This is a genomic window from Streptomyces sp. NPDC028419, from assembly GCF_055565515.1.
Map to the genome: position 1 here is coordinate 1 of NZ_JBVHUE010000050.1, position 46,317 is coordinate 46,317.

The following is a 46,317-nucleotide window of genomic DNA, read 5'->3' on the forward strand; positions in this document are numbered from 1 at the left end:
GCGTGACGGTCGAGGCCGTCCGCGCCAAGTCCCCGGCCCTGACGGACTTCTTCCTGGAGTGCGTTACGGCCTTCCCCCCCCCCCCCCCCCTCTCCCCCCCCCCCCCCCCCCCCCCCCCCCCCCCCCCCCCCCCGGAGGGGTTGAGAGGGGAACGGCAAGACCTGAAGGAGGCCGCCTAGTCGGCGGCCAGGGCCTCGGCCAGTAGTCGGGGGGTGGGCGACGCGAAGAGGGCGCTCGCGCGCAGCCCCGTGGCGGCGGGGAAGGACCCGCGCAGCCGGGTGAGCAGCCGCATGGCGAGCAGGGACTGCCCGCCGTGGTCGAAGAAGTTGTCGTCGGGGCCGAGCGCGGGGGCGCCCAGGACCTCGCGGAAGTGCTCCAGGACCGTGCGCAGGGGCTCCGCCACCGCGTCCGACCCGGTGGCCGGGGCCAGGGCCGGGCCCCCGTGCGCCGCCCACGCGGCGAGCAGGCGCTTGTCGATCTTGCCGTGCGGACTCTTCGGCAGGGCCGCGACCCGGTACAGCACCCGCGGCACCGCCCAGTCGGGCAGCTGCGCGGCCAGCGGCGCGACCAGCGCGTCCCGCTCGGCGCCGGTCAGCCGGACCGCCTCACCGGGCAGCGGCGCCACCGCCGCGGCGGCGGGCACGGTGAACGCCCACAGGGCCGTCGCGGTCTGCGGGTCCGGGAAGACCACCGCCTGGTCCACCTCCGCCACCTCGCACAGGGCGCGCTCCACCCGGGCCGGTTCCAGCCGGTGCCCGCGGATCTTCACCTGGTCGTCGACGCGGCCGAGGAAGACCAACTGCCCCTCGGCGTCGATCCGCCCCAGGTCACCGGTCACGTACAGGCGACCGTCGCAGCCCCGGGGGCCCCGCTCCGGGTCCGGCACGAACCGGCGCGCCGTGGCCGCCTCGTCGTCGAGGAACCCACGGGCCAGCAGCGGGCCACCGATGTGGATCTCGCCGCTCTCGCCGTCCGGTACCGGGCGGCCGTCGCGGCGGACGCTGATCTCCACGTCCCGCAGCGCGGTGCCCAGCGGCACCTCCTCGGCGTCGGCCGGCAACGGCCCGGTGTAGAAGGTGGAGCTGACGGTGCACTCGGTGAGCCCGTACACGTGCGCCAGGGCCGCAGGCTGCCGGGCCTGCCACGCCCGGTAGGGCCGGGGGTCCATCCGCTCGCCGCCGACCACCACGAGGCGCAGGGCCTCCGGGGTCGACGCACCGCTGCCGTCGAGCCAGCGGGCGTACTCCAGCCAGTACTGGGTGGACAGTTCGACCACGGTGGTCCCGGTGCGGGCCATGGCGGTGTGCAGCTCCTCGGCGTCCAGCGCCGCGGTGTCGGCGCGGCACACGACGGCGGCGCCGGCGGCGAGCGCCGGGAACACCTCCTCGATCAGGACGTCGAAGCCGAGGGAGGCCACCTGGAGCCACCGGTCGCCCGGGGTCAGCTCCAGCCGCTCGGCGACGGCGCCGGCGAAGCGGCCGAGGGCGTCGCGCTCGACCACGGTCCCCTTGGGCCGGCCGGTGGAGCCGGAGGTGAACAGGACGTACGCCACGTCCGCGCCGGTGGCCGCGGTCGCCGGCCGCGTGGGCCCGTACCCGCCGTCCGGTGGCCCGTACCCGCCGTCCGCCGGTACGTGCGCGCCGTCCGGGGCGTGGTGGCCGTCGCCGAGCCACACCACCGCGGCGGTCCGACGCACCAGCTCGGCCCGGGCGGCGGCCGGGAGCCGGTCGTCCAGGACGGTGAAGCCCGCCCCGGCCTTGAGGGCCGCCAGCATGCCGAGGACGGTACGGGCGGGGTCGGAGAAGGCCAGGCCGACCAGGCGGCCGGGGACGGCCCCGCGCCCGACCAGGTCGGCGGCCCACGCGTCGGTGAGCCGGTCCGCGTCCCGGTACGTCAGCACCCGGTCCGGCGTCACCAGGGCGGGCGCGGCGGCGTGCGCGCGCACGGAGCGGTCCCACAGGCCGAGCACGTCGGTTTCGATGGCGGTGCTCACCCCGATGCCCCCCGCGTCCGCAGGAAGCGCGACAGCCCGTCGAGGCCGGCCCGGAAGGACTCCTGCGGGCCGCCGAAGCCGAGGCGGGCTCCGTGCGGGGAGCCGAAGGCGGTGCCCGGCACCAGCAGCGTGCGGTGGCGGGCGAGCAGCTCCAGGCAGAAGCGCTCCACCTCGCCGGGGCCGGCCGCCGCCCGCTCCAGCTCGCGGAAGACGGGCAGCGCGCACACCCCTCCCTCGGGCGGCGTCCAGCGGACCAGCTCCGCGTGCTCGTCCATCCAGTCCGTCAGGAGCGCGAGGTTGCCCCGGGCCTCGGCCGCCCGGGCGCCGATGAGCACGTCGGCGTGGCGCACGGCCCGCTCGGCGACGAGTTCGACGAGCGGGGAGAGGAAGAGGGTGGTGCGGTCGCGCAACGGGAAGGTGGCCGTGAGCAGTTCCTTCGGGGCGATGGCCCAGCCGACCCGCAGCCCGGGCAGGCCGAAGGTCTTGGAGAGCGTGCCGTACGACACGGTGTTCCCGCCGTCGACCCCGGGGTCGGGCAGGACCTCCCAGCGGTGGGCGATCTCCGCTGTGGCCGCGTCCCAGACCAGCACGGCCCCGGCGGCGGCGGTCCGCGCGGTCAGCTCCTTCAGGCCGCGCGGGGAGAGCGTGACCCCGCTCGGGTTGTGCGGGAAGTTGACGATGACGGCCGCGGTGCCGGGGGTGACCAGCTCGACCAGGACGTCCGGGTCGATCTCGCCGTCCCGGACCGAGGCCGCGGGGAGTGCGACGACCTCGCAGCCGGCCGCCCGCGGGTAGTGCCCGAGGGAGTGGTAGATGCCCTCCTGGACGACGACCCGGTCACCGGGGTGCAGCAGCGTGCTCAGGGTGAGCGCGATGGCCTCGCTGGATCCGTGGGTGACGAGCACCCGGTCGGCGTCGCCCCCGGCGTAGCGGTCGGCGATGGCCCGGCGGATGCCCGCGCCGCCCTGCGAGACGCTGTCGTCCATGACGATCTCGTCGAGGTCTGCGGCCGGGATCCGGCACAGGTCGCGGATCTCGGCGAAGGTGTAGGGGTGGACGCCGCTGGAGCTGATGTCGTGGATGTCGGGGCCCAGGTGCCGGCGGTACCACTCTTCGAGCACCGGGGGGTCTTCATGCCGTGGACGGAGACTGCTCATGGCTGTGCGGGTTTCCCTTCTCTACCCCTGACGGGCTTCGCGCCACCAGCGCTGCCCGGAGAGCGGCAGCGTGTCGATGGGGTCGTAGTACTGGTAGGAACCGCTGTGGGCGTCCGGATCCGCCGCCTCCAGCGGGGTGAGGAAGCTCTTGGTCCAGTGCGAGACGCCGAGGTTGCGGTCGTAGGAATCGACCTGATCCACCCAGCGCTTGCCTGCCATCGGCACGTCGCACACGAGGCGCGGGGTGGCGAAACCCGGTAGGTAGCCCATGATCTGACGCTGGATCAACTGCGCCCGGTGCAACGGGACCCGCCAGTGCTCGGCGTTCGGGATCATGTCGCACATGTAGAAGTAGTACGGCGTGATCCCGGCGTGGTCGATGAGGGCGAAGCACAGGTCGAGCAGCTCGTGCGCGCTGTCGTTGACCCCGCGCATCAACACGCCCTGGTTGCGCACGTCGTGCAGTCCCGCGTCGAGCAACGCCCAGGCGGCCCGCGCCACTCCGGGCGTGAGCTGCTGCGCCGCGTTGGCGTGGGTGTGCAGCGCGAGGCGCACGCCCCGGGACCGGGCCTTGCGGGCGAGGCGCTCGACGCCCGCCAGTACGGGCGGGGAGTTCCAGTGCTGGGGCAGGCCGATCAGGCCCTTGCTGGCGAGCCGGATGTCGCGGATCGACTCGATGTCGAGCAGGCCGTCGACGAAGCGTTCCAGCCGCGGCCAGGGCATGTTGGCCAGGTCGCCGCCGGAGACCACCACGTCGCGGATGCCCGGCGCGGAGCGCAGGTGCGCCAGGATCCGCTCGGCCCGGTCGACCGGCTTGAGCTGGAGCTTGTTCTTGGCAACCTGCGGGGTCGAGTTCCCGACGAGGTCCATGCGCGTGCAGTGCCCGCAGTACTGGGGGCAGGTGGAGAGCAGCTCCGCGAGCACCTTGGTGGGGTAGCGGTGCGTGAGCCCCTCCACCACCCACATGTCCTGCTCGTGCAGGGAGTCGCGGCTGGCCATGGGGTGCGAGGGCCAGTCCGGGTTCCGGTCGGAGAACACCGGCAGCATGTAGCGGCGCACCGGGTCGTCGTAGAAGGCCTTGGTCAGTTCGCCCGGCCGGGCGGCGGGCGCCTCCGGGGCCATCGTGTTGACCATCTGGGGCGGCAGCAGCACCGACATGGTCGCGCGGTGCAGCCGGTCCTGCTCCCAGTCCTCGTAGAAGCGCTCGTCGAGCAGGTCACCGACGACGGCGCGCAGTCCCTTCGCGTCCTTCACGCAGTGCGCCCGCTGCCACTGCGGGTCCGCCCACTCGGCCCCGGTGACGTCGCGCCACCCGGGGAAGCGCCGCCAGTCCGGCTCCACGAGCGGACGGCTGCGGTACTCGTAGACGCCCTGGAGCGCCGCTGACTCGGTCCGGCCGCGTGCTGCCGGCTCCTTCTGGCCGCGTGCTTTCGTCACCAACCCGCCACCCGTTCCCGTCGGTTCGCCACCCTCATTCGAGGTGGCCCGTCGCTCGTCGCTCGTCGCTCGACACGAACCGATCTTGCAGAGCGGCGCGGTTGTACACGAGGCCCGGTTGTACGGGGCGCAGCCCGGGTGCAACCCTGTACAACTCGGTGGCGTGCGGCGGGAAGCGGAAGCCGTCGCCGGACGTTGGGGCCGATGTACGGGGTGGGGCGCCGGGCGGGGTGTCGAAATCGGACGACCCGCGCTGGAGGTGGCTGAATACCCCAGATGATGACTTGATCGATATGTCACCGGCATGTACCAATGTCCGAGAGATCCGGTGCGGAGTTCCTCCTGTCGCCTCCGGGACCTCGGACTGGTTGTACCGCCGGGCCGTACCCCGCAGATCGCGTTGTACGGCTCGACGAAGCGCGCGTTCCGTTCGCCACAATCGATCACCAGGGGAGAAGAATGCCCAGGCCAGAACGGTTACTGGACCCCAACGCCGGCCCGCTGGAGAGTTTCGCGCACGCATTGCGCTGTCTGCGCAAGCAGGCCGGCAGCCCCTCTTACCGGGTCATGTCGAAACGCGCCCACTACTCGGTGGCGACCCTCTCCGAAGCCGCGCGCGGACTCCACCGGCCCTCCCTGAAGGTGACCCTCGCGTACGTGGCCGCCTGTGGCGGTGATCTGGAGGACTGGACCCGGCGCTGGTACGCGCTCGGACGCGAACAGGAAGGTGTCGCCGCCCACGCGCGCGGCCAGCCCGAACGCACGGGACTCGTCCCCGCACAACCGGGGGTGGAACGCCGCGGCGGCGAAGGTCGTCACGGTCAGGGCAGTGCCGGTCAAGGCCCTGCCGGTCAAGGCCCTGCCGGTCAGGGCCGCGCGGACGAAGGCCGCATCGTCGCCGGCCGCATCGTCGCCGGCCGCGCGGGCGGAGGGCGTACGGCCGCGGACGCGCCGACCGGTGACGCGCCGGCTCCGGGCGCGCCGGCCGCGGACGCGCTGACCACCGACGAACGGGCCGAACTGGCCAGTCTGCGCAGCGAGGTCGAGGAGCTGCGGCACACCAACGAGGTCCTCAAGGCGGCCTCCGCGATCTTCGCCGCGGATCTCCGCACAACCGCACAGGTCGTGTACAACTCGGCGGCCCGACAAGATCGGTTGGCGTAACCGGACGCCGCAGGGCCAGGGGCCCGAGGCGGAACCGGAGGAGCCCGACCGACCTTTGGGGACTGACCATGCGTGTGCTCGGAGTCAACGGCTGGCCCGGGGCCAGCCACGACGGTGCTGCCTGCCTCGTCGTGGACGGCGACGTCGTCGCCCTGGCCGAGGAGGAACGCTTCACCCGTCACAAGCACGCCTACGGGGAGGCACCGCTGAACGCGGCCGCCTACTGCCTCGCGGAGGGCGGTCTCACCCTGGACGACATCGACGTCGTCGCCCACGGGTGGGACCTGCCCACGCTGTTCGCGGACCGCGCTCTGGAGTGGTTCGCCAGCGACGCCGACGCCCTGGAACACCTCCTGCCCAAGGCCCTGTTCCCGCGCTCCCGCGATCCCCGGCTGACCTTCGTCAACCACCACATCGCACACGCCGCCAGCGCCTACCACCTCTCGGGGCGCGACCGCGGCGCGATCCTGGTCCTCGACGGCCAGGGCGAGAACGAGAGCACCACCCTCGCCGTCGGCATCGACGGCGAGATCAAGACCCTGCGCGCCCACACCCCCGGTTGGTCGCTCGGCTACTTCTACGCCGCCGTCTGCGAGTACGCCGGTCTCGGCTCCGACAACGCCGGCAAGATGATGGGCCTGGCCTCCTACGGCACCCCCGGAGACCTCACCTTCGGCGGCGCGTTCGGCTTCACCGACGAGGACTTCACCATCGGCGTCGTCCCGCCCGACCTGCGTTCGCGGGGCACCACGGACGAGGAGACCGCCACCATCCGGCACTGGCTGGAGCACCTGGAGAAGGCCCTGCCCGAAGCCCCCAACCGCTCCGTGCGCCGCTTCGACGCCCGCGCCGGTCGCTTCGCGCGGGCCACCGACCGGGACCCCTTCGAGTACCGCGACCTCGCGGCCACCGCGCAGGCGGCCCTGGAACGGGCCGTGCTGGGCCTGGTCCGCGGCCTGCTCCGGGAGACCGGCGAGACGACCCTGCTGATCGCGGGCGGCGTCGGCTTCAACGCCACCCTCAACGGCAAGATCATGCGCATGCCCGAGGTCCAGGACCTCTTCGTGCAGCCCCTCGCCGGCGACCAGGGCGTCTCGCTCGGCGCCGCGGTCTGGGTGGCGGCGCAGGAGGGCGACCGCATCCAGCCCATGACCGGGTCCGTGGCCTGGGGCCCGCAGTGGACCCCCAACGAGATCCGCCGCGTCCTCGACGCCTCCGGAACCGCCTACACCGAGCCCGCGGACATCGCCGCCGCCACCGCCGGGGTGCTCGCCGCGGGCGGGGTCTCCGGCTGGTTCCAGGGCCGCGCCGAGAGCGGACCCCGCGCCCTGGGCCACCGCAGCCTCGTCGCGGTGCCCTCGCCCGAATCCACCCGTGACCGGGTCAACGTCCGCATCAAGGACCGCGAGGCGTGGCGCCCGTTCGCCCCGAGCATGCAGCAGGAGGCCGCCGAGGCCCTCATCGGCACCGCGACCCCGCTGCCGTACATGATCGTCACGACGCCGGTCACCGAGGCCGGCGCCGCGGCCATGCCGGCCGTCGTCCACAGCGATCGCACCACGCGACCGCAGACGGTGTCGGCCGCCGTCGACCCGCTCTACCACCGGCTCATCGGTGCGGTCGGCGGGCACACGGGCACCCCGGTCATCATGAACACCTCCTTCAACGGCCGTGACGAGCCGGTGGTGTGCGGCCCCGCCGACGCCCTCGCCACCTTCCACCGACTGCCGCTGGACGCCCTCGCCCTGGGCCCGTTCCTCGTACGCCGCCCCGCGGGCACCCTCGGGGAGGCCGGCGCGTGACGGCCCCGGCGGACGGGTCCGCCGTCGCGGTGGACGCGGAGCCCCGCGCGGCCGCCGGGGAGGTGCTGGTCCGGCTCGCGGAGTGGATGGCGGAGGTGGCGCTCACCGCCGGTACGGGCCAGCAGCCGGCCCAGGAGCGGGGAGCGGGCCTGGAACTCGGCGCGCCGCTGCGCGACCTCGGGGTGGACTCCCTCGACCTGATCCGGCTCGCCCGGCGCATCGAGTCCTCCTTCGGCGTGCGGACGCAGCTGCGGGAGCTGTTCGACCCGGAACTCACGACCCGGAGCCTCGCGGCCCTGGTCGCCGAGCGGGCCGCCCGCCGCGGCGCCGGCGGCGAGACCCCCGCGCCCGGCGGCGCGCACGGCCCGGTCCTGCTGGCCCCGCCCCAGGAGACGGCCTGGGAGGAGCAGGGCGCGGACCGCGCCCACTGGAACCAGGCCATGCTCTTCACCACCCGGCCCGACGTCGACCCCGGGCTCTTCGCCGAGGCGGTACGACGGCTCGTCGCCGGCCACGCGTCGCTGCGCCTCGCCGTCGAACAACGGCCCGCCCGGCGCCCCTTCCAGCACACCGCGGCCCTGGTGACCGACGGCCCGCCCGAAGTGGCCCTCGGCGACGCGCTGGACACCGTCGACATCAGCGAACTCGCCGGCGCCGCACGCGCCGACGCGATCACCCTGCGGTGCTCGGTCGAGCAGCGCTCGCTGGACCCGCGGGCGGGGCGGGTCGTCCGGTTCGTGCGCTTCGACGCGGGGCCGGGCCGCCCGGGCCGCCTGCTGATCGTCGTACACCAGCTCGCGATCGACATGGTGTCGTGGTCCGTCCTCCTCGCCGACCTGGAGGAGGTGTACACGGCCCTCGAAGCGGGCCGGCCGGACGTGTGGCCGACCGAGGACACCTCGTACCCGCAGTGGTCCCGGGCCCTCGCGGCCCACGCCCGTACCCCCGAAGCGGAGGCCGAGGCCGCGTGGTGGACCGAGGTGGCCCGTACCCCGGCCGCACTGCCCCTGGACCGACCGGCGGCCGACCGGGGACGGAGCGGCCACCGGGCGAGCGACCACCCGGCTCCCCCGGGCCCCGGGGCCGACCCGCGGGCCGCGAACACCGCGGCCACGGCCGCCACGCACCTGGAGGAGTTCCCCGCGGACCTCACCGTCCGGCTCCACGCGGCCGCGCGCGCCCACCGCGCCCATCCCGGTGACCTGGTGCTGCACGCCCTCGGCGAGACCCTGGCCGAGCTGCTCGGCGAGGTCGCCGTCCGGGTCGACGTACTGCGCCACGGCCGCGAGGAGAGCGTCGGCGACGTTCAACTGGCCCGGACCACCGGCTGGTTCACGACCACCGTGCCGGTCCGCCTCGACCTCGCTCCGGGCGCCCCGGCCGAGCGGCTCGCGCGGACGGTGGGCCACCTCGCGGCGCTGCCGGGCGGTGGTGTCGGCCACGGGGCGCTCGCCCGGCACGGCCGACCGCGGATCGCCGCCGCGCTCCGGTCCGCGCCGCCCAGCGACGTCTCCTTCGACTTCGAGGGCGACGACGCCGACTCCCTGCCCCTGGGGAGCCTGCTGCCCCACCTGGCACCCGAACCGGTCGGCGACATCACGGCCCCGCACTGGGTCCGGCCGCACCTGATCGAGGTGATCGCCACCACCGACGACGCGAGGCTGCGCGTCGAATGGTGGTACTCCACCGCCCTGCACGAGGAGGCCACGGTCCGTGCGCTCGCCGCCCGCCACCGGGCCCACCTCACCGCCCTGCTCGGCGCGCTCCTCGACGCGGGCGCGGGCGCGGGCCCTGGCGCCGACGCGGGCGCGGGCCCGGCGGCCGATGCCCCAGCGCCCGAGCCGCCCCGCTGAACGCCCCCGAGCCGCCCCGCCGAACCGCCGCCGAACCGCCGCCGGACGGACAAGAGAAGACGCCTGCCATGACCTTGCCCAGTGTGCTCGACCCCTTCTTCGCCATCGCCCGCTCGGATCCCGACCGACCCGCGGTGGTCGACAACGGGGTCACCGTCGGATACGCCCAACTGGCCCGCTGGGCGGGGGCGGTGGCCGACCTCCTCGCCATCCGGCCCACCGGTGGGCCGCGGCCGCCGGTCGGTGTCGTCGTCCACCACGGCGTCCGCGACATCGCGGCGCTGCTCGGCGTCCTCACGGCGGGCCGCGGCTACGTCCCCGTGGCCGACGGGCCGCCGGGCCATGCCGAGGCGGCGCTGCGGGCGGTCGGCTGCCGGGAGTTGGTCGCCACCGCCGAGAGCGGCGACCTGCCCGCCGTCGACCGGGTGGTGCGGCCCAACTGGGGCCGGTCCGGCGCCCCCGTGCGGGAGGCCGGGGAGCCCGTACGGGCCGATGACCCGGCGTACGTCCTGTTCACCTCGGGATCCACGGGCGCCCCCAAGGCCGCCTCGGTCCCGCACGGGGCGCTGCACGCGGTCCTGCCCCACCTGCGCGAGCGGTACGGCGTCGGGCCGGACACCGTCGCCCTCAACTTCCACCGCGCCGACGGCGACACGAGCCTGGAGGAGATCCTGCCGACCCTGCTCAGCGGCGGGCTCGTCGTGCTGGACGAGGACGGCGAGGCGGACCTCGACCGCGTGCTGACCGAGCACGAGGTGACCCTGGTCAACCTGCCCGTGGACTACTGGCACCTCTACACCGGCCATCTGCTCGACGCCGGGCGGGAGTTGCCGCGTACGGTCGAGACCGTCGTGATCGGCGGCGAGGCCGTCCGGCCCGACATGCTGGAGCGCTGGCACCGGCTCGGAGCGGACCGCACCGTGTTGCTCAACACCTACGGGTCCACCGAGACCGCGCTCGTCACCCACACCGCGGTGCTCGCCGGCCCGGGAGCCGCGGCGGACTTTCCGGCCGGGGTGCCGATCGGTCGTCCGCTGCCGTCGGTGCGCCAGGCGGTGGTGGCCCTACCGGAAGCGCCACCAGATACGGGTGAACTCTGGCTCTCCGGTCCCCAGTTGGCGACGGGCTACCTCGACGACCCGGGCCGCACCGCCGCCCGGTTCGTCACGGCGGACCTCTGCGGCGGGACCGACCGCTGGTACCGCACCGGGGACCTGGTGGCCGAGGCACCCGACGGCTCGCTCGTCTTCCACGGCCGCGTCGACCACCAGGTCAAGATCCGCAGCCACCGGGTGGACCTGCTGGACGTCGAGGAAGCCCTGCGCCGCCTCCCGGGCGTCACCGCGGCCGCCGCGGCGGAGCACACCAAATACGCCCACACGGAGCACGCCCACACCACCCTGGCGGCCTTCGTGGTCCTCACCCCCGGGGCGGACGACGGCGCGGACACGGGGGCGGACTCGGGGGCGGATGCGGGGGCGGCCCTGCGCGCGCGGTTGCGCGGCGTGGTGCCGGCGCCGCTCGTGCCCGACGTGATCGTCGTCGTGCCCGCGCTCGCGCACACCCGCACCGGCAAGGTGGACCGCGCCGCGACCCGGGACCGGCACCTGTGAGGAATCCGCTCTTCGACGCCTCGGTCTCCCCCTCCGCCGTCCCCGAGGCCGATGCCCGCGGCCCCTGGGCCTACCTGTGGTGGCTGGTGCGCATCCGCCCCTGGCCGCTCGTCCTCGCCGCCGTGCTCGGCACCGTCTGGATGGTCCCGCTCGCACTGGTCCCGCTGATCATCGGCCGGGCCATCGACGAGGCCGGGCAGGGCTCGGGGCACGCGGGCCTCTACCTGTGGTCGCTGCTCGCCCTCGCCCTCGGCCTCGTCCAGGCCCTCGCGGGCGCCGGGCTGATCCAGGCGGCCATCGGCGCCGAGGCGCACGCCGTCTCCACCACGCACCGGGTCCTGGTGCGCCACGTCGTCCGCCTCGGCGCCACCCTGCGCGGCAAGGCCCGTTCCGGGGACGTGGCCGCCGCGGCATCGGCCGACGTGGAGAGCATCGGCAACGCCTTCGAGGTCATCGGCCGCACCATCGGCGCGGTCGTCGCCGCGGTCCTGGTGGCCGTGGCGCTCACCGTCACCTCGCCCGTGCTCGGACTCGCCGTGCTCATCGGCGTCCCCGCGGCCGTGCTCGGCATCGGCCCCCTGCTGCGCCCCCTCCAGGAACGCGACGAGGCCCAGCGCGAGCAGATGGGCATCGCCACCTCGCAGGCGGGCGACATCGTCGCGGGGCTGCGCATCCTGCGCGGCATCGGCGGCGAGGCGGGCTTCGCCGAACGCTTCCGCCGCACCAGCCAACAGGTCCGACGGGCGGGCGAGTCGGCCGGCCGGATGGAGGCCTGGCTCCAGGCGGCCGGCGTCCTGCTGCCGGGACTGGTCACGGTGGGCATCGTGTGGCTCGGCGCCCGCCTCGCGCTGGGCGGCACCATCAGCGCCGGTGAACTCGTCGCGTTCTACGGCGCGTCCGCCTTCCTCACCCTGCCGGTGAGCACCGCCACCGAGGCCGCCGAAAGCCTCAGCCTCGCCAAGGTCGCGGCCGGCCGGGTCTGCGCCCTGCTGCGCCTGACCCCGCAGGCCGTTCGCCCCACGGAGCCCGAACCGCTGCCCGCGGGCGCCCTCGAACTCCTCGACACCGACGCCGGCATCACCGCCGGGGCGGGCCTGCTCACCGTGGTCACCGCCCCCGCCGACCGCACCGGCGACCTCGCCGACCGGCTCACCCGCCCCGGAGCCCACCCCGGACCGACCGCCGTCCGGCTCGGCGGCGTCCCCCTGGACCGGACCGACCCGGACGAGCTGCGCGTACGGGTGCTGCGCTCGGGCCCGTCCGACACCCTGTTCAGCGGCACCGTCCGGGAGGAGCTCACCGCCGGACGGGAGCGACCCCCGGAGCACCTGGAGCGTGCGCTGTTCGCCGCCGATGCCGGCGATGTCGTCGACGCCCTGCCCTGCGGGTTGGAGGCCCGGCTGGACGAGGGCGGGCGGACCCTGTCCGGCGGCCAGCGCCAGCGCCTGGTCCTCGCCCGCGCCCTGCTCGCCGCCCCCGACGTGCTGGTCCTGGAGGACCCCACCTCCTCCGTCGACGCGCACACGGAGGCGCGCATCGTCGACCGCGTGGCGGCGCTGCGCGCCGGGCGGACGACCGTGGTGTTCAGCGACAGCCCGCTGTGGCGGAGCGTCGCCGACCGCGAACTGACCCTCCCCCCGGCCCCGGGCCCGGCCCCGGCCCCCTCATCGGCCCGGACCCCGACCCGTACGAGCCCCACCGAGGACGCCGACCCCGGCACCCCCGATCGCCCCGCAGGAGTGCCCTCATGACCACCGCGCCCACCCGCTCCCCCGCGTCCGGCCCCGACGCCGGCCGCCCGGGCACCGGCCCGAACGGGGGCGGGGGGAGTCCGGACAGGGGCCCGGACGCCGACCCGGCATCCGGGTCCGGCGTCGGCGCGCCCCGGCGGCTCCCGCTCGCCGACCGGGCGGCGGTGCGCCGCTGGATCGGCGTCTTCGTCCGGGGCGAGGCCCGCCGCCTCACCCTCACCTTCGGCCTGTTCGCGGCCGCCCTGGTCGCCAGCCTCGTCGGCCCGCAACTGCTGGGCCACCTCGTCGAATCGGTCAAGGACGGCACCACCGCGGGCCGGGTCGACACCCTCGCGCTCGTCTTCGTGGCGATCCTCGTCGGCCACGCCCTGCTCGCCCGGGCCGCCCGCACCCAGGCCACCCTGCTCGGCGAGCGCGTCCTCGCCCGCACCCGCGAGGACTTCGTGCGGCGCGTCCTCGGACTGCCACTGTCCGAAGTGGAGTCCGTGGGCACCGGCGACCTCCTCAGCCGCGCCACCAACGACGCCGACCGCCTCAACGAGAGCATCCGACAGGCCGTTCCGCGCATCGCGCTGGCCGCGGTGACCCTCGTCTTCACCATCGCGGCGATCCTGCTCACTTCACCGCTCCTCGCGCTCGGCCTGCTGGCGGGGGTGCCCTTCGCCGCGCTGTCCACCTGGTGGTACCGGCCGCGCGCCACCCGTGCGTACGAACGCCTCCTGGCCGAGGAGGCCGAGGTGCTGGCCGCCACGCACGAGACCACCCGGGGCGCCGCCACCGTCGAGGCCCTCGGGCTCGGCCCCCGCCAGGTGCGCCGCCACGGCGCGGCCGTCGACCGGGTCGTGCGCACCCGCCAGCGCACCACCTGGCTCCAGACCGTCTGGTTCCCCAGCCTGGACCTCGCCACCATGGTCCCGATGGCCCTGACCCTGCTGATCGGCGGCCTCGCCTACCAGCGCGGCGAGGTGGGCCTCGCGGAGCTGACCGCGGTGGTGCTCTACGTCCAGGCCCTCGGCGAGCCCCTCAACGACCTGCTGACCTGGACCGACGAGCTCCAGATCGGCAACGCCGCCCTGCGCCGGATCCTCGGCGTCGAGCTGTTGCCCCGCGAGGAGCCGCGCCCGCCCGCGCCCACCGACGGCCACGCCATCCGGTTGGACGGCGTCGGCTTCGACTACGGAACGGGCCCGGAGGTGCTCGCGGGCATCGACCTGGAGATCGCCCCGGGCGAGCGGCTCGTCGTGGTCGGCGCCTCGGGCGCGGGCAAGTCCACGCTGGGCAAGCTCCTGGCGGGCGTGCACCTGCCCACCCGGGGAACCGTGAGCATCGGCGGCGCCGACCTCACCACGCTGCCGGTCGGTCAACTGCGGCGCGAGATCGTCCTCGTGACCCAGGAGCAGCACGTCTTCACCGGCACGGTACGGGACAACCTCACCCTGGCCCGCGACGGCGCGACCCCGGATCCGGATCCGGTGGCGGTGCTGGGTCCGGATCCGGTGCCGGGTCCGGACCCGGTGGCCGACGCGGCGCTGTGGGACGCGCTGGAGACCGTACTCCTGGGGGACTGGGCCCGTTCCCTGCCCGAGGGCCTGGACAGCGAGATCGGGCCGGGCGCCGCGCCGGTGTCCGCATCGCACGCCCAACAGCTCGCGCTCGCACGCCTGTTGCTGTCCGACCCGTACGCCCTGGTGCTCGACGAGGCCACCGCGCTGCTGGACTCGACCGCCTCGCGGCGCGTCGAGCGCTCCCTCGCCGCGCTGATCGAAGGGCGCACGGTCATCTCGATCGTCCACCGCCTCGACTCCGTGCGCGACGCCGACCGGATCGCGGTCATGGACCGCGGGAGCATCGTCGAACTCGGCAGCCACGACGCCCTGTTGGCCGCCGACGGGGCCTACGCGGCCCTGTGGCGCTCCTGGGACGCGGCCCGCCGCCGGTGAGAGGAGTCGGACGGGCCGCGCCCCGGCCCGTCCGACTCCTCACCACGTTTCACCCGCCCATCGTCAGTTGACCTCGCGCTCGAAACCGGCCCAGTACGGCTCGCGCAGCTTGAACTTCTGGATCTTCCCCGTGGCCGTGCGCGGGATGGCGGTGCGGAACTCGACGGACGTCGGCGCCTTGTAGCCGGCCATCCGCTGCTTGCAGTGGGCGATGATGTCGGCCTCCTGCGCCGTCGCACCCTCGACGAGGACCACGAGCGCCTTGATCGTCTCGCCCCACTTCTCGTGCGGCACGCCGATGACGGCGACCTCGGCCACCGCCGGGTGGCTGAAGATCGTATCCTCCACTTCGATCGAGGAGACGTTCTCCCCGCCGGTGATGATCACGTCCTTCTTCCGGTCGGCGATCGTCAGGTGCCCGTCGGCCGCGTCGATCGTGCCGCCGTCACCGGTGTGGAACCAGCCGTCCTCCAGGGCCGCGGCGGTTTCCTCCGCCTTGTCCCAGTAGCCGTCGAGCACGACGTTCGACCGGGCCAGGACCTCGCCGGAGTCGGAGACCTTCAGCTTGACCCCGAGCGCCGGCAACCCCGCCCGCGACAGCTTGCGCGCCCGTTCCTCGGCGGGCAGGTCCGCGTCGGAGGGCCGCGCACGGTTGAAGGTGAGCAGCGGCGAGGTCTCGGTCAGGCCGTAGATCTGGGTGAACTCCCAGCCGAGCTCGTCGCCCATGCGCTGGATCGTCCGGCTCGGCGGGGGCGCACCGGCGCAGATGACCCGTACCCGGTCCCGTCCCGGGATCTCGCCCTCCCAGGTCGCCGCCGCGTCCAGCACCGAGTTCCACACGGCGGGCGCGCCGCACATCAGCGTGACGCCGTGCTCCTCGACCCGTCGCAGGATCTCGGCGCCGTCGACCTTGCGCAGGACGACCTGCTTGACCCCGAGCCCGGCCATCACGTAGGGCATGCCCCAACCGTTGCAGTGGAACATCGGCAGGGTGTGCATGTAGACGTCGCGTTCCCACACCCGGGCGTGCAGGGCGAAGGTGAGCCCGTTGACCCAGATGTTGCGGTGGGTGAGCTGCACGCCCTTGGGCCGGGCGGTCGTGCCCGACGTGTAGTTGATCGTCGCCGTCGCGTCCTCGTCCGGCCGCGACCACGGGCGCGGTTCGACCCCGAAGCGCATCACGTGCTTCTCGGTCTCCTCGCCGAAGACGAAGCGGTGGCGGGCCGTGACGCCCGAGAGCGCCGCGTCGAGCTCCGGGTCGACGAAGAGGACCGACGCGCCGCTCTGCCGCAGCATGTAGTCGATCTCTTCGGGCTTGAGGCGGAAGTTGATGGGCACGCAGATCCGGCCGCTCATCGGCACCGCGAACAACAGCTCCAGCATCCGGGCCGAGTTGTGGCTGACCACCGCGACCCGCTCGCCCTCGCCCACCCCGAGCGCGTCCAGCCCCGCCTGCCAGGCCCGGACCCGCTCGCCGAACCGTCCGTACGTCGACAGGGGTACGGGCGGGCCCGGTTGGTCCGGCTCGTCGATCACGCCGGGGCTGGCGGCGAACCCCAACTCCGCCCGGTCGAGGAAGTCCGTGACGGTCATCGGAATGCGCATGGTTCTCTCCTGTATCGGACGCCGACTGCACGTAGGGGGGAGTCTGGCACGGACCGCCCGGGCCACCGCGGGTGCGGCTGCGACATGTCCGGGAGCCGTGGCGACGGTGGCGAGAACGATCACTCAGTGAGCGACGTGGGCGATGTGGGCGACGTGAACGACCCGAAGCGCACCCCGTCCGCACCCGGGTCCACACCGGAGTCCACACCCGGGTCCACACCCGCGTCCGGGCCTTCCCCCATCCCCAGGAGCAGCAGCTCACCCTCCTCCACGACGGCTTGCCGCTGCGCCCGGGAGATCTCGGTGAAGAGCTCCACGATCAGCCCCGATCCGGTGCGCTTCCACACCCCGGCGAGGAATCCGTCGACGAGCAGGGTGCAGTGCGCCTGGTTCCCCTTCCAGGTACGCCCCTTGAACGCGGGGGGAATCACGCGGGAGCGATCGGCGTGCGAGAGGAGGAGGTTGTCGAACTCGGGCAGGAAGCGGGGCGGGGCCGGCGTACCGGCATCGGGGCGGGGCGCGTCCGGCAGGTCGAAGAGCTCGACGCCGTTCTCGTCGCGGAAGACGAGGAGCTCGGGGCGCAGCCGCTCGAAGGCCCCGCGCAGCCGGGTGAGCCCGGCCCAGATCTGCATGTCCTTGACGGACGCGGGCCCGAAGGCACCGAGATAGCGGAGCACCACCTCCTCCACGGGCGGCGGGGACACGTCGTCCGCGGGACGGCCGAGCCAGTTGTCGAGCGTGGTGAGCCGGACCTGCCCGCTGCGCCCCCACACCCCGCGCGGCGTGACCTGGACCAGGGGCAGCTTGCAGCGCGCGGCGACCGCGAGGGACGCGGGATCCGCGTCCGGCCACTCGGCGAGCAGCTCCGTACGGATCTCCCCCATCGTGCGCGGCGCGCTCTCGACGTGGGCGCGCGCGATGCGGGCGAGGCGCTCCAGGTCGACCCCGACGAGCCCCTTGCGGAAGTTCCCGATCTCCCGGTCCCGGGCGGGCTGCACCAAGGGGCGCAGGGCGAGGGCGTCCGCCGCGGTGTGCGTGTGGATCGTGGACCGCATCGTCACCATGCGGACCACCTGGCGCGACTCCATCAGCCCGGCCAACTCCGCCGGTCGGAAGCCGAGGAGGCGCGCGTGGAGCTGGTAGTACGGCGGCTTCACGTTCTGCGCCTGGAGCCCGAGGAGGTGCGTCACCGCATCCTGCGCGCTGCGCGCGGCGCGGTCGAGGAGCAGCTGGCGGGCGAGGGTGGCACGGTTGAGCGCGCGGGCGTCGAGCACGGGCGCGCGGTCCGCCGTGAGCGGTGTCGTGGAGGCCATGGCCCCACGCTAGCCTCGCTTGCGGACAGCTCCTGTCCGCAAGCGAAGACCCACCGCCCCACCCACCCGGTTTGCACACCGATACCCGGCATATTCCGCATATCCTTCACGCACGCACGCGCACGCACACCTTCCACCCCTCACGGAAGCGGGACCCCGATGCCGGAGCGCCCGGACCACCGCCGCCCCACGCCCCCGCGTCCGCCCGAGCCCACCCCCACGGACCCGGGCCACCGGAGCCTGGTCGACTCCGCCGTCTACCACGGCGGCCGCAGGATCGCCTCCCCCGCCAGCCTCGCCGAAACCTTCCGCCGCCTGCGCGAACAGCCCGGCGGCATGGCCTGGATCGGCCTGCACCGCCCGACGGAGACCGAACTCCACTCACTCGCAGCGGAGTTCAACCTGCATCCGCTCTCCATCGAGGACGCCCTGGAAGCCCACCAGCGCCCCAAGCTGGAGCGCTACGGCGACACCCTCTTCGTCGTGCTGCGCGCGGCCCGCTACGTGGACGCCCTGGAGGAGGTCGACTTCGCCGAACTCCACATCTTCGTCGGCCCCGACTTCCTGATCACCGTCCGCCACGGCGCCGCCCCGGACCTCCCCGCGGTCCGCCGCCGAATGGAGGAGACCCCGCAACTCCTGGCCCTCGGACCGGAGGCAGCCCTCTACGCCATCCTCGACGTCGTCGTCGACGGCTACGTCCCGGTCGTCGAGGGCGTCCAGAACGACATGGACGAGATCGAGACCGAGGTCTTCCGCGGCGACCCCGAGGTATCCCGCCGCATCTACGAACTCTCCCGCGAAATGGTCGAGTTCCAACGCGCCACCCGCCCCCTGGTCAGCATGCTCCACAGCCTGATGGCGGGCTTCGCGAAGTACGGCACGGACGAGGAACTCCAGCGCTACCTCCGCGACGTGGCGGACCACGTGACCCACACCAGCGAACGCGTCGACGGCTTCCGCCAGGCCCTGACCGAAATCCTCACGGTCAACGCCACCCTGGTCTCCCAACAACAGAACGCCGAAATGCGCGCCCTGGCCGAGGCAGGCTTCGAACAGAACGAGGAAATCAAGAAGATCTCCTCCTGGGCGGCCATTTTGTTTGCACCCACACTCGTGGGAACCATCTACGGCATGAACTTCGAGACCATGCCGGAACTCAAATGGGCCGCCGGCTACCCCTTCGCGATCCTGCTGATGGCAGTGGTCTGCGTCAGCCTGTACGTCATCTTCAAGAAGCGGGACTGGCTGTAGCGAACCAGCACAGAATCTTGATCGACTTAGCGTAAGCGAACCGCGGACCGTACCCCCAAAGGCCCCGTGAGGAGAATCTGGGGAGAAGGCGCGGCAAGGGCGTCGTCCGCACTTGGCGCCGGCGCAGTCGTCACCGACCGCGCTCTGGGGAACTTGCCGTTCGGTACGCCCTGGACGACTTCCGTCAAGTTGTCGTGGGCCGCAGCCGTCACGCGAACGATGGCCACCGGTGAGCGGCCCACTCCCGCCAGTCGACCCAGCCGGGCGGTGGACCGGCGACCCTGCGGCCCTCCAACTCCGCCGCGTCGGGCTCCTCAAAATGCGCGCGCCCGTGAAGGATGTCGGCATCGGACATGGGCAACGTCTCCTCAGGGGTGGTCGCCCAGCGATGGGCGATACGGGCGCGTTGGGTCTCGTCCTCCACCGGCAGGTAGACCATGCGGAAACACGCCTCCTCGGCCTCCGCCAGCCAGCGGATCGCAGACCGTTCGTCCCGTGACCAGCAGCCGTAGTCCACGACGACGTTGGTGCCGAGTTTGACCGCCTCCAAGGCGAGCCAGAGCATGCGCCCCTCCAGCACGTCGCGCTTCCCGTCCGCCTCCGCCTCGCCGAACAGGGGAATCATCCAGTCGTCGGGCGTCAGGCGCAGCGCGCCGTGCTCCGCAGCGAGCTGCCGAGCCCTCGTGGTCTTTCCGGCCCCTGGCAGGCCGACCATCAGGAACAACGTGGTCACACCCAGATCGTGGCAGGCGAGCCGATCAGACGACCACCGCTTTTCCACCCGATCACGGTCTGAGCCACGGGCGGATGGAGGCCACGGTGACCGTGCCGTGGAAGACGAAGGCGCGCTTGTCGTAGCGCGTAGCCACGGCGCGGAAGTGCGTGAGCCGGTTGATCGGGCGCTCGACCTCGTTCCGGCGCTTGTATTTCTCCCTGTCGAAGCCCGCCGGCCGGCCTCCTCGACGTCGAGCACGCGCTCGTCGCGACCGCCGCCAGAGCCGTCGGCGTCACCCGTCGCCGGCTTCGCGCCCGAGCCGCCCTCAGGGCGGGCCACGACCCGCACACCAGCGCCGCGGCCAGCACACCGGGCGTCGCGAGAACGTCGTCGAGCTGTTCGCTGCCCGCAGGCACCTCGGTCAGATCGGCAACAACATGAACCAGCTGACTCGCGCCGTCAACTCAGGCGCTCAGCCTTCCGATGCCGAGCTCGGCGCGGTGCTCGTTGCCGTCTGGCGTGTTGTTCCGATGCGCGCGATCAGTCCCTGTCCACACCCCAGGACGACGTCGAGGTGCTCTTGCACCGGCTCGAACAGGCGGTACGGGATGTATTCAGAGATCTCGACGAGGGCCACCCACGCGAGTTCAGCCAGCTCGTCGGTGTCCGCGACGTGCGCGTGGCCGTCGACCACCTCGCAGGCGGTGTAGGACATCAGGCGACCGGTATCAGGGTGAACCCGTTCCCCCAGCAGCTTCAGCGCCTTCACGGCGAGGCCGGTCTCCTCCAGGGTCTCGCGTACAGCGGCCTCCTCCCGGGATTCGGCCGGCTCGACCTCACCGGCGGGGAACTGCCAGGAGAGTCGCCCCTCGCTGACTCGGCGCCGCACCATGAGCACGCGGCCTTCGTGTACCACGACGGCCGCTGCGATGGCCGGTCGACCCTCAGCGTTCTGCTGCTCCACGTTGCTCCCTCAGGTCGGGTGGGCTGGTCGCCCCGAAGACCGATGGCGACACGTTCACTGCGGCTCGGCCCCGGTGGGCGGCGAGCGCGGTGTTCACATAGGGCAGCAAGACCGTGGGGATGCCCGTGCCGGGGGCTTCGCAGAGAATGCCGAGCGCGAGGTTGTCGGCGAAGCCGGCGGCCCACTTGTTGACCGTGTTGAACGTGGCCGGCGCGACCGCGATGGCATCGGCCCGCGGGTAGGTCCGCGCCTCGCCGGGCGAGCGCCAGGCGGACCGGACCGGGTACCCGGTCTGCTCCTCGATCGCCCGAGCGTCGAGGAACTCGAGACCCTGCGGCGTGGCGATCACCCCGACCTCCCAGCCCCGTTCCTGCGCTGCGGTGATCAGTCTGCCGACATCGCCGGCGATCCCGGCGGCGCACACGACGACGTACAGGAAGGGCTTGGACTGCGGCTCGGTCACGCGGCTACTCCCGGTCGGCGGCTGGAGGGGTGGAGCTCCGGCAGCGTACGACGGCGGTCCCGCGCGGCCATCTCCGCGGCCCGAGGACGGCGAGGTGGTGCGGGGAGCGATGGTCGTACGAGCCAGTGAGCTGGCAGGCGGTGCGCCGGGAGCCGGACGCCGGCGGCGAGGACGAGGGGGGCGCCGAAGCATTCGGCCTCCGCCATGGCGCGGGAGGAAGCTGGCTCCGGATCCGGGGTCTCGTCTGCCCGGGCGACGTCGTGGAGGACCCGGATGTCGTCGGTTCCGCGGCCTTCCTCCAGGCGGCTGATCTTCGTCTGGTGGTGGCCCGGTTCAGCGGCCACGTCCGCTTGTGTCAGCTTGTCGCTCGGACGGCGGTTCTGATCAGGTCGGCTACATGGGTGGGCTCGGACAGGGGGGCGGCGTGGGAGGCGTCCGGGAGTTCTACGACGGTGGCTCCGGCTCGGGTGGCGCCGAAGCGTTGGGCTTCGGGGCTGATCGTGCGGTCGGCGCCGGTCACCAGGGCCCAGCAGGGTTTGGTGCGCCATGCCGCCGCGGAGGCGGTTTCGGTGAGGGCGGCGGTGGCGAGCGGGCGTTGGGCGGCCGCCAGGGCGGCGGCGACCTCTTCGGGTACGTCCGACGCGAAGACGGAGGCGAAGGCCGTCTCCTCGATGGTGACCTCGACCGCGCGGTCGCCGTCGTGGAGCGGGTACGTCCACTCCTTCAGGTGGCCGGTCAACGGGGGTTCGGGGAAGCTCCCTTGGAGTTGGGCGAGGCTCTCGCCCTCGTGCGGGACGTAGGCTGCCACGTAGACGAGCCCCACGACGTTCGCCGCGCCGCCGGCCACCGTGATCAGCGCGCCGCCGTACGCGTGGCCGACGAGTACGGCCGGGCCGTCGACCTGGGCGAGGACGGAGGCGAGGTAGGCGGCGTCCGACGTCAGGCCCCGCAGCGGGTTCGCCGGTGCGATCACCGGGATGCCGCTGCTCCGCAGTTCCGCGATGACGCCTATCCAGCCCGTCGCGTCGGCGAAGGCACCGTGCACGAGGACGACGGTGGGGTTGGTCATGCGGGCTCTCTTCTCGGTGTCGGGGCGAAGGCCGAGGTCGCCAGCGCCTGCCACTCGCTGGGGCTCATGCCGTAGGCCCCGCGGAACGAGCGGCTGAAGTGCGAGGGGCTGCTGAAGCCCCAGCGGTGTGCCACCGCGGCCATGGTGATCCTGCGGTGGGCGCGGCCCAGTTCGAGCCGGCAGGACTCCAGCCTGCGCTGGCGCACCCATTGGCTCACCGTGCTGCCGTCGTTCTGGAAGAGCTTCTGCAGGTACCGGACGGAGATGTGGTGGGCGCGGGCGATCGACTCCGGTGAGAGGTCGGGGTCCCTCAGGTGTTCCTCGATGTGGCCGTGGATGCGGGACAGCATCTCGTTGGCGGCCCCGGACGCGTCGTCGGCCTCGTCGGTCGTGTCCGCGTCGAGGAGCTCCATGACCAGGACGGAGAGGAGGTGTACGGCCGTCCTGGCACGCCGGTCCCCGAGCGTGAGCCGGCGCAGCTGCGCCCGGGCGGCGAGCGCGGTCAGGAAGTCGGACGCCAGCGCCCCGATCCCCTCCCCGCCGCGTACGGGTACGCCGAGCACCTGGTCCAGTTCCGACTCCGTGACGCCCAGGTAGCAGCGGGGAACCCGGAAGAAGATCATCTGGCAGTCTTCGCCGAACCGCAGCAGGTGCCGTCGGGCCGGGTCGCAGAAGACCAGGTCGTTCGGCTCCAACAAGGTCTCGGCCCGCCCGTGGACGACGGTGACGGGGCCACGGACGTGGACGCCGAGGTAGAGGTGGGTCCGGTCGTTCGTTTCCGGCATCTCGGAGAGCATCTGGACCAGCCACCCCGAGCGGGGGCGGAGCGGGGCCGGATCGGGCGCTTGCCGAGGCACCCGTTCGGGCGCGCGTGACATCAGTGTGAGGGTCATGGGGGTTCCTAGTGCTGTGGCCGGGAAGGTTTGCCGGGTCGTGGTGTTCGGTGCCCTGGGGCCTCCCCAGGCCCGCAGGGCCGAGGGGACGCATCGCAAGGCGGAGGACCGCGACTCGTACGGGACGTACCGTCGTGACCCGACAACGCGGCGAGGTGCCGTGCCGGGCGCCGCGACTCGGTGAACCTTCCCGGTCACAGCACTAGCCGTGGGTTCGTGCGGGCGGAGGGCGCCGTCACGCGCCGTGCGCCGGCTCCTCGGCCAGGAACTTCTCCACCACGGCGTTGAAGGCCGACGGGTTCTCCAGGAAGGGGAAGTGGGAGTTCGCCACGTCGGAGGTGAAGACGTGCAGGCGGGCGCCGGGAATCCGGTCGGCGACGAAGCGCTGCGCGTCGGGGTGCACATGGCTTCCCTCGCAGCCGATCACCAGGGTCGCCACATCGATGCGGGGAAGCACGTCCCGCCAGTCCTGCGCGCAGTGGTCGAACAGCAGCGGCACGCCCGCGTGGGCGGGAGTCGACCGGATCTCCTCGCTGACGAAGGCCAGCACCGCCGGGTCGGGTTCGCCGGAGAACATGCCCCGCACGAAGTCGGCGCGGACCGTGTCGCCCTCCGGCCCCGCGAGGGCCGCGCCCAGGTACAGCAGCCCCGACACGTCGAAGAGGGCGCCGGAGTCCCGCTGTTCGCGCTCGGTCATCCAGGGCACGGCGGCGACCGCCGCGGGCTGGTCGACGGCGACGAAGCGCCGGATCCGTCCGGTCCCGTACTGGTCGATGAAGCTCCACCACACCGAGACGCCCATGGACCAGCCCAGTGCGTCGAATCGGTCGAGACCGAGATGGTCGACGAGTTCGAGCACGTCGCGGGAGAGGCGGGCGATGCGGTAGCCGTGGTGCGGCTTGCCGGACTTCCCGTGGCCGCGGAAGTCGACGGTGACGACGCGGCGGCCGGGCGCGAGTCCTTCGATCTGGTGGCGGAACATCGCCTGCGTCTGCCCCCAGCCGTGCAGCATCACCAGCGGGACGCCCTCGCCGCCGGTGTCCTGGTACGCGAGCCGCGCGCCGTCCGTCGTGATCAGTTGCTTCATGGCTTCTCCCCTGGTCACAGGCGGTATTTCGGTCCCGCCCGCCTTGAACATCATCGAATGGGGCCCACCGCCCGTACCACCGCGAGCTGTAGGAATCGGGCCGTGGATCCACCTCGTTTTGTCGAAGCGAGGACGGCGACGAGGAGGATGAGGGGATCAGAATGAGGAGGTCAGAAAGCTCCGCCGCCGGCCGGGGCGAGGAGTTCCTCGACCCTGAGGCCGAGGTGCAGCGTGAGCCGGTGGGCGCCGTCGTCGAGGTCGAGCCCGGTGATCTCCTGGATCTGGCGCAGGCGGTAGTAGAGCGAGGTGCGGTGGATTCCCAGCGTGTCCGCGGTCCGGGGAATCGATCCCGCGTGTGCGAGGAAGCAGCGCAGGGTGTCCCGCAGGCGGTCGCCGCCGTGCGCCCCGGCCAGGGTGCGCAGCGGCTTCGGGATCAGGGACGCGTTCAGGGCGTGCTCGGGGAGCTGGAGGAGCACGGCGAGTTCCCCGAGGAGTTCCCAGTCGCCGGTGCTCTTCAGGGTGGGGAGTCGGCGGGCCGCGCGCGCGGCCACGAGGGCCTGCTCGTACGAGAGCCACGCGTCGTCCAGGCCGGGATGGCGCCCCCCGACGCCGATGACCGGGTCCGCCGACGGGCTCAGGAAGGTGCGGAGTTCGTCGAGGATGCGAGCGGACTGGGCGGCGACCTCGTCCGGGCCGGGCGGCCGGTCCCGGAGCTGGAGCAGCGTCGCCCGTTCCTTCCCTATCGCGATGAGGCCCTGGGCCGAACGCGTCTGCCGGAACCCCTCCAGCGCCCCCCACAGGGCCGCCTCGGACTGTCGCACGAGCTCGGTCGCGCAGCTCAGTTGGACGACGGTGACCAGGACGTGCTCGGCCGCTCCGAGCAGTCCCAGATCCCTGCCCCGCCGCCGTGCGGTGGTACGGGCGGCGACGTCGGCGGCGACGAGTTCGAGCACGAGGTCCCGCTCGTCGGCCTTGCGGGTGTCGGTGGCGATGTGCTCCCCGTACAGCTGGGCGGCCATGGCCTGCGCGGCGCGGGCGATGGCACGTGTCTCGTGCTCCGCGAGCGTCTTGTCGGGCACGACCACCAGGAGCAGTCCGAGGAGATGGCCGCGCTCGCGCAGGGGCACGACGTAGCGGGGCAGCAGTCCGAGATCGTCACGGCCGTCGATGAAGCCGGCTCTGGACCATCGGGTCACGCCCTGGGCGAGGACGTGGCGGATGCTCGCGCCGTCGGCGCGGCCCTGCAGCAGGGTTCCGATGCGGACCGGGTCCTCGTCGCCGAAGTGGCGGCTCGTGCAGACCATGCGGACCAGCGGGTCGTCGACGACGACGGACCGGCCGAGCCGCTCCGCGAGCTCATCGACGAGCGCCTGCAACTCGGGACTTCCGGGGCGGGCTCGCTGGGGCCTTGCGGTCATGCGCTGTTCCTCTCTCGATCAGCTGTTCCCCGCGGACTTCTCCAGTCCGCGGCGCTTGATCATTCTGAGGAAGCGACGAGGTGGGCACATCGCACGAATCGTCCATTGCCATGACGCCCACAGGGGATACGAAGCGACTACTCTGCGCTGTCACGCTCCTTCACCAGCCGGGTCAGCTCCCCGCGTGAGGTGAGGTCCAGCTTGGTGAAGACCCGGCGCAGGTGCGAACTCACCGTGTGCGGTGAGAGGGAGAGGTGCTCGGCCACCTGGTGGTTGGTCAGCCGTCGGGCCACCAGCCGCACCACCCGTATCTCCGCGGCCGTCAGCTCCGGCCATGCGCCGGAGAGCCCGGCGGGCGAGGGTCGGCGTCGGATCCCGGCGGCCCGCAGGCGCCGGCGGACGCGTGCGACGTCCCGCTCGGCGCCCGCTCGCGCGTAGAGCGCGAGGGCCGTCTCGAAGTACGGCACCGCTTCGGACGTGCGGGTGAGCGCCAGCTTGCGTCCGGCGTCCTCCAGTGCCGACGCCCGGGCCATCACCCGGGGGCAGTCCTCGTACAGCCGGACGGCGCGGACGAGGGGGGCGAGGTCGTTGTCGAGGAGCCCCCGGGCGTGCGCGGCGGTGGCGGCGAGGAACGTGAGGTCGGGGTTGAGCACGGCTCGCCGCTCGGCCAGGGCGACCGCCTGCGCGGCCCGTTCGTGCGCGCCGGCACGCAGCGCCAGACGGACGAGGACCGGGGCGTCGGCGGGGTCGACCAGGCCGGCGTAGGCCGGGCGGTCCGCGGCGGGCGAGGCCATCACCTCGTCGAGTTCGGCCATGGCGCGGTCGGGCCGGCCCTCGAAGTCGGCCATCAGCGCCAGCATCCAGGAGCCGAAGTGCCGGACGACGGGTGCGCCGTCGCTCCGCATGCGCCTCGCCCGCGCCGCGTACGCCCGCGCGGTCCGCTGGTCGTTGGTGTGGAGGGCGACGCGCATCATCACGTACCGGAGCGTGACGTCGGCGAGGTTGCCCGGGCCGAGGTCCTCGATCGACGCGGCCGCGGCTTCGGCGTCGGCCCGGGCGTCCGTCAGCCGTCCGGCCTCCAGAAGGATGCGGGAGCGGGTCATGAGCCACATGCCGGTGGCCGCCGTCCTGCCCTGCTCCCGGGTGATCCGGATGCCCTCCTCCGCGGCGGCGAGCGCCTGCGCGGTGCGTCCGGTGGTGTTCGACAGGAGAGCGTGCCACAACGCCTCCGGAACCCACAGGGAGGTACTGACGCCCAGGGCCTCGGCCAGCGCGGCGGCCCGCTCGGCCTGCCGGAACGCCTCGGTCAGGTCCATGCGGTGGAAACTCACGGCCGAGCGGACCGTCGTCAACGTCGCCTCGGCGGAGCGGTCCCCCGCGGCCGCCGCGGTGTCCCACGCCTGCGCGGAGACCCGCTCGGCCGCCGCGTGCTCGCCCGCCATCGACAGGCCGATGGCGTGCATGGCGAGCAGCCGCCCCCGCACGTCCACGGGGATCCCGGGCAGCGCCGCCCCGGCGCGGGCCTGCCGGACCGCCTCGGAGAAGTCGAACGGTACGGCGAGGCGTGCCAGGGCCAGGCGTACGCGTGCCTCGTCCTCGGGTCCGAGACCGCCGGTCGCCAGGGCGCAGGCCCCCAGCTCACGCGCCTGGGCGGCCCGGCCCGTCTGCCACAGCAGCGGGATCGTCTCGGCGATGATCCGCGGCCGCTCCGGGGCGTCCGGCGCGGTGAGTTCCAGGGCCTTGAGGCTGCGATCCGCGGCGGGTCCGGGAGCGGTGGCCGCGAGTTCCGCCGCGGCGGTGCGCAGCCGGTCGGCCTCCGCCGCGTCTCCCGGCCCCGCTCCCCCGGCCTCCGCCGCATCCGCCGTCGCGCGCCCGGCCGACGGCCCGGGAAGCCCGACGGGGGTGGCCGCGCTCGCCGGCGCCGGTTCGGCGGCCCAACCCCGCAGGGCCCGACGCAGGGACAGCGGGAGGCCGGCTTCCACCGCCTCGCGGATCAGGTCGTGGCGGAAGGCGAGGCGATCACCGCTCTCGGTGAGCAGATCGGCGTCGAGGGCTTCCCGTACCGCCGTGATGAGCGCCGCCGAGGACCTGCCGAGCTGTTCGGCCAGCAGCGCGACGGTGACCGGGCCGCCCACGGCCGCCGCCGCCTGCACCAACTCCCGTGCCGCTTCGGACAGCTGGGCGAGGCGGCGCACGACGGAGGGGAGTTCCCGTGGGCCGGGGGGTCCGGCCGGCAGCCCGGCCGTGCCGTTCTCGATGGTCACCGCCTCCCGCAGCGGGCCGAGCAGCTCGACCAGCAGCCGCGGGACCCCTTCGGCACGACGGACGACGCGCAGGACGTCCGGGTCGGGAGCGGCGCCGAGGACGTCCTCGGTGATCTGTGTGGTGGTCCGGTCGTCCAGCGGTCCCAGGGCCAGCTCGTGTGCGCCCGCCTGCCGGATCCTGTCGAGGGTCGTGCGCACTCCCGACGGCACGCTGCCGCCGCGCACGGCGACGAGCCACAAGATGGCGTACGACGAGAGTCCGGCCGCGAGGGTGTTGAAGGTGAGCAGGGTCAGGTCGTCGCACCACTGGAGGTCGTCGAGCACGACGAGCAGCGGGCCGCTTCGAGCCGTCTCCCGCAGGCGGTCCCCCAGCTCCTGGAGCAGCCAGAACCGCTGGCCGGGTGTGGTGGCGAGGTCCCTGAGGCGGCCGGCGCCCGACAGCGGTCGCTCGCCGGAGAGCAGGCCGTCGAGGAGCGGGCCGAGCGGCACGAACTGGTCGTCGGGGTCCGCGGCCCCCTCGAACACCCTCGTCCCGCGCCGCCTCGCGGCTGCCGCGGCCTCCGCGAGGATCCTGGACCTGCCGATGCCGACGGGCCCCTCGACGCGGATGATCCCGCCCTCGCCCCGGCCGAGCGCGTCGAGCCGCGCCTCGATGAACGCCATGTCGGCGTCCCTGCCGCGCAGGGGCGTCCGTACGCCGTCGCGTCCGCCGTCGGGCTCCTCGGGCTCGGTCCTCGTCGTCACTCGGTTCACGCTCATACGGCGGATCAGTATGAACCATGTGCGCCACCCCGCCGGCCCCGCGGCCGCCCGGGCCCGCGGCCGCCCGTCTCAGTCGAAGCGCAGGTCGGCGAGTTGCCGTTCGAGGGCGGTGACGTCGTCCTGCGGCTCCTCGCCGACCGGGCGCGCCGCCATGAGCGCGGCGAGGTCGGCGCCCGCCCGGCGGGCGCGGCCGGGCAGGCCGTCGGTGTACGCGTCCCCGCCCGAGCCCCAGTCCTCGGAGGCCGCGAACACGGCGGTGGGGACGACGACGGCGCGGAGGTAGGCGAAGAGCGGGCGCACGGCGTGTTCGAGGACCAGGGAGTGGCGGGCCGTACCGCCCGTCGCCGCGATCAGGACCGGCTTCCCGGCGAGGGAGTCCGGATCGATCACGTCGAAGAAGGACTTGAAGAGGCCGCTGTAGGAGGCCGCGAACACGGGGGTCACGACGATCAGGCCGTCGGCGCCCGTCACCGCGTCGATGGCGGCACTCAGTCGCGGGGGTGGAAATCCGGTCACGAGGTGGTTGGCGATGTCGCCGGCCAGTTCGCGCAGCTCCACGACCTCGGTCGACGCCGTGTGCCCCCGGGCATCGAGTGCGTCGCGGGCCGATTCGGCCAGCCGGTCCGCGAGCAGGCGGGTGGAGGAGGGGGTGCTCAGCCCCGCGGAGACGACGGTCAGCTTCACGCGGCGGACACCTCCCGGGCGGCCCGGAGGGACGCGTGCGTGGGGGCCTGCGGCACGTCGGCCGGACGCCCCTTGGCGAACTCCCGCCGCAGCACCGGCACGACCTCTTCGCCGAGGATGTCGAGCTGTTCGAGGACGGTCTTCAGGGGCAGGCCCGCGTGGTCCATCAGGAACAGCTGGCGCTGGTAGTCGCCGACCGCATCGCGGAACGACAGGGTCCGCTCGATGACCTGCTGGGGAGAGCCCACCGTCAGCGGGGTCTGCTCGGTGAAGTCCTCCAGCGAGGGGCCGTGGCCGTACACCGGCGCGTTGTCGAAGTAGGGCCGGAACTCCCGTACGGCGTCCTGGGAGTTCTTGCGCATGAAGACCTGTCCGCCCAGGCCGACGACGGCGTCCTCCGGTCGGCCGTGACCGTGGTGCGCGAAGCGGCGCCGGTACAGCCGCACCATCCGCCGTGTGTGGTCGGCCGGCCAGAAGATGTTGTTGTGGAAGAAGCCGTCGCCGTAGAAGGCGGCCTGCTCCGCGATCTCGGGGGACCTGATGGACCCGTGCCAGACGAAGGGCGCCACGCCGTCCAGGGGCCGCGGTGTCGAGGTGAAGGCCTGGAGCGGCGTGCGGAACGTGCCCTCCCAGTCCACGACGTCCTCGCGCCACAGCCGGCGCAGCAGCGCGTAGTTCTCCTTGGCGAGGTTGATGCCCTGGCGGATGTCCTGTCCGAACCACGGGTAGACCGGACCGGTGTTGCCGCGGCCCAGCATGAGGTCGACCCGGCCGTCGGCCAGGTGCTGGAGCATCGCGTAGTCCTCGGCGATCTTCACCGGGTCGTTGGTGGTGATCAGCGTCGTGGACGTGGACAGGATCAGCTTCTCGGTGCGGGCCGCGATGTAGCCGAGCATCGTCGTCGGCGACGAGGGCACGAAGGGCGGGTTGTGGTGCTCGCCGGTCGCGAAGACGTCGAGACCGACCTCCTCGGCCTTGAGCGCGATGGCGACCATCGCCTTGATGCGCTCGCGTTCGGTCGGGGTGCGACCGTTGGTGGGGTCGGGGGTGACGTCCCCGACGGTGAAGATGCCGAACTGCATGGGGTGTCTGCTCTCCTGAGCTCGTCCGGTTCCCGCGCCGGGGATCCGGGAGGCCGGGGTGACGCCGGGGAGTCCGGCGTCACCCGGCGGGTTCAACGGCGGTTTCAGCGGCGGTTCAACGGCGGGTCAACGGCGGTTCAACGGCGGGGCCTCACTTCGCCAGGAAGGCGAGGAGGGCGGTGTTGACCTCCTCGGCGTGGGTCCACAGCAGACCGTGCGGGGCGCCCTCGATCTCGACGTAGTCGGCCGAAGGAAGCGCCGCGTGGAAGGGGCGCGCGGTGCCCTCGGCCGGCAGGATGCGGTCGGCCGTGCCGTGCAGGATCAGGGCCGGTACGTCGACGGCGGGGATGTCGGCGCGGAAGTCGGTGTACCAGGTCGCCGGCGCGGCGGACGCGGCGAAGGAGCCCCCGCGGGCCGCGGTGTTCCAGCTGTTGCGGACGGCCTCCTCGCTGATGCGGGTGCCCAGGTTCTCGTCGAGGTTGTAGAAGTCGTGGAAGAAGGCCGTGTAGTAGGCGTAGCGGTCGGCCTCGACGGCGGCGACGACGCCGTCGAAGAACTCCTTCGGGGCGACGCCGTCCGGGTTGTCGTCGCTCTTGAGCAGGCAGGGCTCGAGCGAGGCCAGGAAGGCGACCTTGGCGACCCGGCCGGAGCCGTGGGTGGAGACGTAGCGGGCGACCTCTCCGGTGCCCATGGAGAAGCCGACGAGGACGGCGTCGTTCAGGTCGAGGGTCTCCATCACGGTGTTCAGGTCGGCCGCGAAGGTGTCGTAGTCGTAGCCGGTCGTCGGCTGGGAGGACTGCCCGAATCCGCGCCGGTCGTACGTGATCACGCGGTACCCGGCTTCGAGCAGCGCGGCGCTCTGGCGCTCCCAGGAGTGGCCGTCGAGCGGGAAGCCGTGGATGAGGACGACGGGCTGCCCGGCTCCCTGGTCCTCGAAGTACAGCTCGACGGGGGTGGTGTTCTCCTGGCCCACGGTGATGTACGGCATGGGTTGCTTCCTCTGTTCGGGTCGACTGGTCCGCGCGTCGAAGCGGCGGGGTGTGTGCCCGTCACGCTAGGACCGGTCCGGCGCCCGCTGTTGCCGTACGGCGCACCGCGCCTTGCACGGGGGCGCAGAGGTCGCTCAGCGGCCGGTGGCCGCTCCGGCGTCGTCCTCCGCGAGGACGATCCGGGCCAGGTGGACCCTCGAGCGCACCGACAACTTGCGGAAGATCGACGCCAGATGGGTGTTGACCGTGTGCGAGGAGACGACGAGGGCCTGCGCGGCCGACCGGTTGGTGTGACCCGCGGCGATCAGCCGGGCGACCTTGCGCTCCGAGGCCGTGAGCGCGTTCCAGCCGTGGTCGGGGCGTGGCCCGAGGCCCGCGGCGCGCCGGCCGGAGCGGCTCGTGGTGCGTCGCGGATCGGCCCGGACCCGGTCGGCCTCCGCGCCGGCCCCCGCCCGGGCGTAGAGGTCGTGCGCCCTGGTCAGGGCGGGTGTAGCGGCGGGGTCGCCCGCGGTGCGCAGCGCGCGCCCGAGGTCGGCGGACGCGGCGGCGAGGGGCAGCGGCCGGGGACCGGTGAGGAGGATGCGGACCGAGCGCTCCAGGAGTTCGTGGTCGGTGTGCGCCAGGGCGGCCGCGTGGGCGGCCGTCCCCCGGGCGGTCGGCACTGTGGGGTTGCGGGTGGCGTGTTCGCCGGCCTGGGCCGCGAGGTCCTCGGCCAGGTGCCGGTCCCCGGCGCGCAGGGCGATCCGCACGGCCTGGACGACGTGCGGGCGCAGGAGCCGCCACCGCAGGAAGGGGTGGTCCCGCTGCACGGATCGGAGCCGCTCGGCCGCTGCCGCGTGGTCGCCGTCGGCGTCGGCGACGACGGCCTCCAAGTACTGGTGCGTGGCGTGGTTGCCGGTGTTGGGCCGGTCGGCCACGGTCGCCCGCACGACGTCCAGGTGTTCCCGCACGGCTTCGCGGTCGCCGCGCAGCATCGCGAGCAGACCGCGGTTGACGCGGATGTTGACCAGGTTGCCGGGCACTTGGAGGTCCGCTTCGAGCCGCTCGGCGGTGACGAGGTCGGCCTCCGCGTCGTCGAGTCGGCCGAGCCCCAGGTTCAGGGTCGCCTGGGCCCAGATCAGCATGGCGGGGCGCAGGGGAGCGTCGCCCGCCGTCCGCAGCAGGCGCCGTGCGGTGTCGAAGTCGTCGCTGTGGATCCGGGCGACGACCCCCTCCGGCAGGAAGGCCGTGTCGAAGACGCTGAGCGCCGTGTGGTGTGCCACGGCGGCGGCGCAGTCGCCGGCGTTGAGGGCGATCTCGCCGAGGCCCCAGAGCGAGAGGACCCGGGCTTCCCGGTCACCGGCCCGCTCCGCCTCGGCGAGCGCCGCTTCGGCCGTCTCCCGAGCGGCTCCGAGGTCGCGTCCGCGGGACCGGGCCAGGGCCTGCCGCGCGGTCAGCCGGGCGCGGATCACCGGGTCGGTGACGGCTGCCAGGGCCGTCGTCGAGCGGCGGGTCAGCTCGTGGACGTCGTCGAGGTGCCAGAGCGTGTCGCCGAGTACGGACTGCAGACGGGCGAAGACGTCCAGGGGTGGTTGCCGGGCGAGCAGCGCGTCGCCGGTCTCCCGGGCCCGGGTGTACCGGCCCGCGCGGGTCAGCGCGACGATGGCCCGTTCTCCCACGTCGAACACCATGGGCGCATGGGGCGGTACGAGTTCCAGGGCGCGCACGGCCAGGTCGGCGGCGAGGTCGGGCAACACGGGCAGCACGTCCGTGGCGGCCGTGTCCAGCAGTCCGATCGCCTCCTGGTCGCCGGGTTCGGCGCTCTTCAGCAGGTGCGGGACCGCGTCGACGGAGCTCCGGCCCGCCGCGACGAGTCGGCTCGCGGCCTCCCGGTGCAGCGCCCGGCGTACGGAGGGGGCGAGGTCGGCGTACACCGCCTGGCGGAGCAGGTCGTGGCGGAACAGGAGGCGTTCGCCGTCGTCGTGGAGGAGCTGGGCGGAGATCGCCTCGTCCAGTTCGGCGCCGAGTCCGGAGGCGGGCCGGCCGCACAGGGCCGCGGCGTCGGCGAGCGTGAACGCGCGGCCGAGGACCGAGCCGATCCGCAGGAAGTGGAGGGTGTCCGGCCGCAGGTCGGCCAGTCTGCCGCGTACGCCGAGGACCAGCCGCTCCGGCGGCTCCGGAGGCCCCGACGGCCCCGGCACGTCCGTGCCCGCCGCCGCGATGCCCGCGAGCGTCTCGGCCGCGAGGAAGGGGTTGCCTCCCGCCCCGTCGAGGAGTTCCGCGACCGGTTCCGGTACGTCCCCGCCGAGGACGTCCCGTGCCAGCTCGGCCAGGGCCGTGTCGGACAGCGGCCGCAGGGGGAGGGTCGTCGTCCGCGGCCCCCGCCCGTACAGGTCGGGGTCGTGGCGGCCCGTGAGCAGCCAGAGGACCGGGCAGCTGAGCAGTCGTGCCGGCATGACGCTCAGGGCGAAGCGGCTCAGCGGGTCGGCCCAGTGGAGGTCGTCGACCGCGATCAGTACCGGCGTGCCCGCCGCGCGTTCCTCGATCAGCTGGGCCAGCCGTTCGACGAGCCAGACGCGCTGGTCGTAGTGGCCCGCGAGGTCCGCGAAGTCCGCGGCGGACAGCAGCGGCGGGTCACCGTGCAGGAGGCCCGAGGCCAGGGAGGCGAGCGGTGCGAGCTCGTGCAGTTCCTCGGCGCGGCCGTGGCTGACGATGAATCCACGGGCCCGGGCGAGCGCGACGGTCTCCCGCAGCAGGACGGTCTTGCCGATCCCGGGCTCGCCCAGGAGCAGCGCGATCGCCGCGCCCTCGCCGCCCCGCACCGCCTCGACCAGGGCGCGCAGCCGCTCCAGTTCGGCTTCGCGGCCCCGCAGCCCGGGCCGGCTCAGCCCCGTCGCCACGTCGTGTGCCGCGGGCGTCCCGGGGGTCATCCCTTGACCGATCCGGCGAGCAGTCCCCGGGCGAAGTGGCGCCGGAGGAAGAGGAAGACGAGCAGCGGGACGGACGCCGTCACGAAGGCGCCCGCGGTGAGCCGCTGCCATTCGTTGCCGTACGTCCCGGCCAGGCTCGCCAGTCTGACCGTCATCGGCGCGGTCTCGGCCGTGCCGCCCCCCAGGGTGAGCGCCACGAGGAGGTCGTTCCACACCCAGATGAACTGGATGACGGCGAAGGTGACCAGGGCCGGGCGGGCCAGCGGCAGGACGATCCGGAGCAGCAGCGTCCCGTGCGAGGCGCCGTCGACGCGGGCGGCCTCGATCAGGTCCCGGGGCAGCCCGGCCAGGAAGTTGTGCAGGAGGAACACCGCGAACGGCAGCGCGAAGACCGTGTGGGCGAACCAGACCTGGCCGAACCGCGCGGGACCGGTGAGCTGCCACGCGGGCAGGAACAGCCAGCCCTGGGAGAAGAGCTTGAGGAGGGGGACGAGCGCCATCTGCAGCGGCACGACCTGGAGCGCGAAGATGCCGACGACGAGCGCGTCGCGCCCCCTGAAGTCGATCCAGGCCAGGGCGTAGGCCGCGAAGAAGGCCAGGACCAGCGGGAACAGTACCGACGCAACGGTGATGACGACGGAATTGGCGAAGTGCTCCGCGAGCCGCCCCGAACCGTTCCCGCCGCCGGACAGCACCTCGGCGTAGTTGTCGAGCGTGAAGTGGGGCGCACGGAGCACGGTCCACCAGCCCGTCGTCTTGATCTCCTCCTCGGGGCGGAACGAGGAGAGCAGGAGACCGAGGGTCGGTGTCGTCCAGAGGACCGCGATCACCACGGCGATCCCGGTGAAGGCGCGGGAGGCCAGCCGCTCCCGGACGCCGTTCACCCCGTCCTCCGCCGCGCCCGGATCTGGTGGGCGACGAAGGGGGTGACGAGGACGAAGAGGAGCACGGCGAGCGCCGCGCCCCGGCCCGTCTCGCCGTAGCGGAAGGCCTGGCCGTACATCTCGTGGGCGATGACGCCGGTGTCGAACTGTCCACCGGTCATGGTCTTGACGATGTCGAAGGCCTTGAAGGTGCCGATCGCCTGGGCGAGGACCACGACGAGCAGCGTGGGCCTGATCGACGGCAGCGTGATCCGCCGGAAGATCTGCCGGGGGGACGCACCGTCGAGTCGGGCCGCCTCGGTCAGCTCATCGGGAACGGCCCTGATCGCGCCGGCCAGCAGCACGGCCGCGAAGCCCGCCTGTGTCCACACCATGGCCACGATGAGGAACAGGACGTTCCAAGGTGAGTCCACGAGCCATTGCCGCGGCGCACCGCCGAAGGCGACGACGAGCTGGTTCAGCAGCCCGATCTGCTCGACCGCCGCGGGGCGGTAGGCGTAGACGAACTTCCAGACGACGCCCGCGCCGACGAAGGAGAGCGCCATCGGCATCAGGACGAGGAAGAGCGCGAGCGTTTCGAACCGCGACCGCGCGACGGCCGCCGCGTAGAGCAGACCGACCGCGGTCGCCGTCAGCGGCACGAGCACCACCCACGCCAGGGTGTTGCGCAGCGCCACCAGCGCCCGCGGGTCGGTGACCATCCACACGTAGTTGTCGAACCCGACCCACGCGTCCGCCCCGCCGCCGGTGAACGACAGGAGCAGGGTGCGCAGAGCGGGCAGGAGCAGACCGACCGTGAGCAGCAGCAGGGCCGGGGCCAGCAGGACCAGGGCAGCGGCCCTCCCGCGCAGGGGCCCCCGGTGCAGCGCCAGCAGGATCAGGCAGACCACCGCCGCGAAGGCGGCGACGCCCTGGAGCAGGTACAGCAGCCCGGGCTGCTGGGCGACGGCGTCGTACGACATCAGCGGCTCGGCCAGGACCGTTCGATGGAGTCGGCGACCTGCCGGGTGCTCGCGCCGCCGATCCAGTCGACGGATCCCTTCCAGAACGTCCCGGCGCCGACCGACGCCGGCATCAGGTCCGAACCGTCGAACCTGAACCGGGTCCGGGGATCCTGGAGCAGCTGGATCGCGAGCCTGTCGACCGGGTTCGCGGCCCGCGCCGGATCCACTCCCTTGTTCGCCGAGACGAAGGGGCCCTTGCGCATCCGCGCGTTCGCGAAGTCCGCGGAGGCCAGGTACTCCTGGAACGCCCGTACTTCGGGACGGTCGGCGAACGCCGTGGTGAAGACCCCACCGCCGAGGACGGGCCGGTCGGCCGGGTCCGCCCCGGGCAGCAGGAAGGCGTAGACGTCCTTGTCCGGTCCGATCTCGGTGCCCTTCGGCCACATGCCGGCGTAGAACGAGGCCTGGCGGTGCATCGCGCAGTCTCCGGAGAGGACCGGAGTGCCGGCCTCCTGGAAGGAGATCGACGCCATCGACCGGGCCGGGCCGAAACCGCCGTTGGCGAACCGGTCGTTCTTGAGGATCGACCCCACCGTGTCCATGGCCTCGATCACGCGCGGGTCGTTGAAGGGGATCTCGTGGGCGACCCACCGGTCGTACACGTCGGTGCCCTGCCGGCGCAGCAGGACGTCCTCGATCCAGTCCGTCACGGGCCAGCCGGTCGCCTCGGCGGACTCGATGCCCGCGCACCACGGCGTGACGCCCGACGCGGCGACCTTCTCGGTCACCGCCATCAGCTCGGCCCAGGTGCGGGGAACGCTCAGTCCCCTGTCCCGGAAGAACGTGGGCGAGTACCAGACGAAGGACTTCACGTTCGCGACCAGCGGCGTGCCGTAGAGGGTGCCGTCCACGGTCGCGTAGCTGTTCCAGTCCGCCGACCAGCCCTGGTGCGCGAGGGCCGCGACCCCGGCGCTCGCGGGCTTGAGCTTCCCCGCCCGCGCGAAGCGTGCCAGGAGCCCGGGCTGGGGGAAGAACGCCACGTCAGGGGCGTTCCCGCCGTCGACCCGGAGCTGGATCTGGGCCTCGAACTCCCCGTCCCCCTCGTACTGGACGTCGATTCCCGTGCAGCTCGCGAAGTCCGCCCAGGTCTCTTCGAACAGGTCGGCCTCCCGGTCCCGGTTCTCCGCGTAGACGGTGACCTTGGAGCCGGGGTGCTCGCCGTACCGGGCGTACGGTCCGCAGTCCACGGCCGGCTGCGACGACGACGGGCTGTCCCGGGGAACACCGCAGGCGGCAAGGGCGGCGAGGGCGATGACGGCGAGCGTGAGCCTCGCGCCGAACCTCATGGGTGTATCTCCTCCGATCGCCCGCCGAAGGTTCTCGGGAGCGATCAGAAGCTACCAGCGCTCGAACAAAATCGACTAATCATTCGATCTTGAACGATCGGGTCAGTGAGCGGTGGCCCGGACGGCGTCCTGGATCAGCTCCGCCACGGCCTGGGGGTGGGCGAGCATGACCAGGTGGGAGGAGTCGACCTCGACGGTGGTCATCCCGGCGCGCTCGTAGCCGTAACGCTCCACGTCGGGGTTGATCGTGCGGTCGGAGGAAGCGACCAGGCCCCAGGAGGGCTTGGTCCTCCACGCCGCGACGGGCGCCGCCTCCGAGAAGGCGCGTGCGGCCAGGGGGCGCTGGGAGACGGCGAGCACCGCGGCGAGGTCGGGGTCGACGTCCGCCGCGAAGAGGGCGGGGAACTTCTCGATGTCCACCGAGACGTCGGTGCCGGTCTCGGTGGAACCGGCCACCGGGAAGGGGGTGTGGACGAGCGCGTCGGCGAGGCCGGAGTCGGGGAAGCGGCCCTGCAGCTCGCCCAGGCTCTCGCCCTCCTCCAGCGCGTATCCCGCCAGGTACACCAGGGCGCGGACGTTGTCCTGCGTACCGGCGAGGGTGATGACGGCGCCGCCGTAGGAGTGCCCGACCAGGATCACGGGGCCTTCGACGGCGCGGACCACCGAGGCGATGTACGCGGCGTCCTCGACGAGGCCGCGGTTGGGCACGGCCGGGGCCACCACGGCCACGCCGGCGGCGGTCAGTTCGGGAATGACGCGGGCGAAGCTGGAGGCGTCGGCGAAGGCGCCGTGGACCAGGACGACGGTGGGGCGGGCGTGTCGGGACATGGGGAACTCCTCGGTGGGTGAAGGGAGAGGGGGTGGAGGGAGAGGGGGGGAAGGGAGAGGGGTGGTGCGGTCGGTGCACCCGGGTGCGGTCAGAGCGTGCGGCGCACGCCCGCCTGGCGTTCCAGGTTGCGGAGCTGGACGGCCAGGTCGCCTTCCACCGCGAGGTGGGCGGGGCCGCTGCGGCCGATGGGCAGGACCTGCTCGCCGCGCATGTCCTCGAGCATCAGGGCGAACGCCGTGTACATCGCGACGAGCGCGACGACGAGGCCGAGCGCGCCGGACGTGCGCGTCAGCCATTCGGCGCCGGTGACGCCCGCCAGGCCGGTGGCCGCCCAGCGGGGCAGGGAGACCGCGAGGACGAGCCACAGCGCGCGCTTGGGCCGGGTCACGGCCGTCATCAGGGCTCCGAAGCACAGGAGCGCCAGGTTGAACACGCCGAGGACCTGAAGGCCGTCGGCCGCGCCGCTGAGCATGACGAGCGCGTAGGGCAGCCAGCTGCCGGCGAACACCGCCATCAGCGTCGCCGCGATCACGTCGCGGGCGCCGAAGGCCAGGATGCTCACCAGGAGTTGCAGGACGAAGGCCGGCAGCACGGTGAAGGCGACGGCGGGGCGGGCCGCCTCGTCGAAGATCCCGAGCTGGAGGCAGCCCGTCATCACGGACGCGATGGCGATCGTGAAGAAGCCGAGCGGCATGGGTGAGGCGATGGGGCGCAGGTTGATCCGGGTCATCGACCGGAGGTCCGGCTCGAAACGGCGTTCCGGGGGAACGTCCGGCGGGGCCGCCGGGGTGTCGCCGCCGTCGGCGGCGGGGGAGGCTGCGGACATCGGGGGGGATCTCTCTCTCAGTGCTCGAAGCAGGGATCGACGAAGGACGGCGTCGTCTCGGGGACGGAGCCGCGCGCGACGCGCCACCGGCGGTGCCGCTCGGACTCGGCGACGGCCTCGGCCACGGCCGACGCCTGGAGGGCGTCGCTCTGGTAGCCGCCGAAGTGGGCCACCGGGCTCCACACCGGGCTGACCGGCGGGACGGCCTCGTCGAGTCCCTCGTACTCCGCGCTCGCCCAGACGATCCGGCCACCGACGACGGTGAGCAGGGACTCGATGCCGGGGATGACCTCCTCGGGCACGGTGAGGTAGTCGTCGGACAGGATCGCGAGGTCGCCGTAGCAGCCCTCGCGCAGGGTTCCCTTGACGTCCTGCTCGCCGGTGAGCCGCGCTCCGCCACGGGTGTACAGACCGAGGGCGGTCTCCCGGTCGATCAGGTTCCCGGCCGGGTAGAGCGCGGTGCCGCCGACGGTGCGCCCGGTCACGAGCCAGTGGAGCGCGACCCACGGGTTGTACGAGGAGACGCGGGTGGCGTCGGTTCCGGCGGCGACGGTCAGGCCCCGGTCGAGCATGGCCCGGACCGGCGGGGTGTGGGCGGCGGCCCCGGCACCGTACCGGTCGAGGAAGGCGGAGCCCTGGAAGGACATCCGGTTCTGTACGGAGACGGCGCCGCCGAGGGCGGCGATCCGGTCGAGGCTGTCGGTGGAGACGGTCTCGGCGTGGTCGAACAGCCAGCGGTTGCCGCCGGGGAAGAGCCCTTCGGCCGCGAGCTTCTCGAAGACGGCGAGGTCGCGGCGGATCGTCTCGTCGTACGTGGCGTGGAGCCGGAAGCCCCAGCCGTTCTCCAGCAGCAGCCGGACCGCCTTCTCGAACTCGGCCTCGTACCCCTCGGCGAGCGCGGGACGGGGCTCGGAGAAGTTCTCGAAGTCCGCGGCGGCCCAGGTCAGGTTCTCGCCCGCCCCGTTCAGCCGGAGCCATTCGTCCCCGTCCCCGGGCTTGACCGTCTCGGTCCACCGCTTCAGGTCGGCGAGCTCCTGCCCGGCCGTCTGCGGGAAGAGGTGGTAGGCGATCCGGAGGGTCAGCTCCCCCGACCGGGCGAGGTCGACGACCGTGGCGTAGTTGTCGGGGAAGTTCTGGAACCCGCCGGCGGCGTCGACCGCGGACGTCAGCCCGAAGCGGTTCAGCTCGCGCAGGAAGTGGCGGGTGGATGTCCGTTTGTCGGCCTCGTCGAGGGCCGGTGCCTTGGCCAGGGTCGAGTACAGGACGAGGGCGCTGGGCGCGGCGAGGAGGACGCCGCCCGGTTCGCCGTCCCGGCCCCGGACGATCTGCCCGCCGCGGGGATCCGGGGTGTCGCGCGTGAATCCGGCCGCCCGTACCGCGGCCCGGTTCATCAGGGCCGACTGGTACAGGTGCAGGACGAAGACGGGGGTGTCCGGTGCGGCGGCGTTCAGCTCGGCGACCGTCGGCATCCTGCGCTCGGCGAACTGTTCGGCGGTCCAGCCGCCCACGACGCGGATCCACTGCCCCTTGGGGGTCCGGCCGGCCTGCTCGCGCAGCATGGCCAGGGCCCGGCGCAGACTGCGCACCCCGTCCCAGCGCAGCTCCAGTACGTAGTTCAGGCCGCCTCGGATGACGTGCAGGTGCGAGTCGTTGAGACCGGGGATCACCCTGCGGCCGAGAGCGTCGACGACCTTGGTGCCGGGCCCGACGAGGTGGGCGAGGTCGTGGTCGTCCCCGAGGGCCGCGACGCGGCCGTCCCGGATGGCGACGGCGTGGGCCTCGGGCCGGTCGGGGTCACCGGTGAACACCTTGGCGTTGCGGACGAGGAGGTCGGCGTGCGCGCGCTCGGGACGCGGGGCGGGGACGAGGCCCGCCACCGGCATGCTGGTCGACGGCCCGGTCATGCGAGGGCCTCGCGGAGGGTGTCGGTGGCGAGCCCGATGGCGAGTTCGGCGGCCCGGGTCCCGCGCAGCGCGTTCAGCATCACGAAGTCGTGGATGGTCCCCTGGACGCGGAGCGCGGTCACGGGGACTCCGGCGGCGCGGAGCTTGGCCGCGTACGCCTCGCCCTCGTCGCGCAGGACGTCCGCCTCGGCCGTGATCACCAGGGCCGGCGGCAGGCCGGTGAGCTGCTCGGTGGAGGCGCGCAGCGGGGAGGCGGTGATCTGGGCGCGCTCGGCCTCATCGGTCGTGTACTGGTCCCAGAACCACGCCATGGCGTCGCGGCGCAGGAAGTAGCCCTCGGCGAACTCGTGGTACGAGTCGGTGTCGAAGCTCGCGTCCGTGACCGGGTAGAAGAGCACCTGCTGGCGGAGGGTCACATCGCCGCGCCGCTTGGCCATGAGGGTGAGGGCGGCGCTCATGTTGCCGCCGACCGAGTCGCCCGCGACGGCGATGCGCGTGCCGTCGAGGTCCTGGTGGTGGCCCTCGCGGGCGATCCACTGGGCGACGGCGTAGTTCTGCTCGATCGCGACGGGGTAGCGGGCCTCGGGAGAGAGGTCGTACGCGGGGAAGACGACGGCCGCCCCGGTGCCGACGGCGAGTTCGCGGACGAGCCGGTCATGGGTGTGGGCATCGCCGAAGACCCAGCCCGCGCCGTGGAGGTAGAGGATGACGGGCAGCGGACCGGTGGCGCCGCGGGGGCGGACGATCCGCGCGCGGACCTCGCCGGTCGGACCGCCGTGGACGGTGACCCACTCCTCGTCGACGTCGGGCAGCGGAGCGCCCTCGCCGCTCTGCACGTCGTCCACGGCCTTGCGGCCTTCGGCGACCGGGATCTGGTAGAGGTACGGCGGCTGGGCGGTGGCGTCGGCGAACGCCTGGGCGGCGGGTTCGAGGATCGGCCGGTTCTTCATGAGGGGTTCTCCTTCTGGGGAGGTGCGGGACGGGGCGCGGCGCGGGCTCAGCGGGTGGCCCGTGCGGCGTCGAGGATCACGTCGGCGACCACGGCCGGACGGGAGACGGCCACGGCGTGGGAGGCGTCCACTTCGGTGAGGTGCGAGCCGGCGCGCCGGGCCATCCATCGCCCGGCGGCCGGCGGGATGTTCTTGTCGGCGGTGGCGATCAGCGCCCAGGACGGGATCGTCTTCCAGGCCGCTTCCCCCGCCTTCTCCCCCAACGCGGCGGTGGCGACCGGGCGTTGGGTCGCGGCCATGACGGCCGCGTCGGCGGCGGGCACGTCGGCCGCGAACTGCCGGTGGAACGCGGCCCGTTCGATGACGAGTTCCGTGCCGGTGCCACCGCCGGGCAGCGGGTACGACCGCGGGTTCACGGTGTCGCCGAGGGTGGAGCCCGGGAACCTGGCGGCGAGCTCGGCCGCGCTCTCGCCCTTGTCCGGGGTGAACGCGGCGATGTAGACGAGGGCCTTCACCCTGCTGTCGCCCACGGCGGCGCCACTGATCACGGCGCCGCCGTAGGAGTGGCCGACCAGGACGACGGGTCCGTCGACCGCGGCCAGCACGCCGTGCAGGTAGGCGGTGTCCGCGGCGAGACCGCGCAGCGGGTTGGCGGGGGCCAGGACGGGGTAGCCGGCGCGCTGCAGCCGTCTGATCGTGCCGCTCCAGCTGGAGGCGTCGGCGAACGCCCCGTGGACGAGGACGATCGTGGGCTTGGGAGCGTGCCGGTCGGTGTCGGCGGCGGCGGCCGGGGCGCTCGCGGGTGCGGCGCCGATCAGGGCGGCCAGCGTCGCGGGCAGGGCCAGGGCGAGGGTGCGGGTGCGGATGCGCCTCGTGGGATGCATGGGGATTTCCTTGTCGGGTGGTGAAGCGGGCGGGGTGCGCCGGGGTCGGGCGGGACTCGTCTCAGAGGCCGTACGCCTCCAGGAGCCGCAGCCAGACCTCGCTCACCGTCGGGAAGGCGGGCACGGCGTGCCACAGGCGTTCCAGCGGGACCTCGCCCACGAGGGCGACGGTGGCCGTGTGGATGAGCTCGGTCGCCATCGGGCCGGTGAGCGTGCAGCCGACGACGACTCCTCGGGTCTCGTCGACGACGAGCTTGGCGAGCCCGCGGTAGTCGTCCGCGTGGAGCGCGGCCCCGGCGACGTCGTCGATGCGGTACTCCACCGTGCGCACCGCGAGACCCGCTTCGCGTGCCGCGCGTTCGGTGAGACCGACGCTCGCGACCTCGGGAGAGGTGAAGACGGCCTGGGGGACGGCGAAACGGTCGGCTTCCGCGCTCCACGGCCGCCCGCCGCCGGTCTCGGCCGGGCGCCCCGCGGCTCGCTCGGCGATCGCCGCCGCGCAGGCGCGGGCCTGGTACTTGGCCATGTGGGTCAGCGGCGCGCGGTGGTTCACGTCGCCGACGGCGTAGAGCCAGTGCCCCTCGACCGCGGTGACCCGGCAGGTGTCGTCGACCGCGAGCCAGTCGCCCGCCGGGAGTCCGACGGAGTCCAGGCCGAGGTCCTCGGTGCGCGGGCGCCTGCCGACGGCGGCGAGTACGTCGTCGCAGACGAGGGTGGCGCCGTCGTCGGTGTCCACGGTCACCGTGCGGGTGTCCTCGTCACGGGCGACCCGGACGGCCGACACCCCGAAGCGGATGGTGACGCCCAGATCGCTCAGACCCCGGGTGACCTCTTCGCCGGCACACGGCTCCCAGCCGGTCAGCAGGGCCTGGTCGCGGACGAGCAGGGTGACGCGGGAGCCGAGCGAGCGCCAGGCGGTGGCCATCTCGCAGGCCACCGCTCCCCCGCCGATGACGACGAGCCGCGCGGGTACCGCGTCGGCCGTGGTGGCCTGCCCGCTGGTCCACACGCCGATCCGGTCGAGCCCTTCGACCGGCGGCAGCACGGCCCCCGTGCCGGTGCAGACCACGACCGCGCGCCGGGCCCACAGGGTACGGACCGTGCCGTCGGCCCCGGTCACCTCCACCCGGCGCTCACCGGCGAGCCGGCCGTGCCCCCGTACGAGCGCGATGCCCGCCGCGTCGAGCCAGTCGGCCTGGCCGGTGTCGTCGCCGCGCCCCGTGAAGCGGTCGCGGCGGGCCAGGACGCGCGCGGGGTCGAGTGCCGCCGTGACCGCCTGCCGGGCCCCGTCGACCGAGCGGGCCGCCGCCCGGGCGGCGCCGGGGCGCAGCAGGGCCTTGCTCGGCACGCAGGCGCGGTAGGAGCACTCGCCGCCGACCGCCCCGGCCTCGACGAGGACGGCGGTCAGCCCCGACCGGACGGTCCGGTCGGCGACGACCTCGCCGGCCGGACCGCCGCCGACCACGACGACGTCGTAGGTGTCCATCAGCCGTGCACCAGTGGGGTGTCCACGAGGTGTTCGGCCAGGAACCACACCTGCGCCTCGCCGGTCCGGATGACATCGGAGACGAGCAGGTCGGCGCTGCCCTCGTCGCCCTCCCCGGAGAGCCGGGCGGCGGCGTCCCGTGCGTCGATCAGGATCCGCTCGTGCGCGTCCAGGAGCCGCGACAGCATGACGGGCACCGGCTCGACGCCGTCCGGCGGGCGGGGGATCGCCGTCAGCTCCGCGACGTGGCGCGGGTCCCCGACGGCGACGCCGCCGAGGCTCTGGACCCGCTCGGCCAGGGCGTCCACGATGGCCAGTTGGGCCTCCGCGTGCTTGTCCAGCATCAGATGGAGCGAGTAGAAGGTGGCCCCGCGCATGAGCCAGTGGTGCTTCTTGTAGAGGGAGTGGAGGATCTGCGTGTCGGCGAGGACGCGGTTCAGCCGCTGGCAGGCGTACATGCGGGTGTCGTGGCCGAGGCCGATCGGCAGCTGCTTGAGGGTGCCGAACGCCTGGGTCTCGGCGCCCTTCTGGTGCAGCAGCGGCTGGCCGCCGCCGTGCGGGGTCGTGGGGGTGCCCATCGAAATGCTCCTGTGCGGGAAGGGGAGAGTGGGTGGGAAGGGCCCGGCCGCCCGGTCGGGGGTCGCGCGGGCGACCGGACCCGGTCCGTGGGGCTCAGCGCTCGGCGATCGCCGGGGCGGGGGGCCGGTGCAGGGCGAGCCGGGTGAGGAGGCCGCTGCCGAGACCGGCCGCGAGCGCGAGGGCGGCCCACCACAGCGGGTACGGCGCGAGGCCGAGGGCCGCGTCGAGGGACCAGGCGCCGGGGCCGGTGGCGGCGAGGGCGGCGGCGGTGCCGATGAGGACGAGCGGGTACTCGTATCCGTCGTTCTGCACCCAGAGTCCGTGGCGCCGTTTCACGGTGAGCGCGACCGTCATGACCCCGATGGTCCCGGTCGCGGCGAGCGGGGTCAGGAGGCCGGCGGCGAGCAGCAGGCCCGATCCGATCTGGCCGCCGCCCGCCGCCAGGGCGGTGAGGGCGCCGCCGCGGAAACCGTCGGCGCGGAACTCCTCGGTGCCGCCGTCGAGTCCCTTGCCGCCCAGGTGTGCACTGACCTTCTGCACACCGTGGCTCGCGACGAGCAGCCCCACCAGCAGACGCAGGATCAGAATGCCGGTGTCCACGGGGGTCAGCCGGCCGCGTGCGCGCCGATGACGCTCTGCGCGTACACGACACCCAGGCCGTACGCGCCCGCGTGGGCCTTGACGATCTCCATGACCGCGCCGTACGTCTCCTCGCGCGCCCAGTCGCGCTGCAGCTCCAGGAGGACCTGGACCCAGGTCACCGGGACGGCGCCGGCGGCGATCATCCGCTGCAGCGCGTGCTCGTGGGCGGCCGGGCTGACGCCACCGGAGGCGTCGCTCACGACGTACACCTCGTAGCCCTGCTCCAGCGCCGAGAGCGCGGGCAGCACCAGGCAGACCTCGGTCCACAGGCCCGACAGGACGATCTTCTTGCGCCCGGTCGCCTTGACCGCCGCGACGAGCGCCTCGTCCTCCCAGGCGTTCATGCTGGTGCGGTCGATGGCCTCGCTCTCGGGGAACACCTCGGCGAGCTGGGGCAGCAGGGGCCCGGAGAACGACTCGGCGGCGACCGTGGTCAGGACGGCCGGTACGTCGAAGGCCCGCGCGGCCTTGGCGAGGCCCACGGTGCTGTTGATGATCGCGGCACGGTCGCCGCTGCCGGTGCCGAAGAACATCTGCGGCTGGTGGTCGACGAAGAGCATGACCGCGTTGTCGGGCGTGAGCAGGTCCTTGCTGGGGGCGGCCTGCACCGTGTTGACGTCGAACATGAGGGGTCCTTTCGAAGCGATCGGCAACGTGCCCGCCGCGTCGGCGGCTGGGCACGTCGTCACGCTACGAACGACCGGGCCGACCGTGTTGACCTGCTGCGCCCAGGAGTTGGCACGACGGCGCACAACCGGTCCAGGACAGCCGTGGGGGGGGGGGGGGGGGGGGGGGGGGGGGGGGGGGGGGGGGGGGGGGGGGGGGGGGGGGGGGGGGGGGGGGGGGGGGGGGGGGGGGGGGG

35 protein-coding genes and 2 pseudogenes are annotated in these 46,317 nt (G+C 73.5%); 7 read left to right on the plus strand and 30 right to left on the minus strand.

Annotated elements, in window-relative coordinates; all coding sequences use genetic code 11:
* Window positions 1–175: 175 nt before the first annotated feature.
* Genes ACZ4UB_RS36285 through ACZ4UB_RS36295 form a run of 3 tightly spaced genes read right to left on the minus strand, consistent with a single transcriptional unit; the run spans window position 176 to window position 4,587 of the window.
* On the minus strand, window positions 176–1,993 hold the full coding sequence (locus ACZ4UB_RS36285; RefSeq protein ID WP_468077015.1) for a non-ribosomal peptide synthetase: 1,818 nt from the start codon (window positions 1,991–1,993) through the stop codon (window positions 176–178).
* Window positions 1,990–3,114, minus strand: coding sequence for a capreomycidine synthase (gene vioD / locus ACZ4UB_RS36290; RefSeq protein ID WP_468077017.1), 1,125 nt, complete (start codon window positions 3,112–3,114; stop codon window positions 1,990–1,992). Before vioD ends, ACZ4UB_RS36285 begins: the two co-directional genes overlap by 4 nt.
* 57 nt (window positions 3,115–3,171) lie before the next feature.
* A complete protein-coding gene (locus ACZ4UB_RS36295; RefSeq protein WP_468077018.1) occupies window positions 3,172–4,587 on the minus strand; it encodes a KamA family radical SAM protein in 1,416 nt (471 codons plus the stop codon).
* 459 nt (window positions 4,588–5,046) lie between these two features.
* Between ACZ4UB_RS36295 and ACZ4UB_RS36300 the strand changes: the two genes are divergently transcribed.
* From ACZ4UB_RS36300 to ACZ4UB_RS36325, 6 genes are all read left to right on the plus strand, one after another.
* Window positions 5,047–5,751 (plus strand): XRE family transcriptional regulator, encoded by a 705-nt coding sequence (locus ACZ4UB_RS36300; protein WP_468077020.1) that lies wholly within the window; start codon window positions 5,047–5,049, stop codon window positions 5,749–5,751.
* A gap of 68 nt (window positions 5,752–5,819) precedes the next feature.
* The gene (locus ACZ4UB_RS36305) at window positions 5,820–7,553 is read left to right on the plus strand and encodes a carbamoyltransferase family protein (protein ID WP_468077022.1); all 1,734 of its coding nucleotides are present in this window, start codon (window positions 5,820–5,822) and stop codon (window positions 7,551–7,553) included.
* Window positions 7,550–9,406: a condensation domain-containing protein gene (locus ACZ4UB_RS36310; protein WP_468077024.1), complete on the plus strand. Its 1,857-nt coding sequence runs from the start codon at window positions 7,550–7,552 to the stop codon at window positions 9,404–9,406. Before ACZ4UB_RS36305 ends, ACZ4UB_RS36310 begins: the two co-directional genes overlap by 4 nt.
* 68 nt (window positions 9,407–9,474) lie before the next feature.
* A complete protein-coding gene (locus ACZ4UB_RS36315; protein ID WP_468077026.1) occupies window positions 9,475–11,019 on the plus strand; it encodes an AMP-binding protein in 1,545 nt (514 codons plus the stop codon).
* The gene (locus ACZ4UB_RS36320) at window positions 11,016–12,770 is read left to right on the plus strand and encodes an ABC transporter transmembrane domain-containing protein (RefSeq protein ID WP_468077028.1); all 1,755 of its coding nucleotides are present in this window, start codon (window positions 11,016–11,018) and stop codon (window positions 12,768–12,770) included. The genes ACZ4UB_RS36315 and ACZ4UB_RS36320 overlap by 4 nt, the downstream gene beginning before the upstream one ends.
* Window positions 12,767–14,710, plus strand: a complete 1,944-nt coding sequence (locus ACZ4UB_RS36325) for an ABC transporter ATP-binding protein (protein ID WP_468077030.1) — start codon at window positions 12,767–12,769, stop codon at window positions 14,708–14,710. The genes ACZ4UB_RS36320 and ACZ4UB_RS36325 overlap by 4 nt, the downstream gene beginning before the upstream one ends.
* Before the next feature lie 63 nt (window positions 14,711–14,773).
* On the opposite strand, the gene ACZ4UB_RS36330 is transcribed toward ACZ4UB_RS36325, so the two are convergent.
* On the minus strand, window positions 14,774–16,315 hold the full coding sequence (locus tag ACZ4UB_RS36330; protein ID WP_468077032.1) for an AMP-binding protein: 1,542 nt from the start codon (window positions 16,313–16,315) through the stop codon (window positions 14,774–14,776).
* 119 nt (window positions 16,316–16,434) lie between these two features.
* A complete protein-coding gene (locus ACZ4UB_RS36335) occupies window positions 16,435–17,628 on the minus strand; it encodes a winged helix DNA-binding domain-containing protein (protein WP_468077034.1) in 1,194 nt (397 codons plus the stop codon).
* Window positions 17,629–17,787: 159 nt separating this feature from the next.
* On the opposite strand from ACZ4UB_RS36335, the gene ACZ4UB_RS36340 reads away from it, so the two are divergent.
* Entirely contained in the window at window positions 17,788–18,882 is a 1,095-nt protein-coding gene (locus ACZ4UB_RS36340; protein WP_468077036.1) for a magnesium and cobalt transport protein CorA, read from the plus strand.
* Window positions 18,883–19,090: 208 nt separating this feature from the next.
* Here the strand turns inward: ACZ4UB_RS36340 and ACZ4UB_RS36345 are convergent, their stop codons facing one another.
* The 25 genes and pseudogenes from ACZ4UB_RS36345 to ACZ4UB_RS36465 all read right to left on the minus strand — a co-directional run bounded on the left by ACZ4UB_RS36345 (window position 19,091) and on the right by ACZ4UB_RS36465 (window position 46,081).
* Window positions 19,091–19,615: a P-loop nucleotide/nucleoside kinase family protein gene (locus ACZ4UB_RS36345; RefSeq protein WP_468077038.1), complete on the minus strand. Its 525-nt coding sequence runs from the start codon at window positions 19,613–19,615 to the stop codon at window positions 19,091–19,093.
* A gap of 52 nt (window positions 19,616–19,667) precedes the next feature.
* Window positions 19,668–19,856: pseudogene (locus tag ACZ4UB_RS36350) on the minus strand (IS5/IS1182 family transposase); the annotation flags it as partial.
* A 300-nt stretch (window positions 19,857–20,156) separates the two neighbouring features.
* Window positions 20,157–20,561, minus strand: a pseudogene (locus ACZ4UB_RS36355) (NUDIX hydrolase); the annotation flags it as partial.
* On the minus strand, window positions 20,542–21,024 hold the full coding sequence (locus ACZ4UB_RS36360) for a flavoprotein (RefSeq protein ID WP_468077040.1): 483 nt from the start codon (window positions 21,022–21,024) through the stop codon (window positions 20,542–20,544). The pseudogene ACZ4UB_RS36355 and the gene ACZ4UB_RS36360, both read right to left, overlap by 20 nt.
* A 355-nt stretch (window positions 21,025–21,379) precedes the next feature.
* The gene (locus ACZ4UB_RS36365; RefSeq protein WP_468077042.1) at window positions 21,380–22,093 is read right to left on the minus strand and encodes an alpha/beta hydrolase; all 714 of its coding nucleotides are present in this window, start codon (window positions 22,091–22,093) and stop codon (window positions 21,380–21,382) included.
* On the minus strand, window positions 22,090–22,878 hold the full coding sequence (locus ACZ4UB_RS36370) for a helix-turn-helix domain-containing protein (protein ID WP_468077044.1): 789 nt from the start codon (window positions 22,876–22,878) through the stop codon (window positions 22,090–22,092). The genes ACZ4UB_RS36365 and ACZ4UB_RS36370 overlap by 4 nt, the downstream gene beginning before the upstream one ends.
* Window positions 22,879–23,221: 343 nt before the next feature.
* Window positions 23,222–24,073, minus strand: a complete 852-nt coding sequence (locus ACZ4UB_RS36375) for an alpha/beta fold hydrolase (RefSeq protein ID WP_468077046.1) — start codon at window positions 24,071–24,073, stop codon at window positions 23,222–23,224.
* Between the two features lie 170 nt (window positions 24,074–24,243).
* Entirely contained in the window at window positions 24,244–25,491 is a 1,248-nt protein-coding gene (locus ACZ4UB_RS36380; protein WP_468077048.1) for a PucR family transcriptional regulator, read from the minus strand.
* Between the two features lie 137 nt (window positions 25,492–25,628).
* Entirely contained in the window at window positions 25,629–28,499 is a 2,871-nt protein-coding gene (locus ACZ4UB_RS36385) for an AAA family ATPase (protein ID WP_468077050.1), read from the minus strand.
* Window positions 28,500–28,586: 87 nt separating this feature from the next.
* Window positions 28,587–29,201 carry an FMN reductase gene (locus tag ACZ4UB_RS36390; RefSeq protein ID WP_468077052.1) on the minus strand — a complete coding sequence of 205 codons (615 nt, stop codon included), beginning with the start codon at window positions 29,199–29,201 and terminating at the stop codon, window positions 28,587–28,589.
* Complete coding sequence (locus tag ACZ4UB_RS36395) at window positions 29,198–30,283, minus strand: LLM class flavin-dependent oxidoreductase (RefSeq protein WP_468077054.1); 1,086 nt, start codon at window positions 30,281–30,283, stop codon at window positions 29,198–29,200. The genes ACZ4UB_RS36390 and ACZ4UB_RS36395 overlap by 4 nt, the downstream gene beginning before the upstream one ends.
* Before the next feature lie 151 nt (window positions 30,284–30,434).
* The gene (locus tag ACZ4UB_RS36400) at window positions 30,435–31,271 is read right to left on the minus strand and encodes an alpha/beta fold hydrolase (protein WP_468077056.1); all 837 of its coding nucleotides are present in this window, start codon (window positions 31,269–31,271) and stop codon (window positions 30,435–30,437) included.
* A 135-nt stretch (window positions 31,272–31,406) separates the two neighbouring features.
* Window positions 31,407–34,181, minus strand: coding sequence for an ATP-binding protein (locus tag ACZ4UB_RS36405; protein WP_468077058.1), 2,775 nt, complete (start codon window positions 34,179–34,181; stop codon window positions 31,407–31,409).
* Window positions 34,178–35,065 carry a carbohydrate ABC transporter permease gene (locus tag ACZ4UB_RS36410; RefSeq protein ID WP_468077060.1) on the minus strand — a complete coding sequence of 296 codons (888 nt, stop codon included), beginning with the start codon at window positions 35,063–35,065 and terminating at the stop codon, window positions 34,178–34,180. The genes ACZ4UB_RS36405 and ACZ4UB_RS36410 overlap by 4 nt, the downstream gene beginning before the upstream one ends.
* Entirely contained in the window at window positions 35,062–36,027 is a 966-nt protein-coding gene (locus ACZ4UB_RS36415) for a carbohydrate ABC transporter permease (RefSeq protein ID WP_468077062.1), read from the minus strand. The genes ACZ4UB_RS36410 and ACZ4UB_RS36415 overlap by 4 nt, the downstream gene beginning before the upstream one ends.
* Window positions 36,027–37,355, minus strand: coding sequence for an ABC transporter substrate-binding protein (locus ACZ4UB_RS36420; RefSeq protein WP_468077064.1), 1,329 nt, complete (start codon window positions 37,353–37,355; stop codon window positions 36,027–36,029). Before ACZ4UB_RS36420 ends, ACZ4UB_RS36415 begins: the two co-directional genes overlap by 1 nt.
* Before the next feature lie 102 nt (window positions 37,356–37,457).
* On the minus strand, window positions 37,458–38,183 hold the full coding sequence (locus tag ACZ4UB_RS36425) for an alpha/beta fold hydrolase (protein ID WP_468077066.1): 726 nt from the start codon (window positions 38,181–38,183) through the stop codon (window positions 37,458–37,460).
* Window positions 38,184–38,272: 89 nt separating this feature from the next.
* Window positions 38,273–39,010, minus strand: coding sequence for an acetate uptake transporter family protein (locus tag ACZ4UB_RS36430; protein WP_468077068.1), 738 nt, complete (start codon window positions 39,008–39,010; stop codon window positions 38,273–38,275).
* 17 nt (window positions 39,011–39,027) lie between these two features.
* On the minus strand, window positions 39,028–40,914 hold the full coding sequence (locus ACZ4UB_RS36435; RefSeq protein ID WP_468077070.1) for an amidohydrolase: 1,887 nt from the start codon (window positions 40,912–40,914) through the stop codon (window positions 39,028–39,030).
* Complete coding sequence (locus ACZ4UB_RS36440; protein ID WP_468077072.1) at window positions 40,911–41,864, minus strand: alpha/beta hydrolase; 954 nt, start codon at window positions 41,862–41,864, stop codon at window positions 40,911–40,913. Before ACZ4UB_RS36440 ends, ACZ4UB_RS36435 begins: the two co-directional genes overlap by 4 nt.
* Before the next feature lie 47 nt (window positions 41,865–41,911).
* On the minus strand, window positions 41,912–42,748 hold the full coding sequence (locus ACZ4UB_RS36445) for an alpha/beta fold hydrolase (protein WP_468077074.1): 837 nt from the start codon (window positions 42,746–42,748) through the stop codon (window positions 41,912–41,914).
* A gap of 61 nt (window positions 42,749–42,809) precedes the next feature.
* On the minus strand, window positions 42,810–44,234 hold the full coding sequence (locus ACZ4UB_RS36450) for a dihydrolipoyl dehydrogenase family protein (RefSeq protein WP_468077076.1): 1,425 nt from the start codon (window positions 44,232–44,234) through the stop codon (window positions 42,810–42,812).
* The gene (locus ACZ4UB_RS36455) at window positions 44,234–44,812 is read right to left on the minus strand and encodes a Dps family protein (protein WP_468077078.1); all 579 of its coding nucleotides are present in this window, start codon (window positions 44,810–44,812) and stop codon (window positions 44,234–44,236) included. Before ACZ4UB_RS36455 ends, ACZ4UB_RS36450 begins: the two co-directional genes overlap by 1 nt.
* A gap of 94 nt (window positions 44,813–44,906) precedes the next feature.
* Entirely contained in the window at window positions 44,907–45,413 is a 507-nt protein-coding gene (locus ACZ4UB_RS36460; RefSeq protein WP_468077080.1) for a DoxX family membrane protein, read from the minus strand.
* 5 nt (window positions 45,414–45,418) lie between these two features.
* Window positions 45,419–46,081 (minus strand): hydrolase, encoded by a 663-nt coding sequence (locus ACZ4UB_RS36465; RefSeq protein WP_468077082.1) that lies wholly within the window; start codon window positions 46,079–46,081, stop codon window positions 45,419–45,421.
* Between the last annotated feature and the right edge of the window lie 236 nt (window positions 46,082–46,317).

Bases quoted from the DNA above. Each gene is read 5' to 3' on its own strand.
- ACZ4UB_RS36315 (WP_468077026.1), top strand. From the start codon at position 9,475: ATGACCTTGCCCAGTGTGCTCGACCCCTTCTTCGCCATCGCCCGCTCG.
- ACZ4UB_RS36365 (WP_468077042.1), bottom strand. From the start codon at position 22,093: ATGACCAACCCCACCGTCGTCCTCGTGCACGGTGCCTTCGCCGACGCG.
- ACZ4UB_RS36415 (WP_468077062.1), bottom strand. From the start codon at position 36,027: ATGTCGTACGACGCCGTCGCCCAGCAGCCCGGGCTGCTGTACCTGCTC.
- ACZ4UB_RS36380 (WP_468077048.1), bottom strand. From the start codon at position 25,491: ATGACCGCAAGGCCCCAGCGAGCCCGCCCCGGAAGTCCCGAGTTGCAG.
- ACZ4UB_RS36305 (WP_468077022.1), top strand. From the start codon at position 5,820: ATGCGTGTGCTCGGAGTCAACGGCTGGCCCGGGGCCAGCCACGACGGT.
- ACZ4UB_RS36300 (WP_468077020.1), top strand. From the start codon at position 5,047: ATGCCCAGGCCAGAACGGTTACTGGACCCCAACGCCGGCCCGCTGGAG.
- ACZ4UB_RS36405 (WP_468077058.1), bottom strand. From the start codon at position 34,181: ATGACCCCCGGGACGCCCGCGGCACACGACGTGGCGACGGGGCTGAGC.
- ACZ4UB_RS36340 (WP_468077036.1), top strand. From the start codon at position 17,788: ATGCCGGAGCGCCCGGACCACCGCCGCCCCACGCCCCCGCGTCCGCCC.
- ACZ4UB_RS36325 (WP_468077030.1), top strand. From the start codon at position 12,767: ATGACCACCGCGCCCACCCGCTCCCCCGCGTCCGGCCCCGACGCCGGC.
- ACZ4UB_RS36440 (WP_468077072.1), bottom strand. From the start codon at position 41,864: ATGAAGAACCGGCCGATCCTCGAACCCGCCGCCCAGGCGTTCGCCGAC.
- ACZ4UB_RS36375 (WP_468077046.1), bottom strand. From the start codon at position 24,073: ATGAAGCAACTGATCACGACGGACGGCGCGCGGCTCGCGTACCAGGAC.
- ACZ4UB_RS36335 (WP_468077034.1), bottom strand. From the start codon at position 17,628: ATGGCCTCCACGACACCGCTCACGGCGGACCGCGCGCCCGTGCTCGAC.
- ACZ4UB_RS36465 (WP_468077082.1), bottom strand. From the start codon at position 46,081: ATGTTCGACGTCAACACGGTGCAGGCCGCCCCCAGCAAGGACCTGCTC.
- ACZ4UB_RS36450 (WP_468077076.1), bottom strand. From the start codon at position 44,234: ATGGACACCTACGACGTCGTCGTGGTCGGCGGCGGTCCGGCCGGCGAG.
- ACZ4UB_RS36425 (WP_468077066.1), bottom strand. From the start codon at position 38,183: ATGTCCCGACACGCCCGCCCCACCGTCGTCCTGGTCCACGGCGCCTTC.
- ACZ4UB_RS36445 (WP_468077074.1), bottom strand. From the start codon at position 42,748: ATGCATCCCACGAGGCGCATCCGCACCCGCACCCTCGCCCTGGCCCTG.
- ACZ4UB_RS36455 (WP_468077078.1), bottom strand. From the start codon at position 44,812: ATGGGCACCCCCACGACCCCGCACGGCGGCGGCCAGCCGCTGCTGCAC.
- ACZ4UB_RS36420 (WP_468077064.1), bottom strand. From the start codon at position 37,355: ATGAGGTTCGGCGCGAGGCTCACGCTCGCCGTCATCGCCCTCGCCGCC.
- ACZ4UB_RS36395 (WP_468077054.1), bottom strand. From the start codon at position 30,283: ATGCAGTTCGGCATCTTCACCGTCGGGGACGTCACCCCCGACCCCACC.
- ACZ4UB_RS36370 (WP_468077044.1), bottom strand. From the start codon at position 22,878: ATGCCGGAAACGAACGACCGGACCCACCTCTACCTCGGCGTCCACGTC.
- ACZ4UB_RS36330 (WP_468077032.1), bottom strand. From the start codon at position 16,315: ATGCGCATTCCGATGACCGTCACGGACTTCCTCGACCGGGCGGAGTTG.
- ACZ4UB_RS36400 (WP_468077056.1), bottom strand. From the start codon at position 31,271: ATGCCGTACATCACCGTGGGCCAGGAGAACACCACCCCCGTCGAGCTG.
- ACZ4UB_RS36435 (WP_468077070.1), bottom strand. From the start codon at position 40,914: ATGACCGGGCCGTCGACCAGCATGCCGGTGGCGGGCCTCGTCCCCGCC.
- ACZ4UB_RS36430 (WP_468077068.1), bottom strand. From the start codon at position 39,010: ATGTCCGCAGCCTCCCCCGCCGCCGACGGCGGCGACACCCCGGCGGCC.